The following is a 57671-nucleotide window of genomic DNA, read 5'->3' as shown; positions in this document are numbered from 1 at the left end:
GTATGTATCCATCAAAAGAAGTGGATCATTCAGTCGTTTCTTTACAGCCTGCGTTGTCGTTAAAGTCAAAAGTAGCTCATATTAAACATGCGAAGAAAAATCGTGGTGTAAGTTATGGGAATACGTATGTAACAACTGGTGAAGAATGGATTGCGACTGTACCAATTGGTTATGCTGATGGTTATAATCGTCAATTATCTAATAAAGGCTATGCGTTAATTAACGGGGTTCGAGTACCTGTAATTGGCCGTGTTTGTATGGATCAGTTAATGTTGGATGTTTCAAAAGCGATGCCAGTACAAGTAGGAGATGAAGTAGTATTCTACGGTAAACAAGGTGAAGAAAATATCGCAGTAGAAGAAATAGCGGATATGTTAAGTACAATAAACTATGAAGTTACATGTATGCTAGATAGAAGAATTCCGCGTGTCTATAAAGAAAATGACGAAACAACTGCAGTTGTAAATATATTAAGAAAAAACTGAATCATTTTGATTCAGTTTTTTTATTTTTGGCAAGTGAAAAATGCTCTATTTGTACCGTGGAATTGAATGTTCTTAAAACCTATGGATTCCAATGAAGAAATTATTTCTTCATTGGAATAACAAGCTTCTTCAAAAGAAAAGTCACTTCTTGTCCAATTATTATCTATGTCATGTTGAAATAGTATAAAGTTCATTTCTGCTTTTTTATTTTCATTATTATATGTAGAATCAATCGTACAAACATATTCTTTCTCTGAAATATGAAACGAAGCACTCCAGTTTTCAAGAAAACCTTTTTCCATATTCATATCAAATGCGAATATACCCTCGTTATGTAATACGGAGTAAACGTTGTGAAACACACTTTTTAGTTCATCTAAATTCATAATATGGTTTAAACTATCACTGGCAGAGATGACGTAGTGGAATTGCTCATTTATATTGAAATAGCGAGCGTCATCGACGATAAAGGTTGCATCTGGCGCATTTTTACGTGCATACTCAATCATTTGAGTAGAACCATCTATACCAGTTACTACAAAATTATTATCAAGTAGTTTCCTAGTAAGATGACCAGTCCCACAACAAAGGTCTAAAATATGAGAACGTGGTTGTGCATATTGTAAAACGAGTTTTTCAAAAGCTAGATAGGAGTGTTCGGCAAAATGTCCCCAATGTTTATTATAAATAGATGCGAAAATATCATAATCAGAATAAATAAGTTTTTTAGACATAAATATTCTCAGTGCTATCCATTAAATTATAATAGTCATGCTTCGTTTTAATTTTAAAACCACATTGTGTATATAGTTTTAAAGCATGGTTATTTTTCGTTTCGACGTCTAATTCAATTGTTGAAGCTCCTTCTGTAATAAGGGTATGTACCATATAACTAAGAATATCTTTTCCATATCCTTTACCTTGATAGGAAGGGTGGACAGCGAATCCTGATAATATAGTAGAATGATCTTGCTCAGTAACTGTAATTGTTCCAATAGCTTTTTCGTTAATAAGAGCACTGTAAACTTTATGAGAAGGTGAAGTCATCATTTTTTGTAACCATGTAGCCGTATTTTCTACTGAATCACCAAAAGCTTTACTAGAAATTTCAATAAGATCAAGAAGTGATTCTGAAGTTGCAAGAGTAAGCTGTATATTATTATCTGTTGTTTTTTGAATTTCGTTTGTTTTGAACTCCATACTATATTCACTATATAAATATGGTAACTTCATATGTTTTACAAATTCATTCCCAGAAATAGAATCCCCATTAATAATAAGAAGAGCTTCATCTGTCTCTCTATTTTGTATTTCTTTCATTGCAGTTTGTAAAAGGATAGTTCCGAAACGTTGTTTTCTAAAATGAGGATGTACAAAGCCTATTAGTTCAAGCTTTGTTGGTCTTTCGAAATCATACATATTTAAAGCGCCAATTAATTGAGTGCCGTTATAAAGAAGAAAATCGTTTATATAATCTTCATTTCGATTTTTTAAAAAGTTGATATGTAAATCTGAAGAGTAATCAAGGTTGTCTTGTTGTCCGCAAATATAAGCTAAATCCTTCATTTGCTGTATTTCACTTTCTGTTACAGAACGCTTTTTCTGAATATCCATTGTATACTCCCTCTCATTTGTATTTAAAAATAGGATGGGTGACTTAACCATTCCTTTAATTCCACACTACCTTGCACAGATAACAGTCGGTATAAATAACGATATGGTTGTCTACATTCTTCAAGATGAGGAATAGGCATAATTGTTTCGTAACCACTTTTAAAGGCATGTGCTTCTTTTTCGGTAAGTACATATTCTAGTCCGATAAAATCAAACTCTCGCGGGGCAACCGCGTAAGCTTCAGTATCTACTAAACCCGTAATAGTTGTACCGTCATATAAAAATTGGGTAGGGTCCATATCAAGTAAGACGAGTGTAGCTTCTTTTGGTACGGACAGGGAAGAAAGCTGTGATTCAAAGGTAGGAAATGCATTTTGTATGCTTTCATCATCGGAATAAAACATATTCATAAGCTCTTTACTCACGTTTAAAATATGTGATTGGAATTCATCTAGTGGAATTTGGAACGTGCCTGACGGATTTCCTATGAAATCGGCTTTAAACTTATGTATTTCTGCAAGTCCTTTTCCTAGGCTGAATAAAATAGAATCTGGTTGCTCGATAAAAGATTGAACTGTGTTACCTACTAATTTTTCGGCAACAACGAATTCTCGGTCATTTAAAATATGTTTTTCTAATATTGTTGGGATAGGAAGATTAGTATGTTCTTGTAGCAATGTATGTACCGTTTCTAAATGATGTACATTCCTCGGATCAATTCCAAATAGATTTTTACATCCCCACCAAAAATCATTATTTGGTTCTTCATACATTTTAGAAGCACGAACGATAACTTCTTTATCTTCTGTTCGGACGAGAAAAACATCGCTTGCATGATCTTCATAACCTGGGTGCAAGGCTTGAACGGATAGAATAAGGGAATTGAATAGTTGTTGTAACATGAAAAGGCTCCTTTTTCTGTAAATTCTATAAATTTATTATATAACAGATGATGTGTTATGGGGATAAAGATAAAAGGATTGAAATCATAGTTATATTTATAGTCAAAACTCATTAAAAATATTATATTTCTCCATTTTTGTATGAATTGTCAAAAAATAAAAGTGATAATATTTGAATGTAAAGCTTGTATCTTTAAAGCTATGAAGAGTAAAAGTAGAATTAAGCATTCATTTATCGCGCTATTCGCTGTGCAGTAAGACCCCCACCTCAAAATTCAGTGAAAGCAAAGAAGTTAGGGGGAGCGGGATGTCCGTAAAATCTCGATTGGTGAGGGCTGATAATCAGTGAGGGATGAACAAAACCCCTATTGATTAAAGTTTTACTTTATAAAATTGTGAATCACAATAATGTAGACTATAGAAAATATTTCTCAATAATAAAATGAAGAGAAAAGCATGAAGAAGTAGAATGCATTCATTTATAATAGACTTAAATTAATTAATATAATTAATTGTTAACTTTATTATATTAACTGGATAGGAGAGAATATTATGGCAAATGTACTCGTAATAAATTTCCCTGGGGAAGGTCATATTAATCCGACTTTAGCTATTGTAAGTGAGTTAATCCAGCGAGGAGAAACAGTTGTTTCGTATTGTATTGAAGATTATAGAAAGAAGATTGAAGCAACAGGTGCGGAATTCCGAGTGTTTGAGAATTTTCTCTCTCAAATTAATATTATGGAACGAGTAAATGAAGGCGGGAGCCCTTTGACGATGCTATCTCATATGATTGAAGCATCAGAGCGTATTGTTACTCAAATTGTAGAAGAAACAAAAGAGGAAAAATACGATTATTTAATATATGATAATCATTTTCCAGTAGGACGTATTATAGCGAATATTTTACAATTACCAAGCGTTTCATCTTGTACAACGTTTGCTGTTAATCAGTACATTAATTTTCATGATGGGCAGGAATCGAGACAAGTAGATGAAATGAATCCATTATATCAATCTTGTTTAGCGGGAATGGAAAGATGGAATAAGCAGTATGGAATGAAATGTAATAGTATGTATGATATTATGAACCATCCTGGTGATATTACGATTGTATATACTTCAAAAGAATATCAGCCGCGTTCAGATGTATTTGAGGAATCGTATAAATTTGTCGGTCCATCAATTGCTACTCGAAAAGAAGTGGCGAGTTTTCCTACTGAAGATTTAAAAAATGAAAAAGTAATTTTCATTTCTATGGGAACAGTTTTTAATGAACAACCTGATCTGTATGAAAAGTGTTTTGAAGCGTTTAAAGATGTAGATGCGACAGTCGTATTAGTCGTTGGTAAGAAGATAAATATAAGTCAATTTGAAAATATCCCGAAAAACTTTAAGTTGTATAATTATGTCCCGCAATTAGAAGTTTTACAGCATGCTGATGTATTCGTGACACATGGTGGTATGAATAGTTCGAGTGAAGCGTTATATTACGGTGTTCCATTAGTTGTAATTCCGGTAACAGGAGATCAGCCATTCGTTGCAAAACGATTGACTGAAGTAGGGGCAGGCATAAGACTTAATCGTAACGAGTTAACTTCTGAATTGTTACGTGAGACTGTAATGAAAGTAATGGATGATGTGACGTTTAAGGGAAATAGTCGTAAAGTGGGAGAGTCGCTTAGAAATGCTGGTGGATATCAAAGGGCAGTTGAGGAAATACTTGAATTAAAAATGAAGCCGTACGTAAAGATTAAATAGATGTTAAAAACACACTTACTTTTAATTTGTAAGTGTGTTTCTAGTATTACGCGTTACATGTGTTACATAAAAATAGCGATAAAGGTGAAACTTTTATGTATATAAATCGATACCTTTGAATTAGTAGTAAAATTACGTTAAAATAATACTAAGAAAATATATAAGTTTTGGGGGTAATGAATGAAGAAAGTATTTGAATACGTATTATTAACAATTGGCTCAATTATAGTAGCAGGTTCATTAGAGCTTATTTTAGCACCTAATGGATTAGTAGATGGCGGGGTAACGGCTATTGCTATTATGGCAAATAAAGTTGCAGGATTGCCACTTTATGGCGTTTTCTTAGGAATTAATATCCCAATTTTATTATTTACTGCAAAAGTAATGGGAAAGAAATTTTTTATCCGTACATCTTATGCGAATGTAGTTACAACACTCGGATTAATTTATTTAAAACCATTTCCAGCAATTACGACTTCTGAGTTATTAATTGTACTTTATGGTGGAGTGCTGTTCGGAATTGGTGTTGGAATTGTTGTTAAAATGGGTGGAGCAATTGACGGTTCGGAAATGTTAGCAGTTTGGATGAATAAACACTTTAATGTACCGATTAGTACATTTTTACTTGCAGTAAATGCAGTTATTTTCATCTTTGTTGCCATTTTATTTTCAATCGAACAAGCGATGTTCTCATTAGCAATTTTCTATATTGTTACGAAGATGATTGATTTTATATTAGATGGGATTAATCAAGGTAAGAGCGTTATGATTATTTCTGGTAAGAATAAAGAAATAGGCGATTTACTTATGAAAGAATTGCAACTATCTGTTACGTATCTACATGGAGAAGGTGGTTTTTTAGGGGAGCATAAGAGAATCATTTATTGTATTACAAACCGATTCATTTATCCGAAAATGAAAGATCTCGTTCTCTCTGTAGATCCAACCGCTATAATTGAAGCTTCCTATTCAACAGAAACGACTGGTGTGAAACGTCCGGGAAGGAAAGCTAGGTCGGGTGAATAACTAGAAGAAGGCTGTCCAAAAAGTTATTTTGGAACAGCCTTCTTTTTTTATTTTGTTGAATTGTTAGTATGTTACAAGTTAAACCCACTGTTAACAAATTTCCTTGCAACTAGGGAACCAAGCGTTTTTCAATAATATAGTCAACGTTTCAATTTTATTTTCTGGAATGCTACCAAATCCGAGTAATACGTATGATTCCTTACGGAAATCATTCACGAAATCATATGGAGAAAGCGGGTATAATTTAACGCTTTGTTTTTTAGCGGATTCAATCAGTTCGTTTTCATTCATACTGTTATGGACACATAAAACAATATGAAGTCCGGACTGTTCGCCAAGAATTTGAACATTAGCCCCCATTTCTTTCATAATGGATTTTACTAACGCATGATGTTTTCTTTTATATAGTGTACGACTCCGGTTAAGATGACGTTCCCAATTCCCGCTTTGTATAAAGTTAGCAAAAGCAAGTTGTTGTATTGTAGCGACTGTTTGTTTAAAAATTCCATGCAGTTCTTGATATGTTTTTAAAAGATGTGGTGGTAAAACAACATATCCCATTCGTAAAGAAGGTAAAAAAGATTTTGAGAAAGTCCCCATATAAATAACGCGTTCATTTGAATCAAGACTTTGTAAAGAAGGAATCGGCTTACCAGCGTAGCGAAACTCTCCGTCATAGTCATCTTCAATAATGTATCCATTGCAATCATTAGCCCACTTTAACAATTCTAATCTTCTAGATAAAGGCATAATAATCCCGAGTGGAAATTGGTGTGATGGTGTAACGTATGCGACATTGGAATTTGTATTGTATAAGCTAGAAATATCAATTCCTTTTTCATCCAATGGTATGGGATGAATTTGTCTATCACAGCTTTTAATGATTGCGTGTATACGGTGAAATCCAGGGTTTTCAATGCCGTATTCTTTTGTAGGGCCAAGCAGTTGAAGTAGTAGCCAGAGAAGTGGCTGCGTTCCGGCACCAATAATAATTTGATCAGGTGAAGAATGTACACCGCGAGAGTGATATAAATATGTTGATATATGCTCTCGAAGAGCGAATTCACCTTGAGGATCTTCTTTGGAAAATAGTGCATTTTCGTATTTAAGTATGGATTCTTGTAATGCTCGTTTCCAATTTGTAATCGGAAAAGCAGTTTGATCAATAAGCCCTTGGCTACAATCATATTCGAATTTTTCGTCTATTAAATTGCTCGTCTTCATTGCTGCATTTCGTTTTTTATTTGGGATAACGTCAATATCGAAATTTGCTACAAAAATACCACGTTTCGGTTTACTTTCTACATAACCTTCAGCTAATAATTGTTGATAAGCTGATTCAACAGTAATGCGGCTAATATTAAGTTGTGATGCTAAATTTCTGTGTGAGGGTAGACGTGTGCCAACAGAAATACGCCCTTGTATAATTTCAGCTTTTATATATTCGTAAATTTGCAAGTAAATAGGTGTGTTACTTTGTAATTGCAATGGGATAGTAAAATCCATATAAAACTCTCCTTTAAAACTGGCCTTATAAAAAATTCTTAAACTGCCACTTAAGTAAAGGGCAGTTGCTTTCTATAATAATGATATAACATTTAGAAAATTATATAAATAGTTAGGGGAGAGTTAAAAATGAATGTTAAAGAAGTAGTAACAGAAGAGCAATTACATGAAGTATTACCTGTTTTACAGCAATTAAGAACGAAACTTTCAAAAGAGGAAACAAGCTCTTTATTTCGAAATATGAAAGAAGAAAATTATAAACTATTTTCGCTGCGTAATGAGGAGGATGAAGTTGTTAGCCTTGCAGGTGTAGCGATTTGTACGAACTTTTATAATAAGAAGCACGTTTTCGTATATGACCTTGTAACAGCAGACGCACATCGTTCAAAAGGACATGGAAATGTATTACTTTCGTATATAGAGAACTGGGGAAAGGAAAACGGATGTGAATCTATCGTCCTCACATCAGCATTTCCAAGAATTGATGCTCATCGTTTTTATGAAAGAGAAGGGTATGATAAAGTGAGTTATTCTTTTCATAAAGAATTATAAATAATAAGAAGAAGCTGTCCCGCAAAAGTTGGGAACAGCTTCTTCTTATTTATTAAGTTATTATTGAACGGTAAATAGGTTGTAAGTTATGGTATATGTATTTGAAAAGGTTATATAGTGTATTTTGTCGAATTGTTTTAATTTAATAAAGAGAATGATTGGAGCGCTTATACTTGAAGAAAATAAAGAAACTATCAATCCCTAATGATGCTAGAGTTATCGTCATATCTGATATTCATGGAGAATTAAATCTTTTAAAAGAAGCACTACATAAAGTTAACTTTAAAGATGAAGATTATTTAATTATTAATGGAGATCTTTGTGAGAAAGGACGAGATAGTGTAGGCGTAGTAAACTACGTTATGAATCTTGTAAAGAACAATTCAAATGTTCACGTTGTTGAAGGGAATTGTGAAGTTTTAGTTGATGCTCTTCTAAATGAAAATCCTCGTCTTATTAATTATTTATGTACGAGAAAGCATTCGATTTTTAATGAATGGCTAGAGCAATTGGATTTTTCAGTTCATAAAGGCACTTCAATTCGTGAAGTGAGAGAAGCATTGCTAAGTGAATTTTCACAAGAAATACATTGGCTAACGGAGTTGCCGACAGCGATTGAAACAGAAGATTATATTTTTGTGCATGCCGGGCTAGAAGATAGAGTAGAGTGGAAAGAAACAGAGCGCAAAAATGCGATAGCAATGCCAGAGTTTTTTAATAAATCACATAAAGCAAATAAGTATGTAATAGTTGGTCATTGGCCTGTCGTGAACTATGCAGAAGAAGCACCGTCTAACAATCCAGTTATTGATAAGGAGAAAAAAATTATTGCAATTGATGGAGGAAATGCAATTAAAGAAGCAGGACAATTAAATGTATTTATTATTCAGAGGAAACCAACAAGTGATACGTTTTCTTATACATATGTAGACTATTTTCCAGAGTATGAAGTAATAGCGGATTTTAATGCGAATTCAGAAATGCAGGGCGGAGTGACATATCCGTATTATTACATAGAGCCTATCGAGAAGATGCAAGATTACACAATATGTAAGCAAAAGGAAACAAATAAATTACTCACTGTAAAAAATGAATATATGAAACAACTTGAGTCAGGTGAATATACAGTGAAAACTGATATTTCTTGTGCGCAAATAAGCGTTAGAAAAGGAGATATCGTTTCTCTCATTGATGATAGCTGTTCAGGATATGATTTAATTAAAAAAGGTGGCGTAGAGGGTTGGATAGAGAAAGGGATTTTGCTTGAGGTGAATAAAAAGGGAAATAATATATTGAGCTGAAATAGGAGGGGATAACCTCCTATTTTTTATTACCTATTAACCTTTTAAATTAGTGGACTGCCTGCTGTCTTTAATAAGTAAATAAATCGTACTCGGTAGAATGATAAGCGTCATTCCTAAAAAAATCGCTAGTATACCATAACCTCTATACGGAGCAGAAACGATAAACGGAAGTATCGAAAAAAAAATACCTGCTATCATCATTGAAATACTACTAATATTTGAAGCTCTTTTTTCGAGGTACTTATCATTCCATTCTAATGAAACGGTTGATTTAGTCGTATCAATTTTGGAACTGAAATAACCTATTAATATAAATAAAAGCCCTAATGCTAAAAATATGAAATGATCAAGAGGAAGTGAAAAGCCAAGAGCGATGAGGGCAATGACAATATCGACAAAAAATAAGAATAGTAACATTGTGTTGCCGATCCAATGGAGAAATTTCTGGTTACTCGCTGCTTTAGATAAAGCTAAAAATACAAAGAATAAGAAGGAACATATAATTATATTTACGATTACAAAAGTGCTTTTATCCATTGTTGATGTAGGCGTTCCATTGAAGTCCCATTTCGTAACAATATTTGATGGTAAGAAGAAATATAGAATAATATTTGTCGTAATAATAGTGAGAAATAAAGCAATACTAAATCGATTATTCACTGAATCACCAGCTTTCTAAATCAATAATTGGTATCTAATAACAAAATTATACAATATAATATATGATATTAGTTTTGATTTTTCTGAAAAAATATTATAATTATATATGAAATAAAGAGAAATGCAGGAGGGAATTATGCAAAACGTTGTATTAAAGGGGAAGAAAGTTACAATTCGTACAATAGAAGAATCAGATATAAAAACATTATGGAATATCATATTTAAAGAAGAAAGCCCAGAATGGAAGAAATGGGATGCGCCATATTTCCCGTTCTCAATGCAAGAATACTCTTCCTATAAAGAGAAGATGCAAACTCGTTTAAAAGAAGAACCATTGTCAAATTTAATTATAGAAAATAACGGTCAAATCATTGGGACAGTCGGGTTTTATTGGGAATATAAACCGTCGCGTTGGTTAGAGATGGGGCTTGTGATTTATGACCCAACATACTGGAATGGTGGTTACGGTACGGAAGTATTGACATTATATAGAGATTTGCTATTTGAAAAAATGGAGATTGGTAGAGTAGGAATCACGACTTGGTCTGGCAATGAACGAATGATGAAAGTAGCAGAGAAAATAGGAATGAGCTTAGAAGGTAGAATGCGAAAGTGTCGTTATTATAACGGAATATACTATGATTCTATTCGAATGGGCATGATTCGTGAAGAATGGGAAGCGCTATGTGTAACGAAGGGGTGAGAAAGATTGTACGCTATCATAGCTACATTTGATCGTGTGTTTACTAATAAAATTACAGAATTACAAAATAAATTAACAAATGTAATTGGAACAAATCAATTAGCTGGAGTAGAACCTCATATAACGATTGCGGATTATAATGAGTTAGATGTTAATTTGTATATTGAAAAATTAAAGGAATTTGTAGCTATTCAAGAAAACATGTCTGCAGTCACTTTTCCTTCTGTTGGAACTTTTCCTACTAACGGTACGGTTTTTCTAGCGCCGACTGTTACCGATGATTTATTGAGACTTCATCATTTTTATCATGATCATTTCAAAACTTTTCATGATAATTCAAATTCATATTATGTACCAGGAAAATGGGTTCCGCATTGTACGATTGCGAATCATTTGAATTCAACTCATTTTTTAAGTGCGATGGAGTATATATATGAGAATTTTGATGTTACAACAGCTTCGATTGAAAAGTTAAAATTAATTAAGGTCAATTATGAAAATGGTTCTGCCGTTTCTTCTAGTATATTAGCAGAATATAATTTAAAGAGAATGGAGACATCGAGATGACATATGTAATTAGAGAAATGAAGCAAGAAGATATTCAGGCTGTACAATCAGTAGCGAAAATAGCTTGGCATGATACATATGAAGGCATTATTCCGAGAGAGATTCAAGATAGTTTTTTAGACGAGGCATATTCTGATGAAAAAATGAAATATCGCCTTAAAAATACACATTTATTCGTTGCGGAAGAAGAGGGTGAAGTAATAGGATTTGCGAACTTTTCACCTGTTAGACTACAAAACGAAGCAGAATTAGGGGCAATTTATTTGTTACCAGATCAGCAAGGAAAAGGGATCGGAAGTGCTTTATTACAAAGAGGGATTAAGGCATTAAATGGGATACGGAAATTGTACATACATGTAGAAGCTGCAAATGAAAAAGGAAAACGCTTTTATGAAGCGAAAGGTTTTGCTGAATTAGAGCAATTTGAAGAAGACTTTGAAGGACATATGATGCAGACAGTAAGGATGGTTTTATACGTATAAGGAGGACTAGTAATGAAAACTTTTGATTTTAGTGAAAAAGTAGGAAAGCACTTATCAGTATTTCAATCTAATTTCATCATGTCGAAAATAGTAAACCATCAAGGAAATGTACATATCGGTGCTATGCATTTACACGAGAATGGAATCATCGGTAATCATGAAGCAGTTGTATCTCAACTGCTTCTTATTGTTAATGGAGAAGGGTATGTATGCGGAACGGATAAAGAAAAAGCAAAGGTGGAAGCGGGAAAAGCTGTATTTTGGGAGAGGGGCGAATTTCATGAGATAAGTACGGAAAAGGGGTTGATGGCAATTTTGATTGAGTCGGAGGAACTTGAGAAAGGAGTTTTAATGAAAGAAGTGAGAAAAATTTGATGATAAAGATGTGTAAGGGGAGGATTACTATGCGCAAAGTTACACAAATAGTAATATGTGCGGCTGCAGCACTATTAATCACACTAGTTATGATAAATGGATAAATGTGGAAAGGTAAAATTGTTATTTCACTAGCTGTTCTTATATTTACTGGATTTTCTCTAGTATGGAACACATTTGTTATAAATCTTATGGAGAAATTCAATAGAAAAAGGAGTAACTAAATGCGACCTTTCAAGCGAATGAGAACTATATATTTAATAACAGTACCTATAATTGCATTACTCTCATTATTTTTTCCACAGTCATTAGAAGATCGTATACTTAATTTCTTTTTGTACTTGTTTTTGGCGGATTAGCAATTGGATTTATATATATAATGGGATTTATTGGAATAAAAAAGGTAAAAGGGAATGACAATGAAGCTTTTATAAGTGGGAACAGTAGTAAAGCCCAAAGGTGTAGATTTGTAAAATTTGAGAGGACGGATAATGAGTAGTAAGATAGGGAGGAAAGTTGAAATGGATCCAATCAAAGTGAGAAAATATATTACATATGTTGCAGTTGCGATACTTCTTATATTTGCTATGTTATTGCCATATAGCCTACTTAAAAAGATGGCTCTTATTATTTTTGTTTTAATTTTAGGGGCTATTTCCTTAGGGGCGAATAAAGTGGTAGGACGAATACATAACAAATTTAAACAATAATAAAGTTTGAAAAAGGATAGGGATAATCCACTATTAATTAGGAAAAGAAACGGGATTATACGTTAGAGATGGTTATAGGATAGGTGATACTAATAAATTGAAGGATTAAGAGAGGGGCATATTAATATGCAATCATTTAAGGCCGGAAAATATATTACATATGTTGCAATTGCTATATTACTTGTAGTCGCTATTATGTCTCCTTATGAATTACCTAAAAAGATTGGCTTTATTATAGGTTTTCTTATTTTAGGGGTATGTGCACTTGGTACTAATAAACTTTACGAACGGATGTATAGTAAACTTAATAAAAAATAAGACTAATAAAATAGGGGAATTATCACAATAATTTTCCCCATTAAGAGAGATTTCAGGAAGAGTAGCCTGCACAGGTTGCTCTTTTTTGTGTACAAATAATCTAGGAAAAGAATACTAGGAATTGCTTCTCTTGAGAATGGGAGTTTTCGGATTTTTAAGAGTATAAAAAATATTGTTCTGTAAAATAAATTTTCTATGGTAAAATATCCTATATAGATATTTAAAAGGGGAATGGCTATGGGGAATATAAAAGTTACTCCTGAACAGTTGCGAAAAGTGGCAGGGACTATTAGATCAACTATCATGAATGCAACTGCAACACAGGAGCGACTAAAACGAGATATTGATATGATTTCTAGTAATTGGTTGGGCTCAACTTATATGAAATTTAATACGGATTTCCGTGATTCATCATTTAAAATGGCACAATTTATAACCATATTAGAGCCGCTTGAGAAGTTTCTACTTGATTCTGCTAATAAATTCGAACAGGTAGATAATATGGATGTTGCCATTACGATGGCTTCTGGTATTCTTAATAAAAATAATGATAAAGTCGAATATCTTACAGGTAAGGCAGAAGGTGCTGAAGGAGATCGACTTGGAGGGAAATTAGAAGGTACAGTAGTAAATGGTGAGTTTGAATTAAGTAAGGATAGTAAAATAAATACAAAGTTCGGTACTGGTTCTGTAGAGCTAAATATTCCGTATAGTAAAGAAACACTCCGCGAGGATGCTTCTAGTGGTAACTTGATTGGTGGAAAAGTGGAGGCACGTGCTCAAGAAACATCTTATGTAAGAACGGATATTCCTTATATGGAAGATATAACTGTAACTCAAAAAATGCACGATTTTAGTAGTATTGTAGGTTATGATGAGTATACAGCCAAGGTAGGTGCGGAATATAGTTCGCGCAAGTATGAATTGCTTTTAGAGAAAATTGATGTTCCGGATATTATTCCGTATTTCAGTGATCACGATATAACAATCCGCTTAGAATTGGGAGTAGGGACTTATGGGTATAAGCTTCACATGGGTCAAGAGAAAGGTTTTTATGCATCATACGAAGGTTTTGGAGGAGGTTTTTTCTTGAAACCTGAAAAAAAGGAGTAATCACACATGTTTAAACAAGGACGTATTTTGATGTATATTTTTACCGTGGTTTTATTTTTTTCTTCATTCTTTTTTCCGCAGCCAATGGAAAAAAGGTTTTTAACAGCTATTGCAGCATTGATTATTGGTGGAATAGGTATTGGAATTTCCTATCTATTAGAAATTTTGAGTAACAAGTCGAAGAATATATCAAAAAAGAACGGAGAATGACGATGGAGCTTTTCCCGATTGGTTCAGTTGTGCAGCTAAAAGATCTAAACCAACCTGTTATGATTATTGGAAGAATGGTCATTTCAGCAGATAAACTTGATTTTGATTACGTAGGGGTTCTTTATCCGGTTGGTTATTTAGGCGATGAAAAAGTGTTATGCTTTAATCATGATAAGATTGTAGAGGAAATACATAGAGGGTATTTGAATGAGAGTGAATTAATTTTACGTGAGAGATTAGTGGAATTGTAAAAATATTGAAAAATACATATTGATTTTAAAAATACGATAGGGGAAACAAAATGGGAAAGATAATGAGAACTATAGTAATCATTGGCATACTTGTTCCTCCAGTGCTGCTGTGGAGTGCACCTGGTATTCCTTTAAATGATAAACTGCTGTTTACAGGTTTACAACTAACTGTAGGATTCACCACAGTAGTAGCGTTAGAGATTATATTTAAAAATCGAAAAAAGAAGAGGGCAAAATAGAGATAGATTGTATGGAATAACAGCTGAAAATATGTAACATGTATTATTAATCGTTTTACTTGGGAGGTGACCTACTGGTTGCCTCTTTTAACGTTATGCTTATAGTTTTATCTGAAAAAGAAAAAAGGAGCAATCAAGCATGTTTAAACAAGGGCATATTTTAATGTGTACTTTTACCGCAGTGCTATTTTTTCTTCCTTCTTCTTTCCACAGCCAATGGGAAAAAAGGTTTTAACAGCTATTGTTGCTCTAATTATTGGTGGAGTAGGTATTGGAATTTCCTATTTATTAGAAAATTTCAGTAGCAAGTCGAAAAATATATCTAAATAAGAAAAGAGAATAACGATAAAGCGTTCCTAATTGGTTTAGTTGAAAAGATAAAAGATTTAAATTGTTTTTTTATGTTATAGAAATTAACAAGCGTTAACAAGTAAATACGTAGTATATCATATAGTAACGGCAAGCGGAGTACATGTGAATAGATATTAGTTAAGAAGAGGCTACTTATAATAGGCAGCCTCTCCTGCGTGTATTATGCATTATTATCGATACATCGTCCACATCCCAATGTCTTTAAACCCTAGTCGTTTATAAATACGTCCAGCAGCTGGATTGTTATAAAACAAACAAAGCGTTCGGCCTTCATTCGTAAAGTCTTGAATCATTTTTTGTAATATGAGCGAAGCGTATCCGCTTCCGCGATAATTCGGATGTGTACATACGCCAACTACCATAGCGGATAATGAATTTTCAGCGGAAGTAGAGGCGGATGCAATAATAGCACCGTCTTTTTCAATATAATATGTGCGTCCTGTATTTGTTTTGAGAGCTTGTCTTAATATTTTCTCTGATTCATTAGCAACTGGAAATTCAGCAATGTTACCTCGCAATTGCATAATTCGCTCTACATCATCTAGTGTGGCAAGTTTAATTGTTTCTTGGATAGGCGTGCTAGGTAAGTTGTTGTCATTTAGACATTCGCAAAAATACATTTCATTTTTGGCGCCTAATTGTAGACTTGGAGAAGTTTCAAACCTTTCTACAATAGTTGACTTGCCAGAGAGTTTAAGCGGTTTATATGCGGAAAGAAGTACCTCATAATCAAGGGTAACAAAGTCTTCTTTACTATATGGTATAAATGAATCGTGGAATCGGAGTAGAATTGATTTTAATGTCCCATTCTCTTTAAATACTCCCCATAATTCTTGGAAATCTGTGTCATAACCGAAAGCTTCAATATCTCCAATAATAAACAAGTTAATGGCTGCTTCTTCTTTTAGGTAAGCGAATACTTGTTCATGATCTTTCTTTGTTAATTTTCGTATCATAAAGAATCGACCTCTTTTTTTATTTTTCTAAATATTACAACTTAAGTTTTTTGAAATCAATATAAAATTTTATGTTTAGTTCACAAACTTTCGGAAAAACTAGGAAAGATATGACAAAGGAGGTTATGAACGGTGGATCATCCAATTCAAGGGTTAATGAAAGCAGCAATGGAAAATTTAAAAGAAATGGTTGATGTAAATACGATTGTTGGAGAGCCTGTTCAAACGGCTGACGGTGGTGTGGTGTTAACGGTTTCTAAAGTAGCGTTCGGTTTTGGAGCAGGAGGTTCTGATTTCCAAACGAATGATGGACAAAGAGCGAACGGTAACCCTGCATTTGGTGGCGGTAGCGCGGGTGGTGTTTCGATTACACCAGTAGCATTTCTTGTGGTGAATAAAGATGGAGTAAATATTCTTCATTTACAAAATGCGACACATTTAGCAGAAAAAATGATTGAATTAGCTCCACAAACAATTGATAAAATTCAATCGATGTTCCAAAAAGAAGAAAAGAAAGAGGGAAATCATCATCCTCAAAACCCTGATGAAATCCTTTAAAAACGCCTGCTTATGAGCAGGCGTTTTTTCTTGTAATCACTATGTAATAAAACACATGAAATTGTAAATAGTTTTTGAAGTTTTTTCTATGTTTCTAAAATTTTTCATGTTAAAATATGCTATAGAATTGAAACATATAAAACGAAGGTGGCTAGGTGCTTTGTCTGGAGGATCTGACCAAGTAAAGAATATGATATATATTAATGGTAATCGTCGAGGTCATTGTTTTATTACATCAGGAATTACGTTTAAAGAGTTTGCGAGTAACATCCCTTCACCGCTTCATCAAGTGTTGCTTTTGAAGCACAACTTTGAATGGACGGATTTTCATTATCATACTTTATTTGAATATGTTGAGGAAGAAAATATACATAAGTTAATTCAAGCAGAGATTGATGAATTTGATGAATTTTGTTGGGTAGATTTTGATGATGCAAGCGATTTAGATGAATTAGAGCCGAAAGAAATTGCAGAATTATTATATTTGGCTCACAAAAAAGAACCACTTGCAAGAACATTCTTTCCGTTACTGAAAAATAGATTTGTTTATTTTTCACATGATGACGGATGGTACAACAAAGTGTATTATCGTAGAATTGCTGACTTTGTAGGAATGTTAAGTAAAGTCATTCCGTATAAACTCGGTGCTTTCGGTAAGAAACGTTTTTCTTTCTTCCAAAAATCAAAAATTTTCCCAGCAATTTCAAAAGAATTGATTATGGGACTTATTCCACTAATGGAAGATGGTCTTTACATAGATCTAGCAGGGAAGATTGAGTCAAGAAGAGGTCTTGAAATTCCGGTATATGTAGTTGGTTCGTATGAAAGTACGGATGAGGTGCTAGATAATATCGATGAATTGAAAGAGGAAGCAACAGAAACAGGTTGGCTCATTTTTGATAAGAAAGAACAAGAGTGGCAATGGGTTGTTGACTAAGAAAACTTGGCGCATGAAGTCAAGTTTTCTTGTCATTTGAAAGGAGTACAAATGAAGAAATATTATACAATTGTGGGTATTGTAAGTATTATTCTCGTGGCAATATTACTTATAACTTGTCCGAAAGAATCAGATTTTAAAGTGTATGTAGAGGATAAGTATGCGTTGAATTGTAATGAGAGTAGTTTTGAATGCACGCAAAATGTAGATGGTAAAAAAGAAAAACTACAATTTGAAAGTACAGATGCACGAAATGGTGTATTCTTTATGACTGTAAAGCAAACATTTAAAACAGAAGCTGGTGTTTCAAAAGAATATAGCGGAGTAGGAATGTTTGGTACATTTCTTTTTGTTTCAGAGAAGACTTTCTAGTAATAGAAGGTCTTTTTTTTATGCTTATGTTCATATAGATGAAGTAAGACAAGCATAGGAGGGATAGCGATGAAGAACACATGTATCGTTTGCGGTGGTGAGGAGTTTTTTTCCTCAACATTATATGCACGTACGAAACAAGATTGGGCATATGCACCAAACATGTATCGGTTTGAAAAAGTATTTATTGAGCATCGAGATGAAGAAAATTATCCAGTGTTTCAAGAAATTACAGCGAAACATTGTTGTGGATGCGGTCATATTATGTTGTATCATGAATGAACACACCAAGTATAACTTGGTGTGTTTTTTTAAAACGCTGACAAAGCAAGCGGATAAAGTAAAGTAAATAAAACAGAAAAACTACCAAAACCAATTGCTGTATATCCAAGTGTTCTTGCTCCGAAATTGACAGCTAATAGGCCAACTAAAATTGCTAGGGAGCCAAGCGTAACTGGATAAAAAGCAATGGAGAATAACGAAAGAAATAAAGCGACATAGCCTACCATTGCGCCGGTATTTGTACCTTCTATCTCATTTGCAATTTCTTTACGCTTATGTCTAATTGGAATGCCAGCTGGTGATATTTCAGCAGCATACTCTTCGTTTTTTTCACCACTTTTAAAATGATGATTTCTCTTTCTTCGCATGTACATCCCTCTCTTTCAATTGGGTGTATCTATAGTATCTTTCAAAATGAGAAGAGCATGAGTATGAGTTAAACCCAAGTAAAGCAAAAAATGGAGAATACGTATTCCATCGTTAACATATCCATTTCCTATTGAAGATAAAGTGCGGGATTTTTTCCATCACGACTGATTATCAGCCAGCAACAATTGTATTTTTATGAGCAGTTCTCTCCCATTAACTGGTCCGCATCCATTGAATTTTGAGGTAGGTGTCTTACTGCAAGCAGGATAAAACAGGAATTTTGGAAAATGATGTAGAATGAAATGAATGATAATACGTGAAGGTAGGGGAATGTATGACAACATTTAATTGGCATGAATCAGCAGAGAAGAAATGGGATAGTAGTGCGGAGTTTTGGAATAAAAATAGTCAGGAAATGTGGGATAGCGGGAGTAGGAGCACAATTATTCCGTTTTTTGAACAATACGTAAAGAAAGAAGCACAAGTGCTCGATGTTGGTTGTGGTGATGGGTACGGTACATATAAATTAAGTAGCGCAGGCTATAAAGCAGTGGGAGTAGATTTATCGGAAGTGATGATTCAAAAAGGTAAGGAGCGCGGAGAAGGACCAAATTTATCTTTTATAAAAGGAGATCTTTCTGCATTACCATTTGAAAATGAGCAATTTGAATCAATTATGGCAATTAATTCTTTAGAATGGACGGAAGAGCCATTACGAGCATTAAATGAAATAAAGCGTGTGTTAAAGAAAGATGGATATGCATGTATTGCAATTTTAGGACCGACAGCAAAGCCACGAGAGAACAGTTATCCTCGCTTGTATGGAAAAGACGTTGTTTGTAATACGATGATGCCTTGGGAATTTGAACAGTTAGCGAAAGAACAAGGTTTTAAAGTTATAGATGGCATCGGCGTATATAAGCGCGGAGTAAATGAGAAGATGTTAGGTCAACTACCTACAGAGTTACAACAATCGTTAACATTCTTATGGGTATTTATGTTAAAAAACGTATAAAGAAATGAAAGAATTTTTAAGAGGTAAATAAGTGCAGAAAATACAAAAAACTGATACAATATCATCAGAACCAATTAAAGGGGGACTAGGGTATATGACAACTACTACAACAGTGAAATCCGATATTGAAATCGCACAAGAAGCGAGTATGAAGAAGATTCAAGAAATTGCAGCTGATTTAAATATTTTAGAAGATGAATTAGAGCCATACGGGCATTATAAAGGTAAGTTATCTCTTGATATTTTTAAGCGCTTACAAGATGAGAAAGACGGTAAAGTTGTTTTAGTAACAGCAATTAACCCAACTCCAGCTGGAGAAGGTAAATCAACAGTAACAGTTGGTTTAGGTCAAGCTTTTAACAAAATTGGTAAGAAAACAGTAATTGCACTTCGTGAACCATCTCTTGGACCGACGATGGGATTAAAAGGTGGAGCAGCAGGTGGCGGTTTTTCACAAGTCGTACCAATGGAAGACATTAACCTTCACTTTACTGGAGATATCCATGCGATCACAACTGCCAATAACGCATTAGCAGCGTTTATTGATAATCATATCCAACAAGGAAACACACTTGGAATTGATACGCGTAAAATTGTTTGGAAACGCTGTGTTGACTTAAATGATCGTGCCCTTCGTAACGTAGTAATTGGTCTTGGTGGACCTGTACAAGGTGTACCACGTGAAGACGGTTTTGACATTACAGTCGCATCTGAAATTATGGCCGTATTCTGCCTTGCAACAGATATTCAAGACTTAAAAGCGCGTCTATCTCGCATCGTAGTTGCTTATAACTTTGCAAATCAACCTGTAACGGTTAAAGATTTAGGTGTAGAAGGTGCGTTAACGCTATTATTAAAAGACGCATTAAAACCAAACTTAGTACAAACATTAGAAAATACACCAGCTATTATTCATGGCGGACCATTTGCGAATATTGCTCACGGTTGTAACAGTGTTATCGCTACGACAATGGCAGCAAAATTAGGTGATTATGTTATTACAGAAGCTGGATTTGGTGCTGATTTAGGCGCTGAGAAGTTTTTAGATATTAAAGCTCGTGCAGCTGGCATTAAACCAGAAGCAGTTGTTATTGTTGCGACGATTCGTGCGCTTAAAATGCATGGTGGCGTAGCAAAAGATCAATTAAAAGAAGAAAATGTAGATGCATTAGCAAAAGGTATGGAAAACTTACAGAAGCATGTTGAAACAATTCAAAGCTTTGGTGTGCCTTTCGTAATTGCAATTAATAAATTCATTACAGATACAGATGCAGAAGTTACATACTTACAAGAGTGGTGTAATGAGCGTGGCTATGCAGTATCCTTAACAGAAGTTTGGGAGAAGGGTGGCCAAGGCGGAGTTGACCTTGCTGAAAAAGTACTAAAAGAAATCGAAAAAGGTGAAAACAACTACGCACCACTTTATGAATTAGAATTACCATTAGAAGAAAAAATTCGTACAATTGCTCAAAAAGTGTATGGCGCAAAAGATATTGAATTTGCTCCGAAAGCACGTAAGCAATTAGCTCAATATGAAGGAGAAGGTTGGAGTAACCTACCAGTTTGTATGGCGAAAACACAATACTCTCTTTCTGACGATGCAACAAAATTAGGTCGTCCATCTGACTTTATCGTTACAATTCGTGAGTTAAAACCATCTATCGGTGCAGGCTTTATCGTTGCGTTAACAGGTACAATGTTAACAATGCCAGGTCTTCCAAAACAACCAGCAGCACTTCAAATGGATGTAAATGAAGATGGAAAAGCAGTAGGTTTATTCTAAAAGGTTGTAATTCATCTCGTTTATCTGTAAACTATATATACATCAAGTGGCGCCTTTCCATCGAAAGGCGCCTGTTTTTTGGAGGAAATTATGTTTGATCCAACTGCTTTTGACAATTTAAAAGTAATCGTAGAAGGTGCTGTGTATGATTTTGATCTACATGGAGATATTCTTGTAACAGATCGAAAAGATATGATGGACCTTGCCTCATTAAGTCGTATATATCATATCTCATTTCAATTAACAGAACCGTTCGAACCATTAGTAGAAGCAACATTTTCATTATCTGTGGATGCAAAGAACTTGTCTGGTGAAATACTAGAAGTGCCTCAGTTTACACCAGGTTGTGAAATGAAGCTAGCATTTTCATTCCCGTTAGAACAACCAGAAGTAGGATGCGAAGAAATTGAAACTTTAATGCGTTCTATATGGGGAAAAGAAAGAATGATTATGCAGAAAGTTTCATACGAATATAATAAGCAAGCGATTTCATATCATAATAAGGTAGAGGTTCTATTTCAAAAAGCGATTACAGAAGACCATGTTGATGATTTAATAGCTGTTATTTCACACATGATAGAAACGGTGCGAACAATACAGCATTTTCTTCAAAAATAGAGATAAAGGAGAAAAACAAATGATAAAAGATATGCAACCATTTTTACAAGAAGCTTGGGAGAAGGCTGGTTTTAAAGAATTAACTGAAATTCAAAAACAAGCGATTCCAACTATTTTAGAAGGACAAGACGTTATAGCTGAATCTCCAACTGGAACAGGAAAAACGTTAGCGTACTTATTACCCCTTTTACATAAAATTAATCCTGAAGTAAAACAGCCACAAGTTGTTGTTTTAGCGCCAACACGTGAACTTGTAATGCAAATTCATGAAGAGGTTCAAAAGTTTACAGCAGGAACTGAAATTTCAGGTGCATCTTTAATTGGTGGTGCAGATATTAAGCGCCAAGTTGAAAAATTAAAGAAACATCCGAGAGTAATTGTCGGTTCACCAGGACGTATTTTAGAATTAATTCGTATGAAAAAGCTAAAAATGCATGAAGTGAAAACAATTGTATTTGATGAGTTTGATCAAATTGTAAAACAAAAGATGATGGGCGCAGTACAAGATGTAATTAAATCAACGATGCGCGACCGTCAATTAGTATTCTTCTCAGCGACAATTACCAAAGCGGCAGAAGACGCGGCACGTGATTTGGCAGTTGAACCACAAGTGGTACGTGTAACACGTGCAGAGTCAAAAAGCTTAGTTGAGCATACGTACATCATTTGTGAGCGACGCGAAAAAAATGATTATGTAAGAAGAATTATGCATATGGGCGATGTAAAAGCAGTTGCTTTCTTAAACGACCCATTCCGTTTAGATGAAATTACTCAGAAATTGCAGTTCCGTAAAATGAAAGCAGCAGCTCTTCATGCAGAAGCAGGTAAGCAAGAGCGTGAAGCAACGATGCGTGCATTCCGCGGCGGAAAATTAGAAATTCTACTTGCTACTGATATTGCAGCACGCGGTATTGATATTGATGATTTAACACATGTAATTCACTTAGAATTACCGGACACAGTAGACCAATATATTCACCGCTCAGGACGTACAGGACGTATGGGTAAAGAAGGAACTGTCGTATCTCTTGTAACTCCACAAGAAGAGCGCAAATTACTACAATTTGCGAAAAAACTAGGCATCGTATTTACGAAGCAAGAAATGTTCAAAGGAACATTTGTAGAATCGAAGCCACCAGCACCTAAGAAAAAGAAACCAGCATTTACTGGGAAGAAAAAGCCTAGATAAATAATGGGGAAGGCGTAACTATTTATAGTTACGTCTTTTTGTTTGTAATTGAATAACAAAGGGAATTTAAATGTATCTATCTTATAAGAAATATCGATAAGGGTGAATCATTTCTCATTTAGTTTGTACAAGGAAGTAATATAAAAAAGTCGAATATTAAACTGATGCGAAATAATAAAAAGAAGGTACATATATGGATAGGAAATTAGGAATGTTTTTGAATACGAAACATATTGAAGTAAACGAAGGAATACAAAAAGCAAGGGAATGGGATTTAGAATATATTCAATTATATGCTATGAATAAAAACTTCAACTTAGCTAATATTCCAGTGGTAGAATGGACTGCTTTAAAGAAAAGCTTATCTTTTAATGGGATAAAGATTCCATCATTAGCAATTAGTTTTGGAGAAAATGGAATTACAGGAACAGAAGCTGACAGTGCAATAAATCAGATTAAATATATTACTGACAGAGGTTTGGAGCTGGGAGCAAAGATAATAACAGCTCATATTGGGAAAGTTCCAGATGATGAAAAAAGTGAGAGCTATGATAAAATGGTGCGGGTTTGTTATGAGATAGGGGAATTAGCATTCAAATTTGGGGGAGTCTTTGCTATTGAGACAGGATCTGAAAAAGCAATAGTATTAAAACGATTTTTAGAAAATGCAAACTCGAAAGGACTAGCTGTTAACTTTGACCCAGCAAATTTAATAACTGATGTAAATGAAAATCCGTTAGAAGGTTTATTGCTATTAAAAGATTATATAGTACAAACTCATATTAAAGATTGTAAAGAAGTGAAAAGTAATAGTTCAAGTAAGTATATAGAAGTAGCAGTAGGAAATGGTGAAGTGGATTTCGATATATTCTTCAAAGTATTAGATGAAATTGGATTCGACGGATATAACATGATTGAAAGAAACGATTATTTTGACGAACTGGATGGGATGAGTCAGTCGATAAATTTTGCAAAGAAGTACATATCAACTCAAAAGGAATAACGATACCAGCTGTAGAAAGCTACATAGAATGTAAAAAAACAATAGGAGGAATACAAATGATTCATAAAGTAGGACAAATTATGTTATATGTAAATAATCAAGATGAGGCAGTAAATTTTTGGACGGAAAAGGTAGGGTTTCATGTAGTTGCAGAGGAAGATAACAAACAAGGAATGAGATGGATTGAAATTGCTCCAACTAACGGTGCTGAAACGAGCATTATATTACATAATAAAGAAGTTATTTCGAAAATGAGCCCAGAATTAAATCTTGGTACACCGTCCTTAATGTTCTTCTCAGAAAATCTGGATCAATTATATGCAGATTTAAAAAATAAAAATGTTACTGTTGGAGAAATGGTAACTATGCCTTCTGGTAAAGTGTTTAACTTTGCTGATAGTGAAGGGAATTATTTTGCGGTTATGGAGAAGAACCAATAATAATATTGCTATGTGAAAATCCCCCTCAAATATATTGAGGGGGATTAAATCTTTGAAGTGGATTTTTCATGAGAGAGTTTTGTAATAAAAAATGCACCTTTTTCAATAGCAGTTTCAATGTAACCGACAATTTGATTAAACGTAAACACCTGTAAGTCTTCATGCAAATGTTGCTCGGGATACAACATATCTTCAAAAAGATACTTTCGAAAAGCTAAAACGTTTTCTTTAGAAACCTCTTCAATATCCACAATGTGAGCCTCTTGATTGAGAAGAGAGAAGAGCTGTTGTTCTTTATCGTAATGATGAAGCAACTTTGCATTTAACAATTTAAAATCGTTATAGTACAGGGGTGCGATAGTTTCGTCATTTTCTATTCTATTTTTTAGCCATGGTAGAAAAAAGCCACTTAGCCAATTATCATCGGCAATGAGATGGGTGTAATAACCTAAGAGAAAAGGGGAATCCATATGAACTTTATATTTTTGAAAAAAAGAATTGAAATCTATCCTTCTCGTATAGTTTTTCGTCGTACCAGCGTAAAAGTGTGAAGTTCCTTTTTCTTCTGCTGAATGAACCGCATCAGGGGCTACCCCTCCAAGTAAGAAAGAAGTTTTATCTTGAATAGATAGTTTCTCAGCAATACCGTTAGCGATAATAACATGCATAATTCGTGATCCCATGAATGCCACCTCTGTTTCAAGTATTCATTTCAGGAAGAAGACTGAACAGTTAGTATTACTTTCCCTGTACTTTTTCTACTTTCGACCCATTCATGTGCTTTCCCTGCATCTTGAAGTGGAAAAGATTTCGTAGCCTTAATTTGTAAACGTCCGTCATGTAAATAACGGAAAACTTCATTTGCAGTTTCTTGAAGCAGTTCAGGACGCTTTTTTCGTGTGGTCCCAAAGCTAAAACCGAGTATAGAGCGGCAACTTGCATGTAAATCTTTCGTTTGAAAGTTACCAATTTCACCACTAGCATTACCGAAATGAACGAGGCGACCGTAATAAGCAAGGCAGTTTAAACTTCTTTCAGAGACAGTTCCAGAAATAGAATCTAAAATTACATCGACCCCTTCACCGTTTGTCAGCTCATTGACTTTCTCTACAAAATTTTCATCTTGATGACAAATAACATAATCAGCTCCAGCATCTAAAGCAATTTCTTTTTTTGCTACACTTCCTACAGTCCCGATTACTTTTTTAGCCCCTAATAATTTTGCGAGTTGAATCGCAGTAGTACCAATTCCTCCAGCGGCTGCATGAATTAGAACAGATTCACCTTGTTGAAGTCTTGCTACATTGGCAAGTAAATTATAGCTTGTGAAAGATACGATCGGACAAGCAGCTGCAGTTTGAAAGTCGACTTCATGGGGTAAAACGAAAGTGAGATTTTCATTTGAAACAACGTACTCTGCGTAGGATCCATTTTGAGGAAAAGCAATGACACGTTGTCCAGGGTGAATATTTTTAACTTGAGAACCGACACGTTCTACAATACCAGTGGCATCTATACCTGGAATAAAAGGTAGTGCTTTATTTCCTTTTTTGCCATAACGTGATTTAATATCAGCGAAATTTATACTAGTAGCAAAAACGCGAATTAAAACTTGATCTTCTGAAATAGTCGGCATATCCACATCTGTATATTTCATCACTTCAGGATCACCGAACGACGTTACAACGATAGCTTTCATCATATATCCTCCTAAATTTGACTATATAAATCATTTTAAATCTTTATCAGAAATTGGAAAATTATATAATAGTTATGCGTGGTTATAAGTGAAGCTTATGAACTCATTGGATCATTATATTAATTTATATAAAAAAATTTCGGAAAAATCGAACGAAATATGAATTACTTGCCAATATATAGTGTAAGACAAAGGAGGGCTGGAATATGAAGGGTGAAATAGATTACGCACATTTAATTCGATTAACTTTATCAGGAAATAAAGAAGCATATAGCGAATTGTATGATGTAACGATTCAAGAAGTATATAAAACAGCACATTTTTTAATAGAAGATAAAACAGATGTAGATGATGTCGTTCAAGAAGTATACATACAGCTATATGAATCGCTTCGTAAATATGACAGTGAGAAGCCATTTCGCCCTTGGCTAATTGGGCTTGCGATTAAACAAATTCACTCTTATAGAAGAAAGAGGTGGATGCGACTACGAATTATGAAAAAAGCAGAAGAGCAAAGAAAACCAGTACAAATTGATTTTTCTAACGATGTTGTAAGTAAAATATCAAACCAAAAACTAATCGAACTCATTCATAAATTACCGTATAAATTGAAACAAGTTATTATCTTAAGATATTTACACGATTATTCACAAGAAGAAGTAGCACAGATATTACATATTCCAATTGGTACTGTGAAATCTAGAATTCATGCGGCATTAAAGAAACTACGTCAAAAAGAGCAAGTAGAAGAAATCTTTTTAGGAGAGGTAGGGAATGTAAAATGAGTTTAGATTGTAGAATTAGAGAATCTATGCAAGAAGAAGTAAAAGGGATTGTTGCCCCGCCGGGGTTAAAAGAAAAAGTAATTGTTCAAATCAAAATGAATCGCGGGGGAAGTAAGGTGAAGAAACGTTTTATCGCCGGAGTGCTTGCAGCAGCATTTTTAATCCCTACGACCGGTTTTGCATATCAATCTATTATGGCGGATGGTATATACGGATCTTTTGAGAATTTAAAAAAACACGCCGGAGCGATGACGTTAGAAGCGTATATGCGTTTTAATGCAAAGTTATCAGAAGCGAAAGATGAAATGGGCACGAAGGAATATGAGGAGTTTACAAAAGAACTAAAAAAATTAACAAATGCAAAGCTTGCGTACGGAGATTCGAACGGTAATATAGATTATGATGGATTATCACCAGCAAAAAGAGAAGAAATGAAAAAGATAAGTATGGGCCTTCAACCATACTTTGATAAATTAAATGGTCATAAATCTAGTAAAGAAGTATTAACGCAAGAAGAGTTTGATCGCTATATGGAAGCTTTAATGACACATGAAATAGTACGAGTGAAGACAAAATCAACTGGTGCAATAAAAGTAGAAGAAGTACCTGAGGCGTACAAAGAAAGATTTATTAAAGCGGAGCAGTTTATGGAATATGTAGATGAAAAGGTGAGATAAGTAAAAAAGCTCAAAGCTTTAGCTTTGAGCTTTCTTTATTAAAAGAAAATAGAGCATTCAATTATATTTTTTCATCGTTGCATTGTCCTTTTGTATAAAACAATCTAAAAGTGAATAACCAGCTATTAAACTAATTATCGTAACAAAAGTTGTATTTATAAGAATAACATTAGCTAAATAAGGTAGGTATTCGCCAAGTGGTGAAAAGAGTAGTGCAGGGGAAAAGGAAATTAATATTGTAGGCACTGTAATAGCGATAAACTTATCCGGTTGAAAGCTCCAGTTTTGTTTACTCGTTTCGCGATTAACAGATTGAAGGAATCGTAATAAAATACCAACTATAAGAGGGAAGAGTGTAAAGTAGAATAATCTTGGATAAACGTTAAAGTTCACTTGAGCGTCTGTATCTAAATAAAATTGAATTTTCACTCCGACAAATAATAATAAGACGATAAATAATGTGAAGCAGAGGTATAGCATCAATTTTTGCATTATATTCCACCATCCTTTACTCAAAATATATTCAAAAAAAGAAGAGATATACAATAACTACTGTTGTATATCTCTTCTTTTACTGTTAGTTAATAGTGGAGTTTGCTTTTTCTTGCTTCGTGAAATAATCAATAATGCCCATTGCGCTAATTTCTATATCTAGATGTAAAATATTATAAACGGAATGATCTGATGGAACGTTTAACTTTGTAAGATGAGAAGAGATTTTATCCATTAACAAAGTTTGTAAAGCTTTAGTTGCTTCATCGAAATCATTATACTTTTCAAAGACTTCCTTACCAGTATGAACGAAAATAGGTAGCCAATATTCCAGTTGCTTATATACTTCTGTAACATGAGAGGATGCGCCGTAATGACCGAAATAAATAGTATCTACATTCATACTTTGAATGTGATTTTTAGAAGTAATCATCGCATCTGGTTGGAATTGTGAAGGGGACGTTGATGGTAGATATAACTCTACATCAACGTCTGCGAGTTCTCTATAATAAATTCCAATTGTATCGCCAGTAAAAATCCCGTTTGTTAATGAATCATGAATGCTAATATGGTGCTTCGCATGTCCTGGTGTATCATAAAATGTAAGGGTGCGGTCTTTTGCAATTTTTAACGTATCACCATGTTGTACAATATGAACACGTTCTTCTTCAATTGGAAGAATCGGATCAAAGAGTTTATCGAAATCTTCTTTGTAGACAGCTTTTGCACCTAAAATAAGTTTTGTTGGATCAATCATATGACGAGCACCACGAGAATGCACATATAACGTAGCATTTGGGCACTTTTCCATCATTAAACCAGCTGCGCCAGCGTGATCTAAATGCACATGTGTAACGATAATGTTTTTAACATCGTTTAAATCAATATGTAATTGTTGTAAGCCTTCTAAAATATACGGAAGAGAAGGGGCTGCACAAGTTTCAATTAAAGTAATATCGTCACCTAATAAAACATACGTACCAGTTCGTTCATTATGCTGTAAATCGAAATCATCAATAAGATATAGGTGAGAAGATAATTGCTCTACTTTTTTCATAGTTACCACTCCTTATATACTGCATGTTTCTATTATACGCTAAAATAGAAAAAAGACAGAAAACGAAAGCCTCGTCTTCTGCCTTTTTGTAATACTATTATTTCGTTTGTTGTTTATTAATAGACATAATGAACAGTCCAACAATCCCGCCAACTAATGGAAGCATAATCTCTCCTGCTAAATTAAAGTAGGAGCTTAAGAATAAACCATTTACATCGATTACCCAGCCAGTAACATACAATAACATCATATATAGTACGAAATAAAACTCGCGATTTGAAATCGTTTCATGTTGTGCAGTTTTCATAATGGACACCATCCTTTTCTTTTATAATGGAATATAAACTGTCACATTTTGTTCACAATTTAATTGTAAAACTTTCCATCATAAAAGTCTAGTAGTTTGTGTCGAATTTTCGAACAGAAATAAAGCGTTATCATTACAACTTATAAGTACGTAATAAGAGCTGTATATTCACGAATGTAGTATAGTATAAACATAGAATGATAGTGAAGAGAGGGGCAAAGACAATGACAGTTTATGATTTTTCAGCTAAAACAATTACAGGTGAAGAAAAATCGTTAAAAGATTACGAAGGAAAAGCACTTCTTATTGTCAATGTAGCTAGCAAATGTGGTTTCACACCACAATATAAAGGATTACAAGAGGTATATGATAAATATAAAGACCAAGGACTCGAAATACTCGGATTTCCTTGTAACCAATTCGGGGGACAAGAACCAGGTACAGAAGCGGACATTACTAGTTTTTGTGAATTAAACTACGGTGTAAACTTCCCGATGTTTGCAAAGGTTGATGTGAAAGGTGATAAGGCTCACCCTCTATATACATACATGACAGAACAAGCACCAGGTTTACTTGGTATGAAAGCAGTGAAATGGAATTTTACGAAGTTTTTAATCGGAAAAGACGGGAAAGTAGTAGGGCGTTTTGCTCCGCAGACGAAGCCGGTAGATTTAGAGGTTGAGATTGAGAAGGTGCTTGGGGAATAAGTAGGAGTTTCACTTTATTAAAAAACGTCTCAAAGAACAATGTAGTTCTTTGAGACGTTTTCTTTAAATTCAAATTTTCAAGATTAAATAACTGTATCAAAGCCATCTGATTTAGGTGGAGAAGCTGCTTTTTTCATAAGCACTTCCCATAAATGTACGGATTTCTTCCATTCTGCTGCAGCCTGCCCCTGTTGATACATAGCGTTCTCATAACTGGCAGTAAGTTGTTGCATATCGGCCGAGTTGTAAAGTGTATCGATATGGAGAGCGTATTCTCGGAATGTTTGACTTTCACCCCGTGGTATGCCAATTCTCGCAAATTGTTTTAAAAGTGCACCGTAAGCTTTTTGATAAACAGCATCATCTTTTCGGTATTTATAGAAATGAATAATAAGAAATGTTATCCATTTCATTCTAGTGGTGAAGAGAATGTATCCCATAATACTAATTAGTATCGTAGAGAGGAATACGTACCACCAAGAAAAATTAGTTTTAGAATTTGTGACCTTTTTAGTAGAAGCTTCTTCTGTATTTTCTATTAAACTTTTAAGTTTTGCTTCATTATTTCGTTGATGCGTTTGCTCGTTATTAGAATTATTTGCTTCGCTATTTTGTGAAATAGGAGCAGGCGTATTATTTATAAAATTATAGGGATTGGTAAATCCTTTTGTTGGTTCGAATGGAATCCATCCGTATCCTGGGAAATATACTTCGACCCAAGAGTGTGCGTTATCGTTCGTGATTGTATAAACATCCTCACCTTTTGCAGAGGCAAGTGTATTGTCAAGAGTTCCTTCTGTATAGCCTTTTACCCAGCGAGCGGGAATCCCGGCAGAACGAAGTAGTACAATCATAGACGTCGAAAAATTATTACAGTAGCCGCTTTTTGTATCGAAAAGGAATTGATCTACATAATCTTGGCTTTTGGCAGGGTACAAGACATTCGTTGATTCGTATGTAAAAGAGTTGTCTGTGAAGTAATTTTCAATAGCTAATACTTTATCATACCGGTTGTCTTTATCATTTGTAAGATTAACAGCCAAGTCTTTTACGCGCTGTGGTAATGACTCGGGAAGTTGTGTGTACTTTGTCATAAAATAAGGATTTGTTTCTTGACCTGCATTTGCTTTTACAGCTTTCAAGTTTTCTATGGAAAACTCAGGGATCTCATATGTTACTTTATACGAATTTAAAGTAGTAGAAGAGTCTCCATTCATCGTATAAATTTTTTCTGAAAACGGGTCAACACTGTATGATACATCAGAAGAAGCCTCAACTGATACTAATCCTGCTGGATAGGTAAGGTGAGGGTAACTTTTTTGCATGGTAATTGTTGCCTCAGTAGTTTCCGTTTTTGTATTTTGTTCATACCAGCTTACGACGTCGTTTTTATTTTTAAAAGAAACCTTTTTCGGATTTTCAGAAATTTCCCAGCCTTTTCCTGTATAAAAATCTTTTGTTTCTACTCTCCAATATTGTTTGTTTTGCGCTTGTGCTGTGAAAACAATTGTAGGATCCGCCTTAAAAGGACCACCTAATCGCGAGTCATCTAAACCATACCCAATTGTAGAAACTTTTTGTTCTTTACTTGCTTCAGATGTGTTGAATTTTAAAAAATCCATTGAGTTTGGCCATTGAGGGCCAAATTTTGGAGCAAAGTATGCGATGGTTGCTAATAATACAATAAATATTGTAAGTGGTCTAAGTAATTTTGAGATTTCCCTAGCATAATTTTGTAAGTGTTCGCGCTCTTTTATTCGTTCTACTTGAAGAAGACTAAGCATAAAAGAGCCGATGACAACAGTACGAATAATAGCGTAGTTTGCATTGTATAAATGTAAGTTATGAAAAGTTGCGATATAAATAATAGTCAATACAAGAAATAGAAACCCACGTTTTTTATAAATAATCCAAAATGAAGTGAAAGAACTCAAAAACCAAAATGAGAGAAAAAATAAAACTGTCGGAAAAATTGGAGAAATATCTAGTAAATTCCCTTGGAAAAACAGGGAGGAATTTCGAAACATATCAGAAAAGAATGTTGTTAGCCAAGATGGATTTATAAAAGCATTTTTATAATATAGGGAATGAATGATAAATAAGACTGTGACAATTTTTATTGGAATCTGCCACCTCGTTTGAAAAAAAGAGAGAGCGAAGCAAATTCCTATAAATGTTACGAAAATATCTAATCTACCTACATTTGTAATACCTATAAGAGGTCTTAGCCATTCTAGTAAAAGAAGAAATACACATGCATGCATGAAGAATCTATTCGTATCCCACTTGTATTTTGCTTGTAATGTTATCATTTGCTCACCTCAAAAAACACGTTTGTATACCGGTTTTCATAAACCGTGTTTACAAATATTTGTCGTTTTTTTAGAGTTTCTAGTATACTGAGTTCTCGGTGTGAAAGTTGATTCGCTTTTTCTTTCACGACAAAAATCATACATTTTCTATTTCTTATAGCAGCACAATCAGCCGCCTTTTGAATATCGGGAGAAAGATTACTTGTCACGAGTATAATCGTGACGGGCTCATAAATTTTTCTTAGTTCCATGTCTACACTCTGAGAGAGCGGGAATACACTGTCTGCTTGTACTTTTGCTAAATGACAAAGGATTTGTTGTAACTGCGTATCTCCATTGTCTAAAGGGAAAATAGTTTGTTCTTTTCCAATAGACACGAATGATGCTGGTGAATTTTGTTTCAAGACAGCCCTTACGATAGAGGCAGTAAATGTGACGACTGATTCGAATAGAGGAGACTCGGTTCTGTCTATGAATATCATGATATTATGGCTGCGCTGTTGTTCAAACTCTTTTGTCATAATATTGTTTGTTCGTGCAGTTGCTTTCCAATCAATCCATGAAAAGCGATCACCAGGTTTATAGTCTCTGACACCGACAGAGATTGTAGAGTCTTTTGCTGAATTTATATTTGCTGAAAGCGCTCCTTGTTCGAAATGATTTTCCAATTGTCGATACGTTATATCTACATAGTGGGGATAGACTAAAAATGTATCTGGAACTGAAAAAGTTACTTCTTTCTCCATCATGCCGAATAAATCGCCAGTTTTGACACGAACGCTTGAAAAAGTGTGCTCGCCTCTAGAGATTGTATCAATAACATATTGAAACGAAATATGTCGTTTCAATCCTGGGAAGAGTACTACCTTATTCATCTTTGTTTGTTTACAACTTATAAATTGTGGTGGCAGTTCATCTTCTATAACTAAATAAAGTAAGGGAAAAGGAAATTTTCTTTTTATTGTAATCGTGCTTACAAATTGTTCTCCTACTACATACCCATTTTTGTTTGTTATTCGCTTTACTTCAGCGTCCCGTAAAGCGTAGAAGGGTAGTAGTAGTGAATAAAGAGCAATGGGAATTGTGCTGTAAAATAAAAACCAACTTACAAACCCTCCTTGAAACATAGCGTACACAAATGTTAAGACTAGGCATAAAGGGAGTAGCAATAACTTCGTAACGTGATATAGTGCTAGCAGTATTCGTTTCATCAAGGGTTCATCGTCCTTTGAGTCGGAACGGTAGTTCGTGCAACGATTTTTGCGATAACTTGTTCGCCAGTTATTCCTTCAAATTTTGCTTCCATTTTTAAAATGAGTCTATGCGCTAAAACGTAAGGGGCTAAAAATTTAACATCGTCTGGAATAACATAATTTCTGCCATGGATAAATGCATAAGCTTGTGAAGCTTTCATTAAAGCAATTGAGCCACGTGGACTTGCACCTAGCTGTATAGAACTGTATGTACGAGTCTGATTAACAAGCTTTACAATATAATGCTTAATTGCTTTGTCCATACTTACTACCCGTACGCTTTGTTGTAAATAAAGTAATTCTTCTATTGTAGTAATGGCCTGTAATTGAGAGAGTGGATTTATTTTTTCCATTCGGTTTAAAATTTCAAATTCTTCTTCTGGTGTAGGATATCCCATTTTTAGTTTCAATAAGAAACGATCGAGCTGAGCTTCTGGTAGAGAATATGTTCCTTCATATTCGACCGGATTTTGTGTAGCCATGACAAAGAATGGCTTTGGTAAAGGTCTTGTAATGCCATCTATTGTAATATTGCCTTCTTCCATACATTCAAGTAAAGCAGATTGTGTCTTTGGCGATGTACGATTAATTTCATCAGCAAGTACTAAATTCCCCATAATTGGTCCAGGCTTGAACTCAAATTGGAGCTCTTTCGGATTATAAATAGAAACTCCTGTTACATCTGAAGGCAATAAATCAGGTGTAAATTGAATTCGCTTATAATTAGCATCAATGGATTTAGAAAGAGCACGTACTAGCATTGTTTTCCCGACACCAGGAACATCTTCTAATAGCACATGACCTTCAGCTAAGAGAGCTGTCAAAGCTAAGATTGTTTCTTTTCGTTTTCCGACCATTATTTTTTCAATATTATTGATTATTTTTTCTACAGTGGGATGTAATGAATCAAGCTGGGGCATCGTAATCCTCCTAATGTTATTATCGTTTTCTAATCAATTTAGTGGACATATTTCTAATTCTATATGTAGATAGCAAAAGGTCTACTTTAAATTCTAAGAATATTCAGATTATTTATTTCGATTACATCTAGTATAATTGTTTCCGTAACTAAGGGCAATACAGTAAATAATGATTTGTAGTTTTATGTAAAATCAGACTCAATATAAAATAATAACATTGGGAAAAAATTTCTTACATACAATTTATACTCTTTTCCTTATGGCAGTTTTGAAATAATATCAAAACTCTTTTTCATATATTTATAAAGAAAAAACGTAGGAACTTCTCCTACGTTTTTTCTATTGCAAAATAGTCGATACCTCAAAATACCATTCTCCTAATAATTACAATTAACCATAATCTTCACAACGGAACAAAAGATTTTCTCACAACCTTATTTTCTACTGAATTTTTGACAATCTCTTGAACTGTGCGAAATGTCACATCTGTATTTTACAACCTCTCTTATAGTAAGGGTATGTAAGAGAGACGTATTAAAGGAGTGAACAGTATGAAGAAGAAACCTTCAGCACTAATGAGACGTTTAAAATATTTTTCACCAATAGATCGTTATAACGATAATCATACACAAGAAACATATGAAGATCGCGAATGGGAGAATGTGTACAGAAAGCGTTGGCAGCATGATAAAGTAATCCGTTCTACACATGGTGTGAACTGTACTGGTTCATGTAGCTGGAATATATATGTGAAAGATGGAATTGTAACTTGGGAAGGGCAGGAGCTTAACTATCCGACTACAGGTCCTGATATGCCAGATTTTGAACCACGAGGATGCCCGCGTGGAGCAAGTTTTTCTTGGTACATTTATAGTCCACTTCGTGTGAAATATCCGTATGTACGTGGTGTTCTTTGGAGTATGTGGCAAGAGGAACTACAAAATAACGAGTCACCACTAGATGCTTGGAAAAGTATTGTGGAAAACCCTGAAAAAGCACGTACGTATAAGCAGGCGCGTGGTAAAGGTGGATTTATTCGTGCGAATTGGGATGAAGTGTTACAACTCGTTTCAGCTTCTCTACTTTATACAGTAATTAAATACGGTCCAGACCGAAATGTTGGCTTTTCACCAATTCCAGCTATGTCGATGTTAAGTCATGCTGCTGGTAGTCGTTTTATGCAACTTATGGGTGGGCCGATGCTTAGTTTCTATGATTGGTACGCAGATTTACCACCAGCTTCTCCGCAAATTTGGGGCGATCAAACAGATGTACCAGAAAGTAGTGACTGGTATAACTCTGGTTACATTATGACATGGGGTTCAAATGTACCGATGACGAGAACACCAGATGCTCACTTTTTAGCAGAGGTTCGATATAAAGGAACGAAAGTCGTTTCTGTCAGTCCTGACTTCGCTGAATCTACAAAGTTTGCGGATGATTGGATTAGTGTGAAACAAGGTACAGATGGTGCACTTGCGATGGCAATGGGGCATGTGATCTTACAAGAGTTTTACGTAGATAATCAAGTGGAATATTTCACAAAGTATGCGAAGCAATATACTGATTTTCCTTTCTTTGTCACATTGAAACAAAAAGGAGATCAATTCGTTGCTGATCGTTTCTTAAACGCTGCTGATATTGGACGCGAAACGAAGTTAGGAGAATGGAAACCTGTTCTTTGGAATGAGAACACGAATGATTTTGCAACACCTCAAGGCACAATGGGCTCACGTTGGGATAACGAAAAGAAATGGAACTTGCGTTTAGAAGATGAAGAAACAGGTGAAAAGATTGATCCACGTCTTTCTTTACTTGGAATGGAAGAATCGATTGGAACGGTACAAATTCCGTACTTCTCTGATGATGGAAACAAAGTATTAGAACGTACAATTCCAGTGAAAAAGGTTATGACAGAAGAAGGCGAAGTGTTCGTTACAACTGTATACGACTTAACGTTAGCAAATTACGGCGTGAACCGAGGGCTTGGCGGACAAGAGCCGAAAGACTTCAATGATGATGTACCGTTTACACCTGCATGGCAAGAGAAAATGACAGGAGTGAAACGAGAACTAATTATTCAAATCGCTCGTGAGTTCGCACAAAATGCCGTTGATACAAATGGTCGCTCGATGATTATTGTTGGAGCTGGTATTAACCATTGGTTTAATTCTGATACGATTTATCGCGCAGTATTAAATCTTGTTCTTCTAGTTGGAGCACAAGGAGTAAACGGCGGGGGATGGGCGCATTATGTTGGTCAAGAAAAGTTACGACCTGCAGAAGGATGGCAAACAATCGCGATGGCAAAAGATTGGCAAGGGCCACCAAAATTACAAAATGGTACATCTTTCTTCTATTTCGTAACAGATCAATGGCGCTATGAAGATACACCTGTTGGACATTTAGCATCACCAATTGAAGGTAACTCACGTTATCAACATCACGGTGATTACAACGTATTAGCAGCACGACTCGGCTGGTTACCTTCTTATCCGACATTCGAGAAAAATGGAATTGAATTATATAAAGAAGCTGTTGCTGCTGGCGCAACAACGCAAGAAGAAATCGGAAAATATGTTGCACAAAAATTAAAAGAAAAAGAACTGAAATTTGCGATTGAAGATCCAGATAATAAAAACAACTTCCCGCGCAACTTATTCGTATGGCGTGCGAATTTAATTTCAAGTTCTGGTAAAGGGCATGAATATTTCTTAAAACATTTATTAGGTACAACAAACGGATTAATGAATGACGATAGTGATTCATTACGACCAGAAGAAATTAAGTGGCATGAAGAAGCACCAGAAGGGAAGCTTGATTTACTCATTAATTTAGATTTCCGTATGGCTGGAACAGCACTGTATTCTGATATCGTCTTACCTGCTTCAACTTGGTACGAAAAACATGATTTAAGTAGTACAGATATGCATCCATTTGTACATCCATTTAATCCAGCAATCGGTTCACCTTGGGAAGCACGCTCTGACTGGGATATTTTCACTTCACTTTCTAAAGCTGTTTCAGATTTAGCGAAGAAGATTGATCTTGAACCAATGAAAGAAGTTGTTGCAACACCACTTCTTCACGATACACCGCAAGAATTAGCGCAACCACTTGGCAAGATTAAAGATTGGAGCAAAGGTGAGTGTGAACCAATCCCGGGTAAAACGATGCCGCAAATTCATGTTGTTGAAAGGGATTATAAAACGATTTATGACAAAATGACAGCACTTGGACCAAATGCCGGAAAACAACCGATTGGTACGAAAGGGATCTCTTGGTCAGCAGAAAAAGAGTATGAGCAATTAAAGAGCAAATTAGGAGTTGTTCGAACGGATACTATTGCGAAAGGTTGCCCAGACATAAAAGAAGCAATCAATGCTGCTGAAGCGGTATTAACGCTTTCTTCTACAACAAACGGTCATATGGCAGTAAAAGCATGGGAAGCACTTGAAAAACAAACAGATCTAAAATTACGTGATTTAGCAGAAGAACGTGAAGAAGAATGCTTTACATTCGAACAAATTACAGCACAACCGAAAACAGTAATTACTTCTCCGGCCTTTACAGGTTCAGAAAAAGGTGGACGACGTTACTCACCGTTTACAACAAATGTGGAACGTCTTATTCCTTGGAGAACGATAACTGGTCGACAATCTTTCTACTTAGACCATGACATGATGAAAGAATTTGGTGAAACGATGGCAACATTTAAACCAATTCTGCAACATAAACCGTTCCGTAAGTCACGCCCTGAAGTAGAAGGGAAAGAGATTACACTAAACTATTTAACACCGCATAATAAGTGGTCGATTCATAGTATGTACTTCGATTCATTACCGATGTTAACGCTATTTAGAGGTGGTCCAACTGTTTGGATGAATAAAGATGATGCGAATGAAGCTGGCGTCGCAGATAATGATTGGATCGAGTGCTTTAACCGTAACGGTGTTGTTGTAGCACGTGCTGTCGTAACGCACCGTATACCGAGAGGAATGGCATTTATGCACCATGCACAAGATCGCCACATTAACGTGCCTGGTACGAAATTAACAAGCACCCGCGGGGGAACGCATAATAGTCCAACCCGTATTCATGTTAAACCAACACATATGATTGGTGGATATGGCCAATTAAGCTATGGATTTAACTACTATGGTCCGACTGGGAATCAGCGTGACTTAAATGTTGTCATCCGTAAACTGAAGGAGGTAGATTGGCTTGAAGATTAAAGCACAAGTCGGAATGGTAATGAACCTAGATAAATGCATCGGCTGCCATACTTGTAGCGTAACATGCAAAAACACCTGGACAAATCGTCCAGGTGCGGAATATATGTACTTTAATAACGTAGAAACGAAACCTGGAATTGGTTATCCGAAACAATGGGAAGATCAAGAGAAATATAAAGGCGGCTGGGAATTGAAAAATGGTGAAATTCAGCTGAAATCAGGTTCGAAAATGAAACGTCTTATGAACATTTTCCACAATCCAGATCAACCAACAATTGATGATTACTTTGAACCTTGGAATTATGATTATGAAACATTAACAAATAGCCCGCAGCGTAAGCATCAACCAGTTGCTCGTCCGAAATCAGCAATTACAGGCGAATTTATAGACAAAATTGAATGGGGTCCGAACTGGGAAGATGATTTAGCTGGTGGACATATAACAGGATTACAAGATCCGAACGTAAAGAAAATGGAAGAAGAAATTAAAACAGATTTTGAAAACGTCTTTATGATGTATTTACCACGCATATGTGAACATTGTATGAATCCGTCTTGCGTATCATCTTGTCCATCTGGTGCGATGTATAAACGTGAAGAAGACGGCATTGTTCTTGTAGATCAAAATGCATGTCGTGCTTGGAGGTTCTGCGTATCATCTTGTCCATATAAAAAAGTGTATTTTAACTGGCAAACGAATAAAGCTGAAAAATGTACAATGTGTTTCCCACGTATTGAGGCTGGTATGCCAACAATTTGTTCAGAAACATGTGTGGGACGTATCAGGTATATTGGGGTAATGCTATATAACGCTGACAAAGTAAAAGAAGCGGCTTCTGTTGAAGACGAAAAAGATTTATATGAATCTCAGCTTACTGTTTTCCTAGATCCAAATGATCCAGAAGTGGCAGCTGAAGCGAAAAAACAAGGCATTCCTGAAGAATGGATTAAAGCAGCACAACAGTCACCAATCTATAAAATGATTATCGATTGGAAAATTGCTCTGCCTCTTCATCCAGAGTACCGTACAATGCCGATGGTTTGGTATATTCCGCCGCTTAGCCCAATTATGAATATGGTGGAAGGGAAAGGCAGTAACTGGCAAGCAGAAGAGATTTTCCCTGCTATCGATAATATGCGTATTCCAATTCAATATTTAGCGAATCTACTCACTGCAGGGGATGAAGCGCATATTCGTCTTACATTGAAGAAAATGGCTGTTATGCGAACGCATATGAGAGCGCTACAAATTAATAAAGAGCCAAATGAAGCGGTATTAAAAGAACTTGGTTTAACGAAACAGGATGTAGAAGATATGTATCGTCTTCTTGCTATTGCGAAATATAAAGATCGCTTCGTCATTCCGGGCACTCACCGTGAACAAGTGGCAGATTTATATAGCGAACAAGGAAGCTGTGGTTTAGCATTCGCAGGTGGTCCAGGCTCTTGTATGACAATTTCTTAAATAAAGGGGGCAGAAAATGATGAAACAAAGTTTACAAACTGCTTTTTCTTGTTCTTCTTTTCTTCTCTCCTATCCTGAACTAGGGTGGAGAGAAGCTGTAACTGAATTGCAAGAAGAGATTGAAACGATAGAAAAAGAAGAAGTTAAAGCATTACTTACAGCCTTTATAAAGCAAGCGCTAGATAAAACGAATGATCAACTCATTGATAGTTACGTATATACATTCGATTTTGGTAAGAAAACAAATATGTATCTTACTTATATGAACACTGGTGAACAAAGAGAAAGAGGTATTGAATTATTAGAGTTAAAGCAGCATTATAAAAAATCTGGTTTTGAAGTAACGGATAAAGAACTACCTGATTATTTACCACTTTTTCTTGAGTTTTTTGCAAATGCAAATGAGCAAGACAGTGAACCGATTATGAATAAATACACGGAGAATATACAAGCATTACACGTTCAATTAAAAGAAGCAGGTAGTATGTATGAACCAATTCTTGCGGCTGTGCTACTCGCTATCGAAGCATGGGGTGTACAGACAAATTAGAAAGGAGGGTTGTTAAAATGATGGATCAATTTCTATGGGTATTGTTTCCCTATATCATTTTTGCAATCTTTATCGGTGGACATATTTTTAGATACAATTATGATCAATTTGGATGGACATCAAAATCTAGTGAACTATTAGAAAAGAAAATGCTTCGGGTCGGAAGTCTATTATTCCACTTTGGGATCATGTTCGTAATTGGCGGTCATGTTATGGGGATTTTAATTCCAGAAGCTGTATACCGTTCAATAGGTATTTCTGAGCATATATATCATGTAGTAGCAATTAGTTTTGGGCTTCCGGCAGGTGTTGCTTCTATTATCGGTTTAATTATATTAACGTACCGCCGCGTAACAGTAAAACGTATCATTGCAACGAGTACAAAGGGAGATTATATTGCGCTTATTTTATTACTTATCGTAATGCTAGCAGGACTTTCTTCAACATTTTTAAATATCGATTCAAAAGGATTTGATTATCGTACAACGATTGGTCCTTGGTTCCGAAGTCTCTTTATTTTCCAACCGAAAGTTGAATATATGATGGAAGTACCAGTTTGGTTTAAAATTCACATTCTTGCAGGGATGGGTCTATTCGCAGTATGGCCATTTACAAGACTTGTACATGTATTTAGTGCCCCAATTAAATATGTAAGCCGTAGTTATGTAATTTACAGAAGACGTATTCCTAATGAGTTGAAAAAATAATACTGCTGTAAACGGATAGGAGCTAATGGTTAAAACAAAACGAGGTCTAATATGGAAGGCCTCGTTTTTGTTTATATAGGGAATAACCGTTAATAAGTAGCTTAAATTGAAAAAAGATTAGCATCTAAATAAGATGCTAATCAATGCTGCAAACAGAAGCAGAGCAATCTTCACAGGCAATTTCACATTTTAAAAATTGTAAATCGTGGATCGTAATCTTTCCTTTATGAATCGAAATTGTACCTTGCTTTTTTAATTCATTTAACATTCGATTTACACTTTCACGTGAAGTTGCACAGAAATTAGCAAGTTCTTGATTCGTTAATGGTAAATCGATGAGAATCCCATTTTCTTTTAATACACCGTAACTATTTGTCATTCGTATAAGAGTAGAATACAGGGCACCTTTTTTGCCGTGTAATACTAAATCTCGGAACTTCGTTTGCATTCTTCTTAAATGTTCACTAATCCATTTCATAAATTCAAATACAAGTGCGGGTTTTTGGAGTAATGCTTTTTCTAAGGTTTCACGCTTTATAACTCCTACTTCAACATCTTCAAGGCATTTTGAATTTAATAAATACTTCGCATTGTCCGTGAATAATGTTAATTCTCCAATAATGTCGTATGCCGAACAAATACGGAGTGTTAATTCTTGCCCGTCAGCACTTAATTTACTAATTTGTACTTTTCCTGAGTGGATGATATAGAGCTCTGTTGCCTCCATACCCTCTTGAAAAATAAAACTACCTTTTTTAATTTGCATTTTATATTCAACAGATGCAAGTAATTCTTTTAAATCTTGAGATAATGTCATACTGTTTGCCACAGTGATCACCTTTCTTCTTATAAGCAATACATTTCCTATTTTGAGTGTAAGTATGATGAAAATGCAAGAGCTATTTTAAAAATAAATTGAAATCTCAATGACCGTAAAGGGAAGAGATTTTCAGTTTTTAGTTTGAAAAATGCAATAGACAAAGCGGATGAGAGTAAAGATGTGAACAAAATTCGAACGGATTTGTGAAGAATTTTTGAATGGGGAAAGTAATGTGAGAAAAGTCACATTGAATATGTAACTTCTTTTTTATAATGAAGGCAAATAAAAAACGAAAGCTTACTAAGGATTGCAGCAGAAAAGAAGGGATATAGATGCATGAGAACATGAAAGATTCTTTAGAACGGCCATTTCAAGATTTACGTATTTCAGTTATTGATCGTTGTAATTTTAGGTGTACATACTGTATGCCTGCTGAAGTGTTCGGACCTGATTACGCTTTTTTACAGGAAGAGCTTTTACTAACATTCGATGAAATAGAAAGATTAGCGAGATTATTTATAAGTATGGGAGTCAATAAAATTAGGCTTACTGGCGGTGAACCGTTATTGCGTAAAGACTTACCGACGTTAATTGTAAGACTTGCAAAGCTAGAAGGCTTAAAAGATATTGGACTCACAACAAATGGTATTCATTTAGCAAAACAAGCAAAGGCGTTAAAAGAAGCGGGATTAAAACGTGTAAATATTAGTTTAGATGCGATAGAGGATTATGTCTTCAAAAAAATTAATGGACGAAATGTAAGCACAAAACCTGTATTAAAAGGAATTGAAGAAGCAAAGAACGCAGGGTTAGAAGTAAAGGTAAATATGGTCGTAAAAAAAGGAATGAATGATAGTCAAATTCTTCATATGGCTCGTTACTTTAAAGAACAAGAAATTCAGCTCCGTTTTATAGAGTTTATGGATGTGGGCAGTACAAACGGCTGGAACTTTGAACAAGTCATTACGAAGGAACAATTAATAGAGAAGATTAATCGTGTATATCCGATTGAGCCTGTTAAACCTCGTTACTTTGGAGAAGTTGCGAAATTGTATCGATATGTAGGGAGTGATGCAGAAGTTGGATTTATTACTTCAGTATCTGAGTCATTTTGTTCTTCTTGTACGAGAGCTCGTATTTCGGCAGACGGCAAGTTTTTTACGTGCTTATTTGGAGAAAAAGGAACGGACTTACGAACGCTTCTTAGAGAAAATATTTCGGATGCATCACTACTAAAAATTCTCAAACATACATGGGAGTTTAGAACAGATCGATATTCAGATGAAAGAACTGCTGAAAGTACAAATAAACGTCCAAAAGTTGAAATGTCTTACATTGGTGGATAACGAAAGGAGGATTCCATATGAAGGAGCGTTATTCAAGGCAAGTATTGTTTTCTAGAATTGGTGAAATGGGACAAAGAAAAATAAGAGAAAAGCATGTGCTTCTAATCGGTGCGGGTGCACTAGGAGCTGCAAATGCAGAAGCGCTCGTTAGGATGGGAATTGGGAAATTGACAATTGCTGACCGTGACTACGTCGAATGTAGTAATTTACAACGGCAACAGTTATATACAGAAGAAGATGCACAGCAGTGCAAACCGAAAGCAATTGCAGCGGCAGAGCATTTAAGAAAGATTAATTCTGAAGTGGAAATTGTACCAGTTGTAACGGATGTCACACTGCAAGAAATAAAAGAGTTAACAAAAGAAGTGGATCTCATAATAGATGCGACTGACAATTTTGATACGCGCCTACTTATAAATGATATTTCACAAAAAGAAAATATACCTTGGATATACGGTGGATGTATTGGAAGTTACGGTGTAACGTATACAATTCTTCCAGGGAAAACACCATGTTTTCGCTGCTTAATGGATCATCCTATGGGCGGTGCAACATGCGATACAGCAGGAATTATTCAACCAGCTGTACAAATGGTCGTTGCACATCAAGTAACAGAGGCTATGAAAATATTGGTGGATGATTTCGAGGCGCTAAGAGGGACAATGTTATCATTTGATATTTGGAACAATCAGCATCTCTCATTAAAAGTAAATAGACAGAAGAAAAATACATGTCCATCTTGTGGAAATACACGCACGTATCCAAGTTTAACATTTGAAGCACAGATGAAAACGGAAGTGCTATGTGGACGGAATACGGTTCAAATCCGTCCAGGGATAAAACGTGTTCTTCATTTAGAGGAAGTTCAAAAACGATTACAAAAAAGTGTACATGTCCAAAAAACGCCTTACTTACTATCATTTCTAATTGATGAATATCGTTTCGTTTTATTTACAGACGGTAGGGCATTTATTCATGGAACAAATGATGTGAAAATAGCAAAACGATTATACGCAAAATATATAGGCTGACTAGAAAGTAAGTTTCACGTTCCAAAAACGAGGTGAAAAAAGAATGTTAGAAAAACGTACACCAATCTCAGTGGCAGAAGCAGTTGCACGAGTAATGGAATATGCTTACCAAGGTGAAATAGAAAAGGTTTCTCTTATAGAAAGCTACGGTAGAACGCTTGGAGAAGATGTTATTGCAGATCATGATGTCCCGCATTTTGATCGCTCTCCGTACGACGGGTTTGCGATTCGAGCAGAAGATACGAAAGAAGCCAGTAGCAGTAACCCGATTATGTTTGAAGTAATTGGTGAAATTGGAGCAGGTTTTGTTTTTACAGAAGAAGTGAAAGCATTTCAAGCTGTCCGTATTATGACAGGAGCCGCAATTCCAGCAGGGTGTAATGCGGTTGTTATGTTAGAGCTAACGGAAGCATTTGCAGAAAACGAAAAGACTTATATGGCATTAAAACGCTCTTTCGCTGCTGGTGATAACATTTCTTTTAAAGGAGAAGATGTAAAACAAAATAGCATCCTTGTGAAAAAAGGGACTGTTATTAATCCAGGAGTAGCAGCGCTTCTTGCTACGTTTGGTTATAGTACGGTATATGTTGTAAAACAGCCAGTCATTGGAATTGTAACGACAGGAAGTGAACTGCTCGAAGTACATGAACAATTAAAGCCAGGAAAGATTCGAAATAGTAACTCTTATATGGTAGCTGCTCAAATTGAACGAGCAGGCGGAATTGTACAGTATTATGGGCAATTCGCTGACGATTTTGAGACGTGTTATAACATTGTAAAAAAAGCGATAAAAGAAGTTGATATATTAATTACAACTGGTGGCGTTTCAGTAGGAGACTATGATTATTTACCGGCTATTTATGAGGAATTACAAGCAAATGTACTTTTCAACAAAATAGCGATGCGACCAGGAAGTGTGACAACTGTAGCTGAGCTAGAAGGAAAACTATTATTTGGTCTATCTGGTAATCCATCTGCTTGTTATGTCGGTTGTGAATTATATGTTCGACCAGTCATTGAAACATACTTGCATAAGAAAAATCCCCACTTATATCGTGTAGAAGCAATTTTACAGAAAGACTTTCCAAAAGCAAATCCGTTTACTCGTTTTGTAAGAGGGAGAGTGGAAATTGTAGATGGCCAATTGCAGGTTACACCAGTTGGTTTAGATAAATCTAGCGCAATTTCTTCACTTGCAGAAGCGAATGCATTTATCGTTTTGCCAGGGGGAACGAGAGGATTTGAAGCAGGAATAACTGTTTCGGTACTGTTATTAGAATTAAACGTCGGAAGTGAGTGGCCATGGAAAGAACCACTTCAATCATACAAATAATAGGAAAATAGGTTGCTAATTTATACAAAGATAAGAGGTGCAAGATGACACAAACGTATTATGAAGTAATTGATACACCTATTTCAATTGAAAGTGTTACTAGCAAAGTAATTCGGCGCGAGTGTGGTGCGGTTACTACTTTTATTGGTACTGTCAGAGAATTTACGAAAGGACGTCGCACGTTATATTTAGAGTATGTTGCTTATAAAACAATGGCGGAAAAACAACTTGAGAAGATTGGTACCGAGGTCGAGGAGAAGTGGCCTGGGACATATGTGGCAATTACACATCGCATTGGTACGTTACAAATTTCGGATCTTGCTGTTGTCGTCGCTGTTTCTACACCACACCGGAAAGCTGCATATGAGGCGAACGAATATATTATGGAGCGTATAAAGCAAATGGTGCCGATTTGGAAGAAAGAGTTTTGGGAAGATGGAGAGTCGTGGATAGGCGATCAGTTAGAGAAAACAGCATATAGTAATGGCGAGCCTGGAAAGGAGATGAGAATATGATTGAAGTACTATTATTTGCACATTTGCAAGAAGAAGTAAGTAAGCCAGCATTACACATAGATTGTGAAAATATTACGGTTGCGGAACTCAAGGAAGTCCTCAATAAGAAATACAACGTAGCAATTTCAAGTGAGATAATGGTCGCTATAAATGAAGAGTATGCAAATGAGGATGACATCATTCAAGTTGGCGATGTCGTAGCCATGATTCCGCCAGTAAGTGGTGGTTGATTCTTTTCAGCCTAATCATGTTAGGACGTGATTAGGCTGGAGAGAATGAATATAACTATGCATACATAGGAGGGAACAGGATGAAAAGTCCTAATTTTCAATTAAGTTTACAAACTTCTAATCTAGTTATCGGTTTTATGGTATGGGTCATTTTATCATCATTAATGCCTTATATTAAAGCGGATATTCCATTAACTGCGGGACAAATTTCTATAGTAACAGCAGTACCGGTTATTTTAGGTTCTGTTCTTCGCATTCCAATTGGTTATTGGACAAATCGTTTCGGAGCAAGAAAATTATTCTTTATTAGTTTTATTTTATTATTATTTCCTGTCTTTTATATTAGTGTTGCCAATTCTATGATGGATTTAATTATTGGTGGATTATTTGTCGGAATCGGTGGTGCTGTATTCTCTGTAGGGGTAACTTCTTTACCAAAATACTTTCCGAAAGAGAGTCACGGTTTTGTAAATGGTATTTACGGTGTAGGTAATGCCGGAACAGCAATTACTTCATTTTTAGCGCCTGTTATCGCAACTTCAGTTGGCTGGAGAGCGACAGTACAGTGTTATTTAGTTTTACTTGCAGCATTTGCACTTATGAACTTTTTATTAGGCGATCGTAAAGAGAAAAAGGTGAATACACCATTAATGGAACAAATAAAAGGTGTATATAAAAATGAAAAACTTTGGTTTTTATGTATCTTTTACTTTTTAACATTCGGATCATTTGTCGCATTTACCGTATACTTACCAAACTTTTTAGTATCTCACTTCGGATTAGAGAAAGTAGATGCAGGTATGCGGACAGCTGGATTCATCGTACTCGCAACAATTATGCGCCCAATTGGTGGTTGGCTCGGTGATAAGTTTAATCCATTTAAAATATTAATCTTCGTATTTATCGGTTTAACACTTTCAGGTATTATTTTATCATTTATGCCAAGTATGAACGTGTATACATTTGGTTGCCTACTAGTCGCATTTTGTGCAGGAATCGGAAATGGTACAATCTTCAAACTCGTTCCAATGTACTTCTCTGAACAAGCGGGTATTGTAAATGGACTCGTATCAGCTTTAGGTGGACTAGGAGGATTCTTCCCACCGCTAATTTTAACATTACTATTCCAATTAACAGGTCATTATGCAATTGGATTTATGGCGTTATCAGAAGTCGCACTTGCTTGTTTAATCATTACAGTATGGATGTATAGCCAAGAGAAACTGTTAGTGATGTTAAAGAATCATTAATAAGGAAAAAGAACTGTCCCAAAGTATTTTGGGATGGTTCTTTTTGTAATAGGCTTCAACATGTTTTTATTGCTATCTCAACAAACGCTCGTTTTCTAAAAGAATGTGCTTTTAAAATGAAAAACAGAAGGTTTATGGAATTTTATTTTAAAATATAGAAGTCAAAAGTTATTCAATTAAAGGGTAGATTAGTGAAGGAAATCTTAAATCTATTCTAAAGATCGAACTCATTTTTAGAATGCAAATATTTAATTGAATCGGGATGTTTAGATGAAAAAAAATATAAGTCCACTCAAGATAAACAAGTATCAGGTGTGTGAGGTGGTTTAAGCGACAAGTATGGAATTGATGTAAGTATTCTTCGCATAGTAACTGCAGTATCAGATTTTTTTAGGGCCAAATTTTTTGGTAAGGCTAACGGATATTGTGAAAAAAGTACTCTTAAACTAAAGAATACAGTTTAGTTCGATAAGATAAAGTTATGAATTTGTATAAATAATCCATAATTTTCTTTATGAGTTATATTTGATATGTTAAAGAAAAGAGAGGGGAGGGAAATGAAATAAGAATTTTTGATGAGCATTTTCATATTATTGATTTCAGTTTTCTAATTATTGAGAACTAAGGGTGTTTTCCGATGAATTAAATGTGTCCATATTTAGTAAAGCATTTAATCCAACTAAAATATATTTAGAATGAGGTTTTAAATGTTTGTATTTATTATATTAGACGTAATATTACCGATATTAATATTGATGCTAATTGGTGCAATCTTACAAAGAAAGTTCCAATTTAACTTAAAGCAGCTATCTACACTTATTACTTATTGCTTGATGCCAGCGGCTGTATTTGTGAATATATATGATATTCGTATAGAAACAGGTTTGTTGCTCCAGATAATATACTATTTAATGCTTTATAGTCTGAGTCTGATCATAGTAAGTCATTTCATTTCAAAAATATTAAAGTTAGAAAAAGGAGAAAGTGCAGCTCTAAAAAATAGCATTTCGTTAATGAATTCCGGTAATTATGGGTTACCAGTAAGTCAATTGATTTTCAGTCACAATCCAGTGGGGGTTTCCATTCAAATTTTTATTGTTATTTTCCAGAATCTTTTAACTTATTCGTATGGGATATATAACTTACTATCAGCAACAAAAACAATCGGAAGTATTATTCAATCATTTCTAAGACTGCCTGTATTTCATGCGCTCATATTAGGGCTTTTCTTTCAATCTTTTACAATTCAAATTCCTAATTCTATCTTTATTCCTCTTAATCAGCTTGCAAATGGTTTTGTTGCAATAGCACTCATATTGCTAGGGGCACAATTATCCAACATTAAACTTAATTTTTTCCATCGAGTCATAACATGGGCTTTAATTGGAAGGTTACTGATGGGACCATTATTAGCACTTGTCATGATATACCTACTAAACATCGATGGTATTGTTGCACAATCGTTATTTATTGCAAGTTCTTTTCCTACTTCAAGAAATACATCAACCATTGCTATGGAGTATCAAATAGAACCTGAATTACATGCGCAAATCGTTTTATTTTCAACACTTTTCAGCATTATTACAGTAACTGTCGTTATTTATTTGTCATATATTTTGTTTTGAATATACGTGCAAAAACGAATAGATTTGAGGCGGTAAATGATGGACGGAAATCCCATCGATATGAGAAGAAAACGGTTTTTGATATATTGGGTGTCGTTTACAATTGTACAATGTCTGATAATCAAGCGGCTTAATTCAAAAAAAGGAAACTCATTAGGGGTTATTTCGTATGCAAATCTTTAAAGTATTTACATATATACTTGCGAAAAAAGACACAATCTCGCTTGTCATGTAAAGTTACATGAGCTTAGGAGGATAGCAATGGGTGAAAGTGTCAAGTAAGAATTTTATCTTTATTGATTTTATGCGGTTTTTCCTCATAATTGTAATTAAGGGAGATGATTTTAATTTGAGTGAACAGAATATTAGCACAACGGTTTCGGGAGATTTGATTGTTACCCATCTAATTGGCCAGATTAAAACAGAGGATGTGTATGAATGGTTTAATGGTTTCGAGCAGGTTTGTCAGCAATTCATTTCCGAAGGACGGAAATACAAATTGTTGGTGGATAGAAAAGGATACACGCCAAATCATTTTTCTGTTCAAAAAGTATGGAAAGAGAAGTTCTTCAATGAAATCATTTTGAATCATAGTAAGGCAATTGCATTTCTTCTTGAAGAAGGAGAGATACTGAATTATTTACAGCAAGCTAATACGAAAGAATCTGTAAAATTTTTTGATGATTATGAACAAGCGTTAATTTGGTTGGATGAATATCAAATGTAAAAACTGAATTGAACCAGTTGCTCATAATATTGTATTTGTCATACAATTCATTAGTTTACAAGTTGCCAGCACCATTCATTTTCTTCGTAACTTGCTTGTGAAACTTTAAAAAACAATATCAAAACAAAAAGGACAAACGTTTCTAAAAAACGTTTGTTCAAAGTTAATTACTATTTTAGCTGAGTGATAGATTACAATTTGTGAATACGAGAAAGCTTTTTTATAAGTTTAGGAAGTATAGATGTTAATTCCTTTTTCATACGCTTCGTAAACGATGGATCCCTACCTGAAGTTGAAATAGTGACAACATATTCATCATTTCGAATGACACCAGGCGTGTGAAATGATGATTCTGTACCATCACTTACAACGTTAACCCATTGAAAATCATGGGCGGCCTGTTTGACCATCATATTTACAGTATGTTGATTTGTAGCTGCATAAATAAGGTGGGCATCTTTAATATCATCATTAGAAAAAGTTCTTTTCTTCCAAGTAATATAAGGAAGCTCCTTCATTTCCTCGCAAATTTCTGGGCTGACAACAGTGACAAAAGCGCCTGTATCCTTTAATCCAGACGCTTTTCGATATGCAATTTTACCTCCACCAATGATAACGACCACTTTATTTTGTAGATTAAACATAAGAGGGTACATGTTATACATATATGCATTCCTCCATTCGTTCTAATAATGTTAACTTCATGTATGTATCAAACTGAAGACAGTTACAAGTCGTAACGTGATCATATTTTTTTGCATGTAATTTAATTTTTTGAAGTAATAATCCGGTAAAGAGAAGGTACGGCATGACATATACGTGGGACGCCGTCGATGTTATAGCCTTGAGCTCAGCAGTAAAAGAGGGAGTTCCTTTCGTTAAAAAAGAACAGGATACTGGCATACCGAGTTTTCGCTCGATGGCTGCTCCGATTTGTTGTAATTCATGTATCGGTTGTGGATCACTGCTGCCTCGTCCTACGAGTAAAATACTACTATTTTGCATTGGCATAGCTTCACGTATTCTTTTCACTACAAGTTCCACCATATGTGGATGTGTACTAAAAGGAGGTACAACTGAAAATGTTATTTGTGGATATTTCTTTTGTAGTTGCTCTATTTCAAAAGGAATATCACGTTTATAGTGAGCTGCCGCAAATAATAAAACAGGTACAATCATTATTTCAGTTATTCCCTCTAGTATCGTTTCTGTAACTGCATCCGAAATAGTAGGTGTCGTTAGTTCTAGAAAAGCTATTTTTTGAATTCTTTCGTTTCGCTCTTTCATAACAGATTGAATAAATTGAATGAATTGTTCATTACCTTCTTGTAGCCGGCTCCCATGTCCAACATATACAATTCCTTTCATTGTCTCACCATGTCTTTCTTCATAAGAGTTTCTTGTAATTGATGATCTACGTTATGAAACCCAACTTTATTTGCATAGTGTAAAGTTGGAACGTCGGTATACGAGAATGGGAGAGTAAGAATATTGATAAAGCCAAGGCGTTTTATTTCTGCTAGAAACGTATCAATAGAAGCACGACCTTCAAATACAATGCTATCCCATGAGAATTCAGAAAGAATACGTGAATGAATTTCATCGAAGCGATGATCAATTGTGTACTCATGAGTCATCATATAGGAACCAGCACCAATTTTTTCTTGAATAACAGCAATTCGGTTAATGTTTCGTCCTAAATAAATCGTTGAATTCGAAGAAAATTGTGCAGGTTTACTTAACAATCCATATTGCATGAGCTTTTCTTGAATAGAAAGGTTCATATACTGAAGTTCTGCCTGTAAGGAACGAATATCTTTATGATATTTACTGCATGATTGCATTAAGATGTCTACACTCTCAGCGGAACAAAATACAAGACGATCAACGCTAAAAATCATATTGATTTGTTCAGAGGTTAATGTGTATTCTTTCTTTTTGAAAGTTGGAATTTGATATATTTCTGCACCGGACTCTTGTAACATTTGCTTTATTGCGCTTTTTTTATTTGTTGCAGATGCAAATAAAACTTTCTTGCCGTGCAATGGCTTGCGTTCTTTCCAAGAGATTTGATTACGTAAGGAAACAACCTCACCAACAATTGTCATAGAAGGATTAGAAATATTTTCGTTTTTGACAATAGAAACAATGGTAGACAGTGTCCCTGTGACAACGCGCTGTTTACCAGTTGTACCCCATTCAATGACTGCTACTGGCGTATCTTCTTTTGTTCCTGCTTGTAGTAAGTTTTCACAAATTGTAGGTAAGTTTTTTATACCCATGTAGTAGGCAATTGTGTCGCTATTGTAAGATGAATTATATTTTCCATGATCGCTTAAAGGACCTTTTGCATGTCCGGTTAATAAAGTGACACTATTACTGTAGTCACGGTGGGTGAGGGGAATACCTGCATAGCTACTAGCGGCGATGCTAGATGTAATACCTGGTACAATTTCATATGGAATATTTGCTGATGCTAAAGTTTCTGCTTCTTCACCAACACGGCCAAAAATAGATGGATCTCCGCCTTTTAAGCGGACTACGATTTTTCCTTCTTTCGCAAATTGAAGGAGGTGTGAGTTAATCATTTCTTGACGCATAGTATGATTCTTTGGCATTTTTCCGCAATAAATAAGTTCACATGTTTCTTTTGTATAATTAAGAAAGGAAGGGTTTAATAAGCGGTCATATAAGACGATATCTGCACGATTTAAGCACTCTATCGCTTTTTTTGTAATAAGCCCTTCATCACCTGGTCCTGCACCAACTAAATATACATATCCGTTCATATTCGCACCTCGTCTATTTTTATTTAAAAGGAAGCCAGGGGAGGCTTCCTTTTGTAAATTACATGTATATATAAATATCTCCGTCAATAACTTCTACTTCATACGTTTGAATACAACCGTCATCAGGTTTTTGAACTTCACCTGTTAGTAGTGAAATTTTCCAATCATGTAGTGGACAAAAGACGAATTCTCCAGATACAATACCTTCCGCTAATGGCCCGTTTTTATGAGGACAACGATTTTCTACAGCTCGAATATCGCCATTTGAAAGGCGGAATAGGGCGAAAGACATACCTTTCATTTGCACCTCTTTACCGATTTGAATAGGAAGGTCTTCTGCACGCATAACTTTTATTTTTTCTTTCGTTTGTATCATATAGGTCACAGCTCCTTATTTCACAGTTTCTACTTCATACATCGCTTTTAATGATTTCGTTTCTAGTGCTTGTCCCCATGCTTCTTTATATGTGCCACGAGCTTTTTGGAAACGTTCATTTAACGTAGTAACCATATTTGCATCTTGCAGTATTTCTTTTATGCGATTGAAGCCTAAACGTTCTGTCCAGTAGGCAGTACGCTCTCCGTAAATACCAGTTTCACGATAATATTGCATGTAAGCTGTAGCGATGCGAAGGACATCATCTTCAGTAGGGACAATCATTACAAAATCAGCTTCACGTACTTCTGTACCACCATTTCCGCCAATATAAAGTTGATATCCATTTTCGACACAAACAACGCCAAAATCTTTTGTCAGTACTTCCGCACAGTTACGCGGACAACCAGTTACACCCATTTTCATTTTATGAGGTGTATCTACCATTTCTAATGATTGTTCAAGCAACATACCAAGTCCTAATGAATCTTTCGTACCGAAACGGCAAAAACGAGAGCCAACACATGATTTTACATTACGAAGAGATTTTGAATACGCATATCCAGAAGTCATATTTAAGTCAGCCCATACGTTAGGTAAATCTTGTTTCTTGACACCGTATAAGCCAATTCGGCTTGCACCGGTAATTTTCACAAGTGGAACATCATACTTCTTCGCAACTTCAGCAATTTTCATTAAATCATCTGCTGTTGTAACGCCTCCGTACATACGTGGAATAACAGAGAATGTACCATCGTGTTGGATGTTACCATTCATTCTTTCATTAACGAAACGGGACGATTTATCATCTTCATATTCTTCTGGAATCGCCATACGTAAATAGTAGTTTAAAGCAGGGCGGCATTTCGAACAGCCGTCTTCATGTGCAAAACCAAGAACATTTCGTACTTCTTTTGGAGATTTTAAGCCTTTCTCGTGAATGGCCGCTACGACTTCATCACGGGATAAAGGTGTACATCCACACATACCGGCAGATTGCGCTGAGGCATCAAAAGCATCTCCAAGTGTATGAGATAAAACTTGTTCCACAAGCGGACGACATTTGCCACAAGACCCTGCGGCTTTCGTACAGCCTTTAACTTCTTCAAAAGTCGTTAACTCTTGTTCTAAAATGGCGTGAACGATTGTACCTTTCGTAACACCATTACATCCACAAATCGTGTCATCCGCACTCATTGTAGCAACGTCAAGTTCACTCTCTTCACCAGCTTTGTGAAGAATGGAAACTGGTGTATATTCTTGTATATCTTCTTCTTTCTTTAACATGCTAAAGAGACGTGTACCGTCAGCTGTGTCACCATATAAAACGATACCGACGACTTTATTATCACGAATTAATACTTTTTTATAGGAACGTTTACATTCATCAAAGATGGATATTGCTTTCGTTTGATCATCTTCATAAATTTGACCAGCAGAGAATAAATCACAACCAGCAACTTTTAATTGCGTACCGACGATACTGCCCGAATATCCATCAGTTTGTAAATTCGTTATATGTTTTGCTAATATCGCACCTTGTTCATAAAGAGGAGCAACAAGTCCATATGCGATACCGTCATGTTCCGCACATTCTCCAACTGCATAAATGGACTCATCATTTGTTAGCATATAGTCATTGACTACAATACCGCGATTTACAATTAAACCAGCATCTTTTGCTATTTGCGTATTTGGGCGTATTCCGACAGCCATTACGATTAAATCACAATCTACAACTTCACCATCTTCAAATTGAATGCCCTCAACATGGTCTGTACCAAGAATCTTTACAGTTTTCTTTTCCGTTAGAAACTTCATGCCTTGCGCTTCTAAATCTTCGCGTAATAGAGAAGCTGCTTTCGTATCTAGTTGCTGCTCCATTAAGTTTGGCATTAAATGAACAACATGTACGTCCATCCCTAAGTCAATAAGACCTCTTGCGGCTTCTAAACCAAGTAACCCACCACCAATAACAACGGCCTTTTTCTTTTCTTTAGCGGTGTCTATCATAAATTGTGTATCTTCAATTGTTCGAAATCCTGTTACACCAGGAAGAGTAGAACCTTCAACAGGTAAAATAAAAGCACTAGAACCTGTTGCGATAATAAGTTTGTCATATGTAAGAGTACGATTTTTTTCTGTGACAATGACTTTTTCTTCTCGGTCAATACTTTGAACTCTTTCGTTTGTATATAAAGTTATCTCATTCTCTTCGTACCAACTATATTCATTCATAATGATATCTTGCATATTTGTTTTGCCTTGTAAAACGTGAGAGAGCATAATGCGATTGTAGTTTGGATGCGGTTCATCTCCAAAAATAGTAATCTCATATGAATCACTATTATGTTTTAATATTTCTTCCATACAGCGTATTCCAGCCATACCATTTCCGATCATAACTAAACGTTTTTTCATTTTCGTTTCCCCTTTTTCTGTGAAATGTTGAACAAAGGATTATATTTTTATTATAGAAAATCAAAAAAGGGGGAGATGTGATATTTATCACATCTTTATAATAATTCACAAATTGTTTAAATTCGGATGTATGTGAAGGGGGAAGTGAAAAGAATATTTGGATATATGGGTAGAGAAATTAGGGGGAGTGTAATTATTTTTCATAAATGCAAAAGCAGGACATGAATATTTTTACTCATGTCCTGCGCTATATTTATGCTCGTGTAATTGCACGAGGAAATAAAATATTATTCTCTAAATGAATATGCTCAAATAAATCAGACTCGAGCACTTCAAGGCGTTGATAAACAAGTCGATAAGTGCCGCACGCTCCTTCTGGAGGAGTAAAGTCATTAGTCACTTTACGAAGTTCTTTTATAATATTTCCGGCATGATTGTGCTCACTTTCTAGTTCATCTACTACTTTACGTAACTTTGCATAGTTTTCATCAGTTGGATTTCGTTCGAATTCTAAAATTAATGGGAAATCTTCCGTTTCTTCCTTAATTAAATGCTGCTCTAATTCCATTTTCAGTTCATGAAATAGCGTATGAATTTGAGCTAAATGAGGCTGACTTGCCCCATGAACGCGTAATACTTTCGTTACATAAGGGCTTAACTGTGGTAATTCTTCATTTAAATAGCGATGATGCTTATTTATAACATAATCAATCAACTCACGATAAGAAGCATTTTTCCAATCAATTTCAGATTCGTTTAATCGTTTCGTATTATTATAAAGCGTATTTAACTCTGTAAGTACTTCTGTTGCTGATAAATTTCTTTCATGAATTGCATCAATAAGTGGTTTATTGCCACCACAACAAAAGTCTATTCTATATGATTTAAAAAGATCACTAGCTTTCGGGAATTGTGTAACGATCTCACCGACAATAGAAGTTTCAGTAAATGCATGTTTCATATGAACGCCTCCATAAAGTTTGAATGTAATAACTAAATTAAGAATAGCGATAAATTAAAATCTATGTAGTGATTGAAATCACTTATTCTGTGTCGTTTTTGAGAATAATAAGAAGAATGTTATTAAAATAAGGGGGAAAGTAATAAGTGGTAATATTTTGCGTTAATAAAAAAGAAGCTTAGTAGAAGCTTCTTTTTTATTGCTATTTTTCACATGCAATTCCATCGCCATCACGATCAAGATGAGAGCTATAACCTGGTTGCCCTTTATGTAAAGGGGCTTTCCCAGCTGCTCTAACTGCAGCACAATTTTTGTAGTATGCACTACTAGTATTTCCTGAAGCGGGTTGTGTTTGAGTTTGCTGTACTTTTTGCTCTTCTTGTTGTTTACGAGCCTGTTCGTCAGCCTG

The 57671-nt window shown here is 35.1% G+C and carries 63 protein-coding genes and 4 pseudogenes (1 of these 67 running past the window's edge); 44 read left to right on the top strand and 23 right to left on the bottom strand.

Annotated elements, in window-relative coordinates; genetic code table 11:
* Positions 1-485: the final stretch of an alanine racemase gene (gene alr, locus MR170_RS12230; RefSeq protein WP_242308343.1), read on the top strand. The gene continues 691 nt to the left of window position 1, outside the view; only the last 485 of its 1176 coding nucleotides appear in the window; its start codon lies off the left edge, out of view; the stop codon is at positions 483-485.
* A gap of 20 nt (positions 486-505) precedes the next feature.
* On the opposite strand, the gene MR170_RS12225 is transcribed toward alr, so the two are convergent.
* The 3 genes from MR170_RS12225 to MR170_RS12215 are packed head-to-tail and all read right to left on the bottom strand — an operon-like array spanning position 506 to position 3001.
* Entirely contained in the window at positions 506-1219 is a 714-nt protein-coding gene (locus tag MR170_RS12225) for a class I SAM-dependent methyltransferase (RefSeq protein ID WP_048565047.1), read from the bottom strand.
* Complete coding sequence (locus MR170_RS12220) at positions 1212-2099, bottom strand: GNAT family N-acetyltransferase (RefSeq protein ID WP_242308335.1); 888 nt, start codon at positions 2097-2099, stop codon at positions 1212-1214. The genes MR170_RS12225 and MR170_RS12220 overlap by 8 nt, the downstream gene beginning before the upstream one ends.
* Before the next feature lie 23 nt (positions 2100-2122).
* Positions 2123-3001: a protein kinase family protein gene (locus MR170_RS12215; RefSeq protein ID WP_050843353.1), complete on the bottom strand. Its 879-nt coding sequence runs from the start codon at positions 2999-3001 to the stop codon at positions 2123-2125.
* A gap of 552 nt (positions 3002-3553) precedes the next feature.
* On the opposite strand from MR170_RS12215, the gene MR170_RS12210 reads away from it, so the two are divergent.
* On the top strand, positions 3554-4762 hold the full coding sequence (locus MR170_RS12210; protein ID WP_016081924.1) for a macrolide family glycosyltransferase: 1209 nt from the start codon (positions 3554-3556) through the stop codon (positions 4760-4762).
* A gap of 180 nt (positions 4763-4942) precedes the next feature.
* Positions 4943-5788, top strand: a complete 846-nt coding sequence (locus tag MR170_RS12205) for a YitT family protein (protein WP_000755126.1) — start codon at positions 4943-4945, stop codon at positions 5786-5788.
* 90 nt (positions 5789-5878) lie between these two features.
* On the opposite strand, the gene pdxR is transcribed toward MR170_RS12205, so the two are convergent.
* Positions 5879-7294: a MocR-like pyridoxine biosynthesis transcription factor PdxR gene (gene pdxR, locus MR170_RS12200; protein ID WP_242308334.1), complete on the bottom strand. Its 1416-nt coding sequence runs from the start codon at positions 7292-7294 to the stop codon at positions 5879-5881.
* 129 nt (positions 7295-7423) lie between these two features.
* On the opposite strand from pdxR, the gene MR170_RS12195 reads away from it, so the two are divergent.
* Positions 7424-7846 (top strand): GNAT family N-acetyltransferase, encoded by a 423-nt coding sequence (locus MR170_RS12195; RefSeq protein ID WP_016081922.1) that lies wholly within the window; start codon positions 7424-7426, stop codon positions 7844-7846.
* A 173-nt stretch (positions 7847-8019) separates the two neighbouring features.
* The gene (locus MR170_RS12190; RefSeq protein WP_242308333.1) at positions 8020-9147 is read left to right on the top strand and encodes a metallophosphoesterase; all 1128 of its coding nucleotides are present in this window, start codon (positions 8020-8022) and stop codon (positions 9145-9147) included.
* A gap of 36 nt (positions 9148-9183) precedes the next feature.
* Here MR170_RS12190 and MR170_RS12185 read toward each other — a convergent pair whose 3' ends face one another.
* A complete protein-coding gene (locus MR170_RS12185; RefSeq protein WP_242308332.1) occupies positions 9184-9810 on the bottom strand; it encodes a DUF1648 domain-containing protein in 627 nt (208 codons plus the stop codon).
* Positions 9811-9946: 136 nt separating this feature from the next.
* Between MR170_RS12185 and MR170_RS12180 the strand changes: the two genes are divergently transcribed.
* The 13 genes and pseudogenes from MR170_RS12180 to MR170_RS32470 all read left to right on the top strand — a co-directional run bounded on the left by MR170_RS12180 (position 9947) and on the right by MR170_RS32470 (position 15108).
* On the top strand, positions 9947-10513 hold the full coding sequence (locus tag MR170_RS12180) for a GNAT family N-acetyltransferase (protein WP_242308331.1): 567 nt from the start codon (positions 9947-9949) through the stop codon (positions 10511-10513).
* 6 nt (positions 10514-10519) lie between these two features.
* Positions 10520-11080, top strand: a complete 561-nt coding sequence (locus tag MR170_RS12175; protein WP_000270897.1) for a 2'-5' RNA ligase family protein — start codon at positions 10520-10522, stop codon at positions 11078-11080.
* Positions 11077-11562: a GNAT family N-acetyltransferase gene (locus tag MR170_RS12170; protein ID WP_000222835.1), complete on the top strand. Its 486-nt coding sequence runs from the start codon at positions 11077-11079 to the stop codon at positions 11560-11562. Before MR170_RS12175 ends, MR170_RS12170 begins: the two co-directional genes overlap by 4 nt.
* 12 nt (positions 11563-11574) lie before the next feature.
* The gene (locus MR170_RS12165) at positions 11575-11937 is read left to right on the top strand and encodes a cupin (protein ID WP_242308330.1); all 363 of its coding nucleotides are present in this window, start codon (positions 11575-11577) and stop codon (positions 11935-11937) included.
* Between the two features lie 29 nt (positions 11938-11966).
* Positions 11967-12161, top strand: a pseudogene (locus tag MR170_RS12160) (hypothetical protein).
* Positions 12162-12346, top strand: a pseudogene (locus tag MR170_RS32700) (hypothetical protein); the annotation flags it as partial.
* Positions 12347-12458: 112 nt separating this feature from the next.
* Positions 12459-12647, top strand: coding sequence for a hypothetical protein (locus tag MR170_RS12155; protein ID WP_095691570.1), 189 nt, complete (start codon positions 12459-12461; stop codon positions 12645-12647).
* A gap of 126 nt (positions 12648-12773) precedes the next feature.
* Positions 12774-12965: a hypothetical protein gene (locus MR170_RS12150; protein ID WP_095691027.1), complete on the top strand. Its 192-nt coding sequence runs from the start codon at positions 12774-12776 to the stop codon at positions 12963-12965.
* A 237-nt stretch (positions 12966-13202) separates the two neighbouring features.
* The gene (locus MR170_RS12145; RefSeq protein ID WP_095691026.1) at positions 13203-14078 is read left to right on the top strand and encodes a WXG100 family type VII secretion target; all 876 of its coding nucleotides are present in this window, start codon (positions 13203-13205) and stop codon (positions 14076-14078) included.
* Between the two features lie 6 nt (positions 14079-14084).
* On the top strand, positions 14085-14288 hold the full coding sequence (locus MR170_RS12140) for a hypothetical protein (protein ID WP_088021999.1): 204 nt from the start codon (positions 14085-14087) through the stop codon (positions 14286-14288).
* 2 nt (positions 14289-14290) lie between these two features.
* Entirely contained in the window at positions 14291-14539 is a 249-nt protein-coding gene (locus tag MR170_RS12135; protein ID WP_242308329.1) for a DUF4176 domain-containing protein, read from the top strand.
* Positions 14540-14589: 50 nt separating this feature from the next.
* Positions 14590-14778, top strand: coding sequence for a hypothetical protein (locus MR170_RS12130; protein WP_000516417.1), 189 nt, complete (start codon positions 14590-14592; stop codon positions 14776-14778).
* A 139-nt stretch (positions 14779-14917) separates the two neighbouring features.
* Positions 14918-15108 (top strand): annotated as a pseudogene (locus MR170_RS32470) (hypothetical protein).
* A 212-nt stretch (positions 15109-15320) separates the two neighbouring features.
* On the opposite strand, the gene MR170_RS12125 reads toward MR170_RS32470, so the two are convergent.
* Positions 15321-16106: a GNAT family N-acetyltransferase gene (locus MR170_RS12125; RefSeq protein WP_242308328.1), complete on the bottom strand. Its 786-nt coding sequence runs from the start codon at positions 16104-16106 to the stop codon at positions 15321-15323.
* 132 nt (positions 16107-16238) lie between these two features.
* Here MR170_RS12125 and ytfJ point away from each other — a divergent pair, with 132 nt between their 5' ends.
* The 4 genes from ytfJ (at position 16239) to MR170_RS12105 (ending at position 18255) form a co-directional block, all read left to right on the top strand.
* Positions 16239-16664: a GerW family sporulation protein gene (gene ytfJ, locus MR170_RS12120; RefSeq protein ID WP_000349991.1), complete on the top strand. Its 426-nt coding sequence runs from the start codon at positions 16239-16241 to the stop codon at positions 16662-16664.
* A 160-nt stretch (positions 16665-16824) separates the two neighbouring features.
* The gene (locus MR170_RS12115; protein WP_000014087.1) at positions 16825-17601 is read left to right on the top strand and encodes an oxalate:formate antiporter; all 777 of its coding nucleotides are present in this window, start codon (positions 16825-16827) and stop codon (positions 17599-17601) included.
* A 51-nt stretch (positions 17602-17652) separates the two neighbouring features.
* Positions 17653-17973, top strand: coding sequence for a hypothetical protein (locus MR170_RS12110; RefSeq protein ID WP_000761184.1), 321 nt, complete (start codon positions 17653-17655; stop codon positions 17971-17973).
* A gap of 69 nt (positions 17974-18042) precedes the next feature.
* The gene (locus MR170_RS12105) at positions 18043-18255 is read left to right on the top strand and encodes a hypothetical protein (RefSeq protein ID WP_000798747.1); all 213 of its coding nucleotides are present in this window, start codon (positions 18043-18045) and stop codon (positions 18253-18255) included.
* Between the two features lie 29 nt (positions 18256-18284).
* Here the strand turns inward: MR170_RS12105 and MR170_RS12100 are convergent, their stop codons facing one another.
* Complete coding sequence (locus tag MR170_RS12100; RefSeq protein WP_001253201.1) at positions 18285-18623, bottom strand: hypothetical protein; 339 nt, start codon at positions 18621-18623, stop codon at positions 18285-18287.
* 335 nt (positions 18624-18958) lie between these two features.
* Between MR170_RS12100 and MR170_RS12095 the strand changes: the two genes are divergently transcribed.
* The 6 genes from MR170_RS12095 (at position 18959) to MR170_RS12070 (ending at position 24672) form a co-directional block, all read left to right on the top strand.
* Positions 18959-19639, top strand: coding sequence for a class I SAM-dependent methyltransferase (locus MR170_RS12095; protein WP_000206577.1), 681 nt, complete (start codon positions 18959-18961; stop codon positions 19637-19639).
* Positions 19640-19733: 94 nt separating this feature from the next.
* Positions 19734-21422 (top strand): formate--tetrahydrofolate ligase, encoded by a 1689-nt coding sequence (locus MR170_RS12090; protein WP_014482011.1) that lies wholly within the window; start codon positions 19734-19736, stop codon positions 21420-21422.
* A gap of 90 nt (positions 21423-21512) precedes the next feature.
* On the top strand, positions 21513-22040 hold the full coding sequence (locus MR170_RS12085) for a hypothetical protein (RefSeq protein ID WP_000460216.1): 528 nt from the start codon (positions 21513-21515) through the stop codon (positions 22038-22040).
* Positions 22041-22059: 19 nt separating this feature from the next.
* Positions 22060-23229 carry a DEAD/DEAH box helicase gene (locus MR170_RS12080; protein ID WP_016512956.1) on the top strand — a complete coding sequence of 390 codons (1170 nt, stop codon included), beginning with the start codon at positions 22060-22062 and terminating at the stop codon, positions 23227-23229.
* A 193-nt stretch (positions 23230-23422) separates the two neighbouring features.
* On the top strand, positions 23423-24232 hold the full coding sequence (locus MR170_RS12075) for a sugar phosphate isomerase/epimerase family protein (protein ID WP_242308327.1): 810 nt from the start codon (positions 23423-23425) through the stop codon (positions 24230-24232).
* 56 nt (positions 24233-24288) lie between these two features.
* A complete protein-coding gene (locus tag MR170_RS12070) occupies positions 24289-24672 on the top strand; it encodes a VOC family protein (RefSeq protein ID WP_000581473.1) in 384 nt (127 codons plus the stop codon).
* 44 nt (positions 24673-24716) lie between these two features.
* Here the strand turns inward: MR170_RS12070 and MR170_RS12065 are convergent, their stop codons facing one another.
* Both MR170_RS12065 and MR170_RS12060 read right to left on the bottom strand, forming a co-directional pair.
* Positions 24717-25355: a zinc dependent phospholipase C family protein gene (locus MR170_RS12065; protein ID WP_098139117.1), complete on the bottom strand. Its 639-nt coding sequence runs from the start codon at positions 25353-25355 to the stop codon at positions 24717-24719.
* Positions 25356-25384: 29 nt separating this feature from the next.
* Positions 25385-26371 carry a quinone oxidoreductase family protein gene (locus MR170_RS12060; RefSeq protein WP_098139119.1) on the bottom strand — a complete coding sequence of 329 codons (987 nt, stop codon included), beginning with the start codon at positions 26369-26371 and terminating at the stop codon, positions 25385-25387.
* A gap of 206 nt (positions 26372-26577) precedes the next feature.
* Here MR170_RS12060 and MR170_RS12055 point away from each other — a divergent pair, with 206 nt between their 5' ends.
* Together MR170_RS12055 and MR170_RS12050 are read left to right on the top strand one after the other, a co-directional pair.
* Entirely contained in the window at positions 26578-27156 is a 579-nt protein-coding gene (locus MR170_RS12055) for a sigma-70 family RNA polymerase sigma factor (RefSeq protein ID WP_050843373.1), read from the top strand.
* Positions 27153-27833, top strand: coding sequence for a DUF3600 domain-containing protein (locus MR170_RS12050; RefSeq protein ID WP_098139121.1), 681 nt, complete (start codon positions 27153-27155; stop codon positions 27831-27833). The genes MR170_RS12055 and MR170_RS12050 overlap by 4 nt, the downstream gene beginning before the upstream one ends.
* Positions 27834-27890: 57 nt before the next feature.
* Here the strand turns inward: MR170_RS12050 and MR170_RS12045 are convergent, their stop codons facing one another.
* From MR170_RS12045 to MR170_RS12035, 3 genes are all read right to left on the bottom strand, one after another.
* On the bottom strand, positions 27891-28325 hold the full coding sequence (locus MR170_RS12045) for a hypothetical protein (RefSeq protein WP_016081891.1): 435 nt from the start codon (positions 28323-28325) through the stop codon (positions 27891-27893).
* An 85-nt stretch (positions 28326-28410) separates the two neighbouring features.
* Positions 28411-29382: an MBL fold metallo-hydrolase gene (locus MR170_RS12040; protein ID WP_029442165.1), complete on the bottom strand. Its 972-nt coding sequence runs from the start codon at positions 29380-29382 to the stop codon at positions 28411-28413.
* A gap of 97 nt (positions 29383-29479) precedes the next feature.
* Entirely contained in the window at positions 29480-29689 is a 210-nt protein-coding gene (locus MR170_RS12035) for a DUF3925 domain-containing protein (RefSeq protein WP_000844984.1), read from the bottom strand.
* A 224-nt stretch (positions 29690-29913) separates the two neighbouring features.
* On the opposite strand from MR170_RS12035, the gene bsaA reads away from it, so the two are divergent.
* Positions 29914-30396: a glutathione peroxidase gene (gene bsaA / locus MR170_RS12030; protein WP_000219434.1), complete on the top strand. Its 483-nt coding sequence runs from the start codon at positions 29914-29916 to the stop codon at positions 30394-30396.
* 83 nt (positions 30397-30479) lie between these two features.
* On the opposite strand, the gene MR170_RS12025 is transcribed toward bsaA, so the two are convergent.
* From MR170_RS12025 to MR170_RS12015, 3 genes are read right to left on the bottom strand one after another with little or no spacing between them, the layout of a single operon-like run.
* Positions 30480-32708: a transglutaminase TgpA family protein gene (locus tag MR170_RS12025; RefSeq protein ID WP_242308325.1), complete on the bottom strand. Its 2229-nt coding sequence runs from the start codon at positions 32706-32708 to the stop codon at positions 30480-30482.
* Entirely contained in the window at positions 32705-33919 is a 1215-nt protein-coding gene (locus tag MR170_RS12020) for a DUF58 domain-containing protein (protein ID WP_242308323.1), read from the bottom strand. Before MR170_RS12020 ends, MR170_RS12025 begins: the two co-directional genes overlap by 4 nt.
* Positions 33919-34881, bottom strand: a complete 963-nt coding sequence (locus tag MR170_RS12015) for an AAA family ATPase (protein ID WP_016081886.1) — start codon at positions 34879-34881, stop codon at positions 33919-33921. The genes MR170_RS12020 and MR170_RS12015 overlap by 1 nt, the downstream gene beginning before the upstream one ends.
* 551 nt (positions 34882-35432) lie before the next feature.
* Here MR170_RS12015 and MR170_RS12010 point away from each other — a divergent pair.
* Genes MR170_RS12010 through narI form a run of 4 tightly spaced genes read left to right on the top strand, consistent with a single transcriptional unit; the run spans position 35433 to position 41838 of the window.
* A complete protein-coding gene (locus tag MR170_RS12010) occupies positions 35433-39116 on the top strand; it encodes a nitrate reductase subunit alpha (RefSeq protein ID WP_029442169.1) in 3684 nt (1227 codons plus the stop codon).
* Positions 39106-40581 (top strand): nitrate reductase subunit beta, encoded by a 1476-nt coding sequence (narH, locus tag MR170_RS12005; RefSeq protein WP_050843386.1) that lies wholly within the window; start codon positions 39106-39108, stop codon positions 40579-40581. The genes MR170_RS12010 and narH overlap by 11 nt, the downstream gene beginning before the upstream one ends.
* Positions 40582-40600: 19 nt before the next feature.
* Entirely contained in the window at positions 40601-41131 is a 531-nt protein-coding gene (gene narJ, locus MR170_RS12000) for a nitrate reductase molybdenum cofactor assembly chaperone (RefSeq protein ID WP_016081883.1), read from the top strand.
* A 17-nt stretch (positions 41132-41148) separates the two neighbouring features.
* Positions 41149-41838 carry a respiratory nitrate reductase subunit gamma gene (gene narI / locus MR170_RS11995; RefSeq protein WP_016081882.1) on the top strand — a complete coding sequence of 230 codons (690 nt, stop codon included), beginning with the start codon at positions 41149-41151 and terminating at the stop codon, positions 41836-41838.
* Positions 41839-41974: 136 nt separating this feature from the next.
* Here the strand turns inward: narI and MR170_RS11990 are convergent, their stop codons facing one another.
* On the bottom strand, positions 41975-42667 hold the full coding sequence (locus MR170_RS11990; RefSeq protein WP_000013863.1) for a Crp/Fnr family transcriptional regulator: 693 nt from the start codon (positions 42665-42667) through the stop codon (positions 41975-41977).
* Positions 42668-42990: 323 nt separating this feature from the next.
* Between MR170_RS11990 and moaA the strand changes: the two genes are divergently transcribed.
* From moaA to MR170_RS11945, 9 genes and pseudogenes are all read left to right on the top strand, one after another.
* Positions 42991-44004: a GTP 3',8-cyclase MoaA gene (gene moaA / locus MR170_RS11985; RefSeq protein WP_242308322.1), complete on the top strand. Its 1014-nt coding sequence runs from the start codon at positions 42991-42993 to the stop codon at positions 44002-44004.
* A 17-nt stretch (positions 44005-44021) separates the two neighbouring features.
* Positions 44022-45035 (top strand): molybdopterin-synthase adenylyltransferase MoeB, encoded by a 1014-nt coding sequence (locus MR170_RS11980; protein WP_050843390.1) that lies wholly within the window; start codon positions 44022-44024, stop codon positions 45033-45035.
* A 43-nt stretch (positions 45036-45078) separates the two neighbouring features.
* Complete coding sequence (locus tag MR170_RS11975) at positions 45079-46368, top strand: molybdopterin molybdotransferase MoeA (protein WP_043938456.1); 1290 nt, start codon at positions 45079-45081, stop codon at positions 46366-46368.
* A 44-nt stretch (positions 46369-46412) separates the two neighbouring features.
* Entirely contained in the window at positions 46413-46883 is a 471-nt protein-coding gene (locus MR170_RS11970) for a molybdenum cofactor biosynthesis protein MoaE (protein WP_029442175.1), read from the top strand.
* Positions 46880-47113 carry a molybdopterin converting factor subunit 1 gene (moaD, locus tag MR170_RS11965; protein ID WP_016081877.1) on the top strand — a complete coding sequence of 78 codons (234 nt, stop codon included), beginning with the start codon at positions 46880-46882 and terminating at the stop codon, positions 47111-47113. Before MR170_RS11970 ends, moaD begins: the two co-directional genes overlap by 4 nt.
* Positions 47114-47193: 80 nt before the next feature.
* Positions 47194-48363 (top strand): nitrate transporter NarK, encoded by a 1170-nt coding sequence (gene narK / locus MR170_RS11960; protein ID WP_000841859.1) that lies wholly within the window; start codon positions 47194-47196, stop codon positions 48361-48363.
* A 251-nt stretch (positions 48364-48614) separates the two neighbouring features.
* Positions 48615-48767: pseudogene (locus MR170_RS11955) on the top strand (PspC domain-containing protein); the annotation flags it as partial.
* Between the two features lie 303 nt (positions 48768-49070).
* On the top strand, positions 49071-49988 hold the full coding sequence (locus tag MR170_RS11950) for an AEC family transporter (protein ID WP_098139136.1): 918 nt from the start codon (positions 49071-49073) through the stop codon (positions 49986-49988).
* A 304-nt stretch (positions 49989-50292) separates the two neighbouring features.
* Positions 50293-50715: an STAS/SEC14 domain-containing protein gene (locus MR170_RS11945; RefSeq protein WP_242308341.1), complete on the top strand. Its 423-nt coding sequence runs from the start codon at positions 50293-50295 to the stop codon at positions 50713-50715.
* 191 nt (positions 50716-50906) lie between these two features.
* On the opposite strand, the gene MR170_RS11940 is transcribed toward MR170_RS11945, so the two are convergent.
* The 7 genes from MR170_RS11940 to MR170_RS11910 all read right to left on the bottom strand — a co-directional run.
* Positions 50907-51380: a precorrin-2 dehydrogenase gene (locus MR170_RS11940; RefSeq protein ID WP_242308321.1), complete on the bottom strand. Its 474-nt coding sequence runs from the start codon at positions 51378-51380 to the stop codon at positions 50907-50909.
* On the bottom strand, positions 51373-52083 hold the full coding sequence (locus MR170_RS11935; protein ID WP_098139140.1) for a sirohydrochlorin chelatase: 711 nt from the start codon (positions 52081-52083) through the stop codon (positions 51373-51375). The genes MR170_RS11940 and MR170_RS11935 overlap by 8 nt, the downstream gene beginning before the upstream one ends.
* A complete protein-coding gene (locus MR170_RS11930) occupies positions 52080-53504 on the bottom strand; it encodes a uroporphyrin-III C-methyltransferase (protein ID WP_242308320.1) in 1425 nt (474 codons plus the stop codon). Before MR170_RS11930 ends, MR170_RS11935 begins: the two co-directional genes overlap by 4 nt.
* A 58-nt stretch (positions 53505-53562) precedes the next feature.
* Positions 53563-53880 (bottom strand): nitrite reductase small subunit NirD, encoded by a 318-nt coding sequence (nirD, locus tag MR170_RS11925; protein ID WP_000616683.1) that lies wholly within the window; start codon positions 53878-53880, stop codon positions 53563-53565.
* 15 nt (positions 53881-53895) lie between these two features.
* Positions 53896-56301, bottom strand: a complete 2406-nt coding sequence (gene nirB / locus MR170_RS11920) for an NADPH-nitrite reductase large subunit (protein ID WP_242308319.1) — start codon at positions 56299-56301, stop codon at positions 53896-53898.
* A 253-nt stretch (positions 56302-56554) separates the two neighbouring features.
* Positions 56555-57262 (bottom strand): iron-sulfur cluster repair di-iron protein, encoded by a 708-nt coding sequence (ric, locus tag MR170_RS11915; protein ID WP_098139145.1) that lies wholly within the window; start codon positions 57260-57262, stop codon positions 56555-56557.
* Positions 57263-57464: 202 nt separating this feature from the next.
* Positions 57465-57671, bottom strand: a 207-nt coding sequence (locus MR170_RS11910) for an excalibur calcium-binding domain-containing protein (RefSeq protein WP_242308318.1), incomplete at its 5' end; no start/stop codon positions are given.

The organism is Bacillus cereus group sp. BfR-BA-01524, from assembly GCF_022662595.1.
GTDB classification, from domain to species: domain Bacteria; phylum Bacillota; class Bacilli; order Bacillales; family Bacillaceae_G; genus Bacillus_A; species Bacillus_A thuringiensis_S.
The sequence above is the reverse complement of the archived record's forward strand: the minus strand, read 5'-3'. Positions and strand labels throughout refer to the sequence as shown.

Bases quoted from the DNA above. Each gene is read 5' to 3' on its own strand.
- MR170_RS12225 (WP_048565047.1), bottom strand. From the start codon at position 1,219: ATGTCTAAAAAACTTATTTATTCTGATTATGATATTTTCGCATCTATT.
- MR170_RS12220 (WP_242308335.1), bottom strand. From the start codon at position 2,099: ATGGATATTCAGAAAAAGCGTTCTGTAACAGAAAGTGAAATACAGCAA.
- MR170_RS12215 (WP_050843353.1), bottom strand. From the start codon at position 3,001: ATGTTACAACAACTATTCAATTCCCTTATTCTATCCGTTCAAGCCTTG.
- MR170_RS12210 (WP_016081924.1), top strand. From the start codon at position 3,554: ATGGCAAATGTACTCGTAATAAATTTCCCTGGGGAAGGTCATATTAAT.
- MR170_RS12205 (WP_000755126.1), top strand. From the start codon at position 4,943: ATGAAGAAAGTATTTGAATACGTATTATTAACAATTGGCTCAATTATA.
- pdxR (WP_242308334.1), bottom strand. From the start codon at position 7,294: ATGGATTTTACTATCCCATTGCAATTACAAAGTAACACACCTATTTAC.
- MR170_RS12195 (WP_016081922.1), top strand. From the start codon at position 7,424: ATGAATGTTAAAGAAGTAGTAACAGAAGAGCAATTACATGAAGTATTA.
- MR170_RS12180 (WP_242308331.1), top strand. From the start codon at position 9,947: ATGCAAAACGTTGTATTAAAGGGGAAGAAAGTTACAATTCGTACAATA.
- MR170_RS12170 (WP_000222835.1), top strand. From the start codon at position 11,077: ATGACATATGTAATTAGAGAAATGAAGCAAGAAGATATTCAGGCTGTA.
- MR170_RS12165 (WP_242308330.1), top strand. From the start codon at position 11,575: ATGAAAACTTTTGATTTTAGTGAAAAAGTAGGAAAGCACTTATCAGTA.
- MR170_RS12155 (WP_095691570.1), top strand. From the start codon at position 12,459: ATGGATCCAATCAAAGTGAGAAAATATATTACATATGTTGCAGTTGCG.
- MR170_RS12150 (WP_095691027.1), top strand. From the start codon at position 12,774: ATGCAATCATTTAAGGCCGGAAAATATATTACATATGTTGCAATTGCT.
- MR170_RS12145 (WP_095691026.1), top strand. From the start codon at position 13,203: ATGGGGAATATAAAAGTTACTCCTGAACAGTTGCGAAAAGTGGCAGGG.
- MR170_RS12140 (WP_088021999.1), top strand. From the start codon at position 14,085: ATGTTTAAACAAGGACGTATTTTGATGTATATTTTTACCGTGGTTTTA.
- MR170_RS12135 (WP_242308329.1), top strand. From the start codon at position 14,291: ATGGAGCTTTTCCCGATTGGTTCAGTTGTGCAGCTAAAAGATCTAAAC.
- MR170_RS12130 (WP_000516417.1), top strand. From the start codon at position 14,590: ATGGGAAAGATAATGAGAACTATAGTAATCATTGGCATACTTGTTCCT.
- MR170_RS12125 (WP_242308328.1), bottom strand. From the start codon at position 16,106: ATGATACGAAAATTAACAAAGAAAGATCATGAACAAGTATTCGCTTAC.
- MR170_RS12110 (WP_000761184.1), top strand. From the start codon at position 17,653: ATGAAGAAATATTATACAATTGTGGGTATTGTAAGTATTATTCTCGTG.
- MR170_RS12105 (WP_000798747.1), top strand. From the start codon at position 18,043: ATGAAGAACACATGTATCGTTTGCGGTGGTGAGGAGTTTTTTTCCTCA.
- MR170_RS12100 (WP_001253201.1), bottom strand. From the start codon at position 18,623: ATGCGAAGAAAGAGAAATCATCATTTTAAAAGTGGTGAAAAAAACGAA.
- MR170_RS12095 (WP_000206577.1), top strand. From the start codon at position 18,959: ATGACAACATTTAATTGGCATGAATCAGCAGAGAAGAAATGGGATAGT.
- MR170_RS12090 (WP_014482011.1), top strand. From the start codon at position 19,734: ATGACAACTACTACAACAGTGAAATCCGATATTGAAATCGCACAAGAA.
- MR170_RS12085 (WP_000460216.1), top strand. From the start codon at position 21,513: ATGTTTGATCCAACTGCTTTTGACAATTTAAAAGTAATCGTAGAAGGT.
- MR170_RS12080 (WP_016512956.1), top strand. From the start codon at position 22,060: ATGATAAAAGATATGCAACCATTTTTACAAGAAGCTTGGGAGAAGGCT.
- MR170_RS12075 (WP_242308327.1), top strand. From the start codon at position 23,423: ATGGATAGGAAATTAGGAATGTTTTTGAATACGAAACATATTGAAGTA.
- MR170_RS12070 (WP_000581473.1), top strand. From the start codon at position 24,289: ATGATTCATAAAGTAGGACAAATTATGTTATATGTAAATAATCAAGAT.
- MR170_RS12065 (WP_098139117.1), bottom strand. From the start codon at position 25,355: ATGGGATCACGAATTATGCATGTTATTATCGCTAACGGTATTGCTGAG.
- MR170_RS12060 (WP_098139119.1), bottom strand. From the start codon at position 26,371: ATGAAAGCTATCGTTGTAACGTCGTTCGGTGATCCTGAAGTGATGAAA.
- MR170_RS12055 (WP_050843373.1), top strand. From the start codon at position 26,578: ATGAAGGGTGAAATAGATTACGCACATTTAATTCGATTAACTTTATCA.
- MR170_RS12050 (WP_098139121.1), top strand. From the start codon at position 27,153: ATGAGTTTAGATTGTAGAATTAGAGAATCTATGCAAGAAGAAGTAAAA.
- MR170_RS12045 (WP_016081891.1), bottom strand. From the start codon at position 28,325: ATGCAAAAATTGATGCTATACCTCTGCTTCACATTATTTATCGTCTTA.
- MR170_RS12040 (WP_029442165.1), bottom strand. From the start codon at position 29,382: ATGAAAAAAGTAGAGCAATTATCTTCTCACCTATATCTTATTGATGAT.
- MR170_RS12035 (WP_000844984.1), bottom strand. From the start codon at position 29,689: ATGAAAACTGCACAACATGAAACGATTTCAAATCGCGAGTTTTATTTC.
- bsaA (WP_000219434.1), top strand. From the start codon at position 29,914: ATGACAGTTTATGATTTTTCAGCTAAAACAATTACAGGTGAAGAAAAA.
- MR170_RS12025 (WP_242308325.1), bottom strand. From the start codon at position 32,708: ATGATAACATTACAAGCAAAATACAAGTGGGATACGAATAGATTCTTC.
- MR170_RS12020 (WP_242308323.1), bottom strand. From the start codon at position 33,919: ATGAAACGAATACTGCTAGCACTATATCACGTTACGAAGTTATTGCTA.
- MR170_RS12015 (WP_016081886.1), bottom strand. From the start codon at position 34,881: ATGCCCCAGCTTGATTCATTACATCCCACTGTAGAAAAAATAATCAAT.
- MR170_RS12010 (WP_029442169.1), top strand. From the start codon at position 35,433: ATGAAGAAGAAACCTTCAGCACTAATGAGACGTTTAAAATATTTTTCA.
- narJ (WP_016081883.1), top strand. From the start codon at position 40,601: ATGAAACAAAGTTTACAAACTGCTTTTTCTTGTTCTTCTTTTCTTCTC.
- narI (WP_016081882.1), top strand. From the start codon at position 41,149: ATGATGGATCAATTTCTATGGGTATTGTTTCCCTATATCATTTTTGCA.
- moaA (WP_242308322.1), top strand. From the start codon at position 42,991: ATGCATGAGAACATGAAAGATTCTTTAGAACGGCCATTTCAAGATTTA.
- MR170_RS11980 (WP_050843390.1), top strand. From the start codon at position 44,022: ATGAAGGAGCGTTATTCAAGGCAAGTATTGTTTTCTAGAATTGGTGAA.
- MR170_RS11975 (WP_043938456.1), top strand. From the start codon at position 45,079: ATGTTAGAAAAACGTACACCAATCTCAGTGGCAGAAGCAGTTGCACGA.
- MR170_RS11970 (WP_029442175.1), top strand. From the start codon at position 46,413: ATGACACAAACGTATTATGAAGTAATTGATACACCTATTTCAATTGAA.
- moaD (WP_016081877.1), top strand. From the start codon at position 46,880: ATGATTGAAGTACTATTATTTGCACATTTGCAAGAAGAAGTAAGTAAG.
- narK (WP_000841859.1), top strand. From the start codon at position 47,194: ATGAAAAGTCCTAATTTTCAATTAAGTTTACAAACTTCTAATCTAGTT.
- MR170_RS11950 (WP_098139136.1), top strand. From the start codon at position 49,071: ATGTTTGTATTTATTATATTAGACGTAATATTACCGATATTAATATTG.
- MR170_RS11945 (WP_242308341.1), top strand. From the start codon at position 50,293: ATGCGGTTTTTCCTCATAATTGTAATTAAGGGAGATGATTTTAATTTG.
- MR170_RS11940 (WP_242308321.1), bottom strand. From the start codon at position 51,380: ATGTATAACATGTACCCTCTTATGTTTAATCTACAAAATAAAGTGGTC.
- MR170_RS11935 (WP_098139140.1), bottom strand. From the start codon at position 52,083: ATGAAAGGAATTGTATATGTTGGACATGGGAGCCGGCTACAAGAAGGT.
- MR170_RS11930 (WP_242308320.1), bottom strand. From the start codon at position 53,504: ATGAACGGATATGTATATTTAGTTGGTGCAGGACCAGGTGATGAAGGG.
- nirD (WP_000616683.1), bottom strand. From the start codon at position 53,880: ATGATACAAACGAAAGAAAAAATAAAAGTTATGCGTGCAGAAGACCTT.
- nirB (WP_242308319.1), bottom strand. From the start codon at position 56,301: ATGAAAAAACGTTTAGTTATGATCGGAAATGGTATGGCTGGAATACGC.
- ric (WP_098139145.1), bottom strand. From the start codon at position 57,262: ATGAAACATGCATTTACTGAAACTTCTATTGTCGGTGAGATCGTTACA.